The sequence below is a fragment of the Levilactobacillus suantsaii genome (genome assembly GCF_004115745.1).
Classification (GTDB): Bacteria; Bacillota; Bacilli; order Lactobacillales; family Lactobacillaceae; genus Levilactobacillus; species Levilactobacillus suantsaii.
The window spans coordinates 1-57,671 of the sequence record NZ_QXIL01000008.1; the positions used below are offsets into that span (position 1 = coordinate 1).

The 57,671-nt window shown below is 51.2% G+C and carries 56 protein-coding genes (1 of these 56 running past the window's edge); 47 read left to right on the forward strand and 9 right to left on the reverse strand.

The window, feature by feature from the left end:
* Window positions 1-89: 89 nt before the first annotated feature.
* The 3 genes from DXH47_RS05605 to DXH47_RS05615 all read left to right on the forward strand — a co-directional run bounded on the left by DXH47_RS05605 (window position 90) and on the right by DXH47_RS05615 (window position 3,461).
* Window positions 90-578 (forward strand): hypothetical protein, encoded by a 489-nt coding sequence (locus tag DXH47_RS05605; protein ID WP_129032383.1) that lies wholly within the window; start codon window positions 90-92, stop codon window positions 576-578.
* 215 nt (window positions 579-793) lie between these two features.
* Complete coding sequence (locus DXH47_RS05610; protein WP_129032384.1) at window positions 794-2,149, forward strand: hypothetical protein; 1,356 nt, start codon at window positions 794-796, stop codon at window positions 2,147-2,149.
* A gap of 574 nt (window positions 2,150-2,723) precedes the next feature.
* Window positions 2,724-3,461, forward strand: a complete 738-nt coding sequence (locus tag DXH47_RS05615) for a hypothetical protein (RefSeq protein ID WP_129032385.1) — start codon at window positions 2,724-2,726, stop codon at window positions 3,459-3,461.
* A gap of 55 nt (window positions 3,462-3,516) precedes the next feature.
* Here DXH47_RS05615 and DXH47_RS05620 read toward each other — a convergent pair whose 3' ends face one another.
* Window positions 3,517-4,155 carry a hypothetical protein gene (locus DXH47_RS05620; protein WP_129032386.1) on the reverse strand — a complete coding sequence of 213 codons (639 nt, stop codon included), beginning with the start codon at window positions 4,153-4,155 and terminating at the stop codon, window positions 3,517-3,519.
* A 310-nt stretch (window positions 4,156-4,465) separates the two neighbouring features.
* Between DXH47_RS05620 and DXH47_RS05625 the strand changes: the two genes are divergently transcribed.
* The gene (locus DXH47_RS05625) at window positions 4,466-5,380 is read left to right on the forward strand and encodes a hypothetical protein (RefSeq protein WP_129032387.1); all 915 of its coding nucleotides are present in this window, start codon (window positions 4,466-4,468) and stop codon (window positions 5,378-5,380) included.
* Between the two features lie 217 nt (window positions 5,381-5,597).
* On the forward strand, window positions 5,598-5,981 hold the full coding sequence (locus DXH47_RS05630) for a MarR family winged helix-turn-helix transcriptional regulator (protein WP_129032388.1): 384 nt from the start codon (window positions 5,598-5,600) through the stop codon (window positions 5,979-5,981).
* Between the two features lie 69 nt (window positions 5,982-6,050).
* Here the strand turns inward: DXH47_RS05630 and DXH47_RS05635 are convergent, their stop codons facing one another.
* Together DXH47_RS05635 and DXH47_RS05640 are read right to left on the reverse strand one after the other, a co-directional pair.
* The gene (locus DXH47_RS05635; RefSeq protein WP_129032389.1) at window positions 6,051-6,311 is read right to left on the reverse strand and encodes a hypothetical protein; all 261 of its coding nucleotides are present in this window, start codon (window positions 6,309-6,311) and stop codon (window positions 6,051-6,053) included.
* Window positions 6,312-6,442: 131 nt separating this feature from the next.
* Entirely contained in the window at window positions 6,443-6,985 is a 543-nt protein-coding gene (locus tag DXH47_RS05640; protein WP_129032390.1) for a hypothetical protein, read from the reverse strand.
* Window positions 6,986-7,361: 376 nt separating this feature from the next.
* Here DXH47_RS05640 and DXH47_RS05645 point away from each other — a divergent pair, with 376 nt between their 5' ends.
* From DXH47_RS05645 to DXH47_RS05785, 30 genes are all read left to right on the forward strand, one after another.
* Window positions 7,362-7,637, forward strand: a complete 276-nt coding sequence (locus DXH47_RS05645) for a hypothetical protein (RefSeq protein WP_225423507.1) — start codon at window positions 7,362-7,364, stop codon at window positions 7,635-7,637.
* A gap of 1,650 nt (window positions 7,638-9,287) precedes the next feature.
* Window positions 9,288-10,115, forward strand: a complete 828-nt coding sequence (locus tag DXH47_RS05650; RefSeq protein WP_129032392.1) for an alkaline phosphatase family protein — start codon at window positions 9,288-9,290, stop codon at window positions 10,113-10,115.
* A 243-nt stretch (window positions 10,116-10,358) separates the two neighbouring features.
* Window positions 10,359-11,618 carry a NupC/NupG family nucleoside CNT transporter gene (locus DXH47_RS05655; RefSeq protein ID WP_129032393.1) on the forward strand — a complete coding sequence of 420 codons (1,260 nt, stop codon included), beginning with the start codon at window positions 10,359-10,361 and terminating at the stop codon, window positions 11,616-11,618.
* A gap of 233 nt (window positions 11,619-11,851) precedes the next feature.
* Window positions 11,852-13,186: an NCS2 family permease gene (locus DXH47_RS05660; RefSeq protein WP_129032394.1), complete on the forward strand. Its 1,335-nt coding sequence runs from the start codon at window positions 11,852-11,854 to the stop codon at window positions 13,184-13,186.
* Window positions 13,187-13,260: 74 nt separating this feature from the next.
* Window positions 13,261-14,175, forward strand: coding sequence for a ribonucleoside hydrolase RihC (rihC, locus tag DXH47_RS05665; protein WP_129032395.1), 915 nt, complete (start codon window positions 13,261-13,263; stop codon window positions 14,173-14,175).
* A 586-nt stretch (window positions 14,176-14,761) separates the two neighbouring features.
* Complete coding sequence (locus DXH47_RS05670) at window positions 14,762-15,646, forward strand: metallophosphoesterase family protein (protein WP_129032396.1); 885 nt, start codon at window positions 14,762-14,764, stop codon at window positions 15,644-15,646.
* 209 nt (window positions 15,647-15,855) lie between these two features.
* Complete coding sequence (gene rsmG / locus DXH47_RS05675; protein WP_129032397.1) at window positions 15,856-16,584, forward strand: 16S rRNA (guanine(527)-N(7))-methyltransferase RsmG; 729 nt, start codon at window positions 15,856-15,858, stop codon at window positions 16,582-16,584.
* A gap of 20 nt (window positions 16,585-16,604) precedes the next feature.
* Complete coding sequence (noc, locus tag DXH47_RS05680; protein ID WP_129032398.1) at window positions 16,605-17,432, forward strand: nucleoid occlusion protein; 828 nt, start codon at window positions 16,605-16,607, stop codon at window positions 17,430-17,432.
* 14 nt (window positions 17,433-17,446) lie between these two features.
* Entirely contained in the window at window positions 17,447-18,214 is a 768-nt protein-coding gene (locus tag DXH47_RS05685) for a ParA family protein (RefSeq protein ID WP_129032399.1), read from the forward strand.
* Window positions 18,204-19,088, forward strand: a complete 885-nt coding sequence (locus DXH47_RS05690; RefSeq protein WP_129032400.1) for a ParB/RepB/Spo0J family partition protein — start codon at window positions 18,204-18,206, stop codon at window positions 19,086-19,088. The genes DXH47_RS05685 and DXH47_RS05690 overlap by 11 nt, the downstream gene beginning before the upstream one ends.
* Before the next feature lie 12 nt (window positions 19,089-19,100).
* Window positions 19,101-19,310: a DUF951 domain-containing protein gene (locus DXH47_RS05695; protein ID WP_129032401.1), complete on the forward strand. Its 210-nt coding sequence runs from the start codon at window positions 19,101-19,103 to the stop codon at window positions 19,308-19,310.
* Window positions 19,311-19,315: 5 nt separating this feature from the next.
* Window positions 19,316-20,416: a redox-regulated ATPase YchF gene (gene ychF, locus DXH47_RS05700; RefSeq protein ID WP_129032402.1), complete on the forward strand. Its 1,101-nt coding sequence runs from the start codon at window positions 19,316-19,318 to the stop codon at window positions 20,414-20,416.
* Window positions 20,417-20,429: 13 nt separating this feature from the next.
* Window positions 20,430-21,161 (forward strand): DUF1129 domain-containing protein, encoded by a 732-nt coding sequence (locus DXH47_RS05705; protein WP_129032403.1) that lies wholly within the window; start codon window positions 20,430-20,432, stop codon window positions 21,159-21,161.
* 283 nt (window positions 21,162-21,444) lie between these two features.
* Window positions 21,445-21,666 (forward strand): hypothetical protein, encoded by a 222-nt coding sequence (locus tag DXH47_RS05710; RefSeq protein WP_129032404.1) that lies wholly within the window; start codon window positions 21,445-21,447, stop codon window positions 21,664-21,666.
* A gap of 75 nt (window positions 21,667-21,741) precedes the next feature.
* Window positions 21,742-21,963, forward strand: coding sequence for a hypothetical protein (locus DXH47_RS05715; RefSeq protein WP_129032405.1), 222 nt, complete (start codon window positions 21,742-21,744; stop codon window positions 21,961-21,963).
* 338 nt (window positions 21,964-22,301) lie between these two features.
* Window positions 22,302-22,889: a hypothetical protein gene (locus DXH47_RS05720; RefSeq protein WP_129032406.1), complete on the forward strand. Its 588-nt coding sequence runs from the start codon at window positions 22,302-22,304 to the stop codon at window positions 22,887-22,889.
* Between the two features lie 261 nt (window positions 22,890-23,150).
* Window positions 23,151-25,388 (forward strand): beta-glucosidase family protein, encoded by a 2,238-nt coding sequence (locus DXH47_RS05725; protein WP_129032407.1) that lies wholly within the window; start codon window positions 23,151-23,153, stop codon window positions 25,386-25,388.
* A 261-nt stretch (window positions 25,389-25,649) separates the two neighbouring features.
* Window positions 25,650-25,778: a hypothetical protein gene (locus tag DXH47_RS11975; RefSeq protein ID WP_263853901.1), complete on the forward strand. Its 129-nt coding sequence runs from the start codon at window positions 25,650-25,652 to the stop codon at window positions 25,776-25,778.
* A gap of 78 nt (window positions 25,779-25,856) precedes the next feature.
* Window positions 25,857-26,042, forward strand: a complete 186-nt coding sequence (locus tag DXH47_RS05730) for a hypothetical protein (RefSeq protein WP_129032408.1) — start codon at window positions 25,857-25,859, stop codon at window positions 26,040-26,042.
* A 156-nt stretch (window positions 26,043-26,198) separates the two neighbouring features.
* Window positions 26,199-27,845 (forward strand): glycosyltransferase family 39 protein, encoded by a 1,647-nt coding sequence (locus DXH47_RS05735; RefSeq protein ID WP_129032409.1) that lies wholly within the window; start codon window positions 26,199-26,201, stop codon window positions 27,843-27,845.
* Window positions 27,846-27,900: 55 nt separating this feature from the next.
* A complete protein-coding gene (locus DXH47_RS05740; protein WP_129032410.1) occupies window positions 27,901-29,628 on the forward strand; it encodes a glycosyltransferase family protein in 1,728 nt (575 codons plus the stop codon).
* A gap of 134 nt (window positions 29,629-29,762) precedes the next feature.
* Complete coding sequence (locus tag DXH47_RS05745; RefSeq protein WP_129032411.1) at window positions 29,763-30,221, forward strand: hypothetical protein; 459 nt, start codon at window positions 29,763-29,765, stop codon at window positions 30,219-30,221.
* 333 nt (window positions 30,222-30,554) lie between these two features.
* The gene (gene guaB / locus DXH47_RS05750; RefSeq protein ID WP_129032412.1) at window positions 30,555-31,697 is read left to right on the forward strand and encodes an IMP dehydrogenase; all 1,143 of its coding nucleotides are present in this window, start codon (window positions 30,555-30,557) and stop codon (window positions 31,695-31,697) included.
* Between the two features lie 278 nt (window positions 31,698-31,975).
* A complete protein-coding gene (locus DXH47_RS05755) occupies window positions 31,976-32,665 on the forward strand; it encodes a response regulator transcription factor (protein ID WP_129032413.1) in 690 nt (229 codons plus the stop codon).
* A 10-nt stretch (window positions 32,666-32,675) separates the two neighbouring features.
* Entirely contained in the window at window positions 32,676-33,851 is a 1,176-nt protein-coding gene (locus DXH47_RS05760; protein WP_129032414.1) for a sensor histidine kinase, read from the forward strand.
* A gap of 57 nt (window positions 33,852-33,908) precedes the next feature.
* Window positions 33,909-35,240 carry a D-alanyl-D-alanine carboxypeptidase family protein gene (locus DXH47_RS05765; protein ID WP_129032415.1) on the forward strand — a complete coding sequence of 444 codons (1,332 nt, stop codon included), beginning with the start codon at window positions 33,909-33,911 and terminating at the stop codon, window positions 35,238-35,240.
* Window positions 35,241-35,593: 353 nt separating this feature from the next.
* Window positions 35,594-36,142, forward strand: a complete 549-nt coding sequence (locus DXH47_RS05770) for a YhgE/Pip domain-containing protein (RefSeq protein WP_129032460.1) — start codon at window positions 35,594-35,596, stop codon at window positions 36,140-36,142.
* Window positions 36,139-38,760, forward strand: coding sequence for a YhgE/Pip family protein (locus DXH47_RS05775; RefSeq protein ID WP_129032416.1), 2,622 nt, complete (start codon window positions 36,139-36,141; stop codon window positions 38,758-38,760). The genes DXH47_RS05770 and DXH47_RS05775 overlap by 4 nt, the downstream gene beginning before the upstream one ends.
* 314 nt (window positions 38,761-39,074) lie before the next feature.
* Window positions 39,075-39,878, forward strand: a complete 804-nt coding sequence (locus DXH47_RS05780) for an AzlC family ABC transporter permease (RefSeq protein ID WP_129032417.1) — start codon at window positions 39,075-39,077, stop codon at window positions 39,876-39,878.
* Between the two features lie 18 nt (window positions 39,879-39,896).
* Window positions 39,897-40,241 carry an AzlD domain-containing protein gene (locus tag DXH47_RS05785; protein WP_129032418.1) on the forward strand — a complete coding sequence of 115 codons (345 nt, stop codon included), beginning with the start codon at window positions 39,897-39,899 and terminating at the stop codon, window positions 40,239-40,241.
* A gap of 157 nt (window positions 40,242-40,398) precedes the next feature.
* Here DXH47_RS05785 and DXH47_RS05790 read toward each other — a convergent pair whose 3' ends face one another.
* Window positions 40,399-41,592 (reverse strand): SAM-dependent methyltransferase, encoded by a 1,194-nt coding sequence (locus DXH47_RS05790; RefSeq protein WP_129032419.1) that lies wholly within the window; start codon window positions 41,590-41,592, stop codon window positions 40,399-40,401.
* A gap of 200 nt (window positions 41,593-41,792) precedes the next feature.
* Between DXH47_RS05790 and DXH47_RS05795 the strand changes: the two genes are divergently transcribed.
* From DXH47_RS05795 to DXH47_RS05820, 6 genes are all read left to right on the forward strand, one after another.
* Window positions 41,793-42,749, forward strand: a complete 957-nt coding sequence (locus DXH47_RS05795; RefSeq protein ID WP_129032420.1) for a hypothetical protein — start codon at window positions 41,793-41,795, stop codon at window positions 42,747-42,749.
* Window positions 42,750-43,321: 572 nt separating this feature from the next.
* Entirely contained in the window at window positions 43,322-44,506 is a 1,185-nt protein-coding gene (locus tag DXH47_RS05800; protein WP_129032421.1) for an ROK family protein, read from the forward strand.
* Window positions 44,507-44,675: 169 nt separating this feature from the next.
* Window positions 44,676-45,812 (forward strand): AI-2E family transporter, encoded by a 1,137-nt coding sequence (locus DXH47_RS05805; protein WP_129032422.1) that lies wholly within the window; start codon window positions 44,676-44,678, stop codon window positions 45,810-45,812.
* Between the two features lie 168 nt (window positions 45,813-45,980).
* A complete protein-coding gene (locus tag DXH47_RS05810; RefSeq protein WP_129032423.1) occupies window positions 45,981-46,772 on the forward strand; it encodes an SGNH/GDSL hydrolase family protein in 792 nt (263 codons plus the stop codon).
* Window positions 46,773-46,997: 225 nt separating this feature from the next.
* Entirely contained in the window at window positions 46,998-47,690 is a 693-nt protein-coding gene (locus DXH47_RS05815) for a 2,3-diphosphoglycerate-dependent phosphoglycerate mutase (protein WP_129032424.1), read from the forward strand.
* Window positions 47,691-47,801: 111 nt separating this feature from the next.
* Window positions 47,802-48,050, forward strand: coding sequence for a hypothetical protein (locus DXH47_RS05820; RefSeq protein WP_225423508.1), 249 nt, complete (start codon window positions 47,802-47,804; stop codon window positions 48,048-48,050).
* A 439-nt stretch (window positions 48,051-48,489) separates the two neighbouring features.
* On the opposite strand, the gene DXH47_RS05825 is transcribed toward DXH47_RS05820, so the two are convergent.
* Window positions 48,490-48,759 carry a hypothetical protein gene (locus DXH47_RS05825; RefSeq protein WP_129032425.1) on the reverse strand — a complete coding sequence of 90 codons (270 nt, stop codon included), beginning with the start codon at window positions 48,757-48,759 and terminating at the stop codon, window positions 48,490-48,492.
* Between the two features lie 238 nt (window positions 48,760-48,997).
* Between DXH47_RS05825 and DXH47_RS05830 the strand changes: the two genes are divergently transcribed.
* Window positions 48,998-49,567, forward strand: a complete 570-nt coding sequence (locus DXH47_RS05830; RefSeq protein ID WP_170954963.1) for a TetR/AcrR family transcriptional regulator — start codon at window positions 48,998-49,000, stop codon at window positions 49,565-49,567.
* A gap of 352 nt (window positions 49,568-49,919) precedes the next feature.
* Here the strand turns inward: DXH47_RS05830 and DXH47_RS05835 are convergent, their stop codons facing one another.
* On the reverse strand, window positions 49,920-50,768 hold the full coding sequence (locus DXH47_RS05835) for a LysR family transcriptional regulator (RefSeq protein ID WP_129032427.1): 849 nt from the start codon (window positions 50,766-50,768) through the stop codon (window positions 49,920-49,922).
* Window positions 50,769-50,880: 112 nt separating this feature from the next.
* On the opposite strand from DXH47_RS05835, the gene DXH47_RS05840 reads away from it, so the two are divergent.
* The 3 genes from DXH47_RS05840 to DXH47_RS05850 all read left to right on the forward strand — a co-directional run bounded on the left by DXH47_RS05840 (window position 50,881) and on the right by DXH47_RS05850 (window position 53,479).
* Window positions 50,881-51,414, forward strand: coding sequence for a flavodoxin family protein (locus DXH47_RS05840; protein WP_129032428.1), 534 nt, complete (start codon window positions 50,881-50,883; stop codon window positions 51,412-51,414).
* 33 nt (window positions 51,415-51,447) lie between these two features.
* The gene (locus DXH47_RS05845) at window positions 51,448-51,933 is read left to right on the forward strand and encodes a flavodoxin (protein ID WP_129032429.1); all 486 of its coding nucleotides are present in this window, start codon (window positions 51,448-51,450) and stop codon (window positions 51,931-51,933) included.
* Window positions 51,934-52,204: 271 nt separating this feature from the next.
* Window positions 52,205-53,479, forward strand: coding sequence for a glycoside hydrolase family 27 protein (locus DXH47_RS05850; RefSeq protein WP_129032430.1), 1,275 nt, complete (start codon window positions 52,205-52,207; stop codon window positions 53,477-53,479).
* Window positions 53,480-53,558: 79 nt separating this feature from the next.
* Here DXH47_RS05850 and DXH47_RS05855 read toward each other — a convergent pair whose 3' ends face one another.
* Both DXH47_RS05855 and DXH47_RS05860 read right to left on the reverse strand, forming a co-directional pair.
* Window positions 53,559-54,233, reverse strand: a complete 675-nt coding sequence (locus DXH47_RS05855; protein ID WP_129032431.1) for a DUF1129 domain-containing protein — start codon at window positions 54,231-54,233, stop codon at window positions 53,559-53,561.
* A complete protein-coding gene (locus tag DXH47_RS05860; RefSeq protein ID WP_129032432.1) occupies window positions 54,214-54,558 on the reverse strand; it encodes a PadR family transcriptional regulator in 345 nt (114 codons plus the stop codon). Before DXH47_RS05860 ends, DXH47_RS05855 begins: the two co-directional genes overlap by 20 nt.
* A 227-nt stretch (window positions 54,559-54,785) precedes the next feature.
* Between DXH47_RS05860 and DXH47_RS05865 the strand changes: the two genes are divergently transcribed.
* Entirely contained in the window at window positions 54,786-55,811 is a 1,026-nt protein-coding gene (locus tag DXH47_RS05865; protein ID WP_129032433.1) for a DNA adenine methylase, read from the forward strand.
* 162 nt (window positions 55,812-55,973) lie between these two features.
* A complete protein-coding gene (locus DXH47_RS05870) occupies window positions 55,974-57,500 on the forward strand; it encodes a type II restriction enzyme (RefSeq protein WP_129032434.1) in 1,527 nt (508 codons plus the stop codon).
* 56 nt (window positions 57,501-57,556) lie between these two features.
* Here the strand turns inward: DXH47_RS05870 and DXH47_RS05875 are convergent, their stop codons facing one another.
* Window positions 57,557-57,671: the final stretch of a hypothetical protein gene (locus tag DXH47_RS05875; protein ID WP_129032435.1), read on the reverse strand. It continues 314 nt past the right edge of the window; only the last 115 of its 429 coding nucleotides appear in the window; the start codon falls outside the window, past its right edge; its stop codon occupies window positions 57,557-57,559.

A 57,671-nucleotide genomic window follows, 5' to 3' on the forward strand; every position in this document is an offset into this window, starting at 1 on the left:
AATAACCTCTTTCATTGTTTGTGTAGGAACATCAATGATAACAGAGATTTGTCTTGGTGTTTTTTATTTTATCAATTAGCTAAAAGTATTTGGCTAACTTGATTATAAAACGCGCGACTGAATTTAAGGGTGTTGATGGTGCTAACTACACTTCTACAGATTTGGATGCATTTGCTCAATCTAACAAGTTGGTAACCCTTTACACGCCAACCTACCAAGTTAATGGTAAGAATGCTTACACTAAGTACACGCTAGTTTCTGTACAAAGTGGTTCTTATGGTGTTGGCAACCAAGCTCAATTGGTATATATTGCCAAGGAATACACTGATGCAACGTCACCAGTTGGTGATGGTACTGCTAACTCGACTGAAACTGATACAGGTCATGTTGTTGGTGATAATCCTGCCGTTCACGGAAACAGTACTGCCGGGGGAAGCACTTCCGGAAACAGTAATGCCGGGGGAAGTGCTTCCGGAAACGATAATGCCGGGGGAAGTACTTCCGGAAACGATAATGCCGGGGGAAGCACTTCCGGAAACAATAACGCCGGGGGAAGCACTTCCGCTGATAAAGCTTAGTCCTTTGTCGCTCGTTAATTAATTTTAAGTTAGTGGTTGTTTTAAAGGTACCTAGACTTTTTGTCGGGTACCTTTTTATTGTAAAAATTAATTATGGAGTTTGAGTAGAGTATAGTGGATGACAATTATTAACAGTTTATCGGTTTTATCATTAGTGAATATGATATAATTAAGCCCGTTACATAAACTTATTCATCGGAGGAGAAGATTACATTATGCAATCACGTTTAGCAAAAACCTTGTACCTTGGGTTAGCTGCATTGAGCTTAGGCGCCGTGGCGTCGGTCTCAACAACGGCTAGTGCCAAGAGTAAGGCTAAAGTTGTGTCCACTAAGCCCTTAAAGACGGCACCGGAAACGCGGAATGTTCAAGTTACAGGAACCAACGCTATTTACTCTAAACCGGGAACGGTTAAGGGCGCTAAGATCGTGGCTTCTAAGAAAACGGTCAAGAAGTTGGCGAACTCCAAGAAGTCTGCCGATTACTTCCGGGCTTACAGTATGCAGGTCACCAACAAGGGGTCCGTTTACTACAAAGTCGTGGCTATGAACGGGAAGCACCGCGGCTACATCTACGGGGGGAAGAAGGACACTGTCTTCGCTGGGGGCATTAAGTCTGCAACCACCACGCAAACGGCTAATCTGTCAGCGAACACGACCGTTTACTTTGCCAAGCCAGGCAAGACCAACGTGACGTGGAGTGCCCCGAAGTACACCCAATATAAGGCTTCTAAGCAGGCCGCCAACACGTTACCGTTCGCTAAGGACACCCTGACCGTCACCAAGGCCGAAACCAAGACCCGTGAAGGTTCCCTGTACTACTACGTGGAAGATGCGGCTCATCCATCCATCAATGGTTGGATCTACAGCGGCGCTTTGACTACCACGCAAAATACGTTTGATGCTAAGTCCGACGTGAAGGTCAACTTCCAGACGACTTCCGGCGCTATCGTGAAGTCGACAACGTTAGCTGGTTTAAAAGCAAATGATGGTGGTAAGGTAGCAACCAAAGTTGGTACTGCGGTTGGAACGGATGCTGCTAACCAAGCAACGGATGCTTGGGGTGCGGCTGCACTAGCTGGCACTGGCTACGCTTACAAGCGTTCGGATTCCATGAATAATGCGGCTTTAACAGCGGCTAAGTCCGGGGACACCATTACTTTGTATGTAACCCAAAATGTAGCCCAAAGCACCAAAATCAACTTTTACGCGGTCACTAATGACCTGTCCCAACAAGGAAAACAGTTGAAGGCTTACACTAAGAGTGCCTCGGCGACTACGGTTGCTTTCCCAGCATTAACGAACATGTTTGCTGGCGCTAAGGATTCAACTTACACAGCTAATGATGTGCAAGCTTATCTGACCGCCAATAACCTGACGACGCTTTACACGCCAAGTTATACAGTTGGTAACGACAAAGTCTACATGAAATACACTTTCAACAGCGCGCTTAATGGAATCTATGGTTCAACTAACGCCAAGGCTTTCTACACGGGAACCCAAGAAAATGGGGCTTCACCGGTTGATACCATAGCGACTACCACGTCTGCGAATCAAGATTACGTGGGCTAATCCCAATTAAATCGAGTCAAAAGAAATCCCTCGCCAACTATTTGGCGAGGGATTTTGCTGTTCTGGGGGAATCGAGTGACGGATCAAGAAACGGGAAAACTGACCAAACAAACTCGTTCCTTGGTCGGTCTAGCATAGCGAACCGTCCGCCCAGTTGAACCGGACTGGGGTTGAACGGCTTGGGGAGGCTATGACTTTTAGCCCCGGTGGGGAGAAGCGCGGGATAATCGCCGGGCGTCTACCCAATAATGCCAGAGGACCTGAGTCGTTGAGCAGGTAATAAGCGCCGATTCGTCGTGGATTGAGTCGAACCGGTGTGGTATCGCGGCAGTGATCATCGAAATCATCTCGATTTATTGGAATTGCGCTGAGTGTAGTCCCTTTCTGGAACGAAGCCCAAGGAAAACGCTTAAAAATGGTGCGCGTGGGGGCCGTTGCTAAGGTAAGTAACTTTTTTAAGTTGACTTTCATTTCTAAAATAGTTTACCCGGTAACCTACCCCATTTTTTGGGAGAGGTGCTACACTAGGGAAAAACGAAGATGGGCAGCATCTGCGAAAGGGAAGTGGGCAATTATGACCAAACAGATTGGAATAACCGTTAGTCTTTTATTGGGAATTGTCGGGGTCACGGCCCTGGGGGTTGCGGTCCCAACGTCGCCCCATGCACTGGGCGTGGTCAGCGCCACTAGTGCGGCTGTCATGGTGGCACAACGGCCGCGGCATTTCGTAAGCGCTACCGCGACTGGCCGGGCCCCGCTGGTCTGGCGGGCGCGGACGCCGGTCGTGACCAAGCTGGCAGTGGGGACCAGCAGTACGGCGACCGGGACGCAGGTGTCGAAGGCGGCCATCACGCTAGAACGGAATTCAAATACGCCATCAACGGGGACCGGTGGCGCGCCTAGTAATCCGTCGAATTCGTCGAGTTTAGGGTCAACGAGCAGTAGTTCTTCATCTACCAGTAGTAGCAATTCCGGCACCTCGAGTTCATCCGAAAAGCCGATCAATGGCGGAAACGGCGTGAATCAGAACGGTGGCGGGAGTAGTGGTGCGGGGAGCTCCTCGTCGAGCGGTACGCACGGTGGCACCGGCATCACGCCGACTAATGGCGGTGGTGGTGACCACCCGCAGAGTGGGGCGCCGACTTCCACGCAGTCGACGATTCCGGGAAGTCATTCCTGGGTCAGTGGCTGGTTACCGCAGACCAACGAGCAGGGGAAACTCCTCTTATTGAGTGCTGGGGGGCTGATCCTCTTGATTTCCGTGCTGACCGTGGCTTATGGCTGGTGGCGCGAACGTCGGTCAAAAGCGTAGTTGAACGAACGCAAAAAGGCCCGGCAGTTGTCGGGCCTGAAAAGGGGGACGGGATTTAGATGAGTGGTGCGGTCATGAAGCCACCGGCGTTGCGGTTCCGCACGGCCGTGGCTAAATCAGTGGCGTGGGTGTACGTCTTGAGATCATCGGTCCCAAGCATCGCCCCTAACCAATCGAGCTGGGCAGGCGCAAACGGCGACTGGCCAGTCTCTTTTTGCCAATAAATCAGCGGTGGTAAGTCCAGAAGTTGAGCCATCTCGACCACCGACCGTTCCAGACAAGCGGTGCGCAAGAAGCGCAGAAGGTCGGCGTAGCTGTACTTGGCTGCCGGGTCCGTGCTGTCGGGATGGCCGTGGAAGCGCCGGGCAACTTGGGCACTGTCGGGCCACTTGATCATCGCGAGGCGCAACTCGGCTTCGTGGCGCAGGACACTGTCCGTTAAGACTTGTTCCATCGCTAGAGACAAGTCGTCCGCCGTGCGTAAGCGCTCGAAGTCACTAGCTGGCAACCCGTAAAAGCCCATCAAGAGGCGTTTCGTTTCCGGTTTGAGGCGGTGAGCCTGACTGTGTTCCAGGTTGAGGTAGTACCAGTCGGGAAGGTCGAATAGGGTTAACTCGGCGCGGAAGGTATCCAGGTCATCCTGGTAGATCCACTGTCGCAGGGTCGTTAAAATTTCACCAACGGTTTGGCTCATCGTTGCTCATCTCCTTATTTGTACGGTGAGTATACCAAGTCCAAGTGGTGATTTGCTGTGATGGTGCTAAGAAATTAGATAGAAAACGAATATTAAGGCCATAAGTTTGTCTATAATTCATATTTTTATATTTAAACGAATGGGCCACAACATGGTTGAACACCGTCAATATTAATAACTGTTTGGTTTAACTTTCGTTTATGGGGTGAGCCGATTACTTGCTAATGTTCGTGGTTTATGGCATATTAACGCTGGCCTGAATAATCAATGAGGCCTTTCAATTAAGTGTTTATCATGAGGGGGCATTCTGATGGAACCACGGTGGAACAATACGACTCCGGCTTTGCGTGATAAAGTCACGCACCGTGAGATGTTGGTATTATCAGATTTACGCGTGCAAGATATCACTCAGCAAGTTGATGCGAGTGACGTTGCTTTGGATTGGGAACATACCATTTTATTGAAGAATCTGCCGTCCGACGGGAAGACACGTCGGGGACGGACGATCGTTTGGAATGATTTGAGTGGGTTCTTATTGGTCACGGCGTCCCCCAACAATCTGATCGACCGGTTGTCGCGGGATAATCTGGTGAGCCGGTTGGACATGCAAGCTTATTTACAGGTTTGCCAGGGGAAAAATCCCGTTCCGTACGTTGTGGGGGACTTTCGGTTGATTGCTGTGGGCACGCAACAAAAAGAGCAGTACGACTGGATCAATCTCAAGTACTTCCAGACGATGATCCCGTTTAAGCGCAAGCGTGAGCGTGACCAAGCGTTGGTCATGTTGACCAACGGCGAGCAGTTATTGATTGAGGATACCGCCAGTCGCATGACGAACCGGAAGACGACCGCCGATAAAATCTTCGCCCTGCAGCTGAACCAGGCCAAGCATGACTTTCAGTTGTATCGGCCGAACGAGGGCCTTAGTCAACGGAATTACACGACGTTGCAGGCGTTTCAACTCGAAAAGATTGGTCAAGTCATCGAGCACGTCGTTCCGCGCTTGCGGAAACTCTTGACCGCAAAGGAGTGGTCGGACCTGGTCACGGCAATCGAACGAAATCAGCGGATACCCGAGGATATGCGGGTTCAGCCACCGAAGCCGGATGACTCGGCGGCTAAAAAGCCGGTTAAGCATGACCCCAAGAAGTCGCCGAAACCGCACCAATGGGACCAACAAAAGGATCCAAAAAAACATGGTAATCAGGACGAAGCGGGGGATTGAGCGGAAGCGGACAGAGTCTTATAACGAATTAAATAAAAATATTTCAACGGGCGTGACCTGTTTACACTATATTCGTTTGTTCTATGTTACAATACGAAGAGTATCAACTTAACTCGTCAGTAGTTTGGCGGCTAGGTTGGTCCGCGATGACTATGTTGACGCTGGTGATAACCGGGCCAGTCACTCGGTTACGACCGGCACGAGGAGGAAGAGCACCATGACAGAAGTAGATGAAATGGCCGGTGACATCGAACGAATTCACCAATTGAATTCACTCCTACGGCCGTTTATCAAACGGCCGAGTAGCGGGGACGCGGTCACGTTTGAACAATACCGGATTCTACACGAACTGATTCGGGAGAAGACCAGTACCAGTGAACTGTCGCGGCGGTTACACGTCGGGCAATCCATGATCTCGATTCAGATCAGTCGGCTACTCAAGGGGGGCTACATCCGTGATGAGACCCTCCCGACCGACCGCCGGTACCATGTGTTTCAAATCACGCCCCGCGGGGAAGCGGTACATGAACACGTTAGTCTTGTGTTGACCCATGAGCTGCCCCAGTTGATGGCTAAGTTAGCCACCTACGTTAAAGTCTGATCCCACCAGTGGGCGGAATGATGACACGCAAAAAGGCCGAGACCAACGTCCCGACCTTTTTTGTACCGCTTATTCGGCGGCTTCTACTTTATCGTCTGCTGGTTCTGCGAGGGCAGTCCCATTCTCGTCGACTAATTGAAGTTCCGTTTGTCGAATCACCACGAGGTCCCCGAAAGAATCGATCTTGTCTGTTTCCTTCTTCTTCAACTGGTCTGGTTCAACTTGAACCAGCGCCGAATGTTCGTACAGCTTGGTAATCGTGCCGTAGAATGAGGTCGAAAACAGTTCGGTTTCTTTGCAGTAGACCCGGTCATTTACGTGTAAAGCCATGAATGATCGTCCCCCATAAAAGTAATTTATAACAGGGTAAGGGTTATGCCGAAAAATGTCAAGGAAAATCGAAACTTTTTTCAATTAAGGGCTATTATTAAGGGAATTACCTTATAAACCATTCAGCGTCTTTAATGATGGCGTAACTGGTCGATACGTTCCTGGACCGTGAAGCGTTGGAGTAATTCAGTTTGCCGGGCGGTGTGTTTGGCCAGGTCACTGAGAAAGTCGATCTCCAGGTCACTCAACGGCGCCTGGGCCCGCGCGGCCGTCAACAGGTCATCGACGGCGTGATCCAGTTGGGCGTTGGCGGTTTTTAAGGCGGTGAAAGTCGGTAGGGTACTGAGGCCCCCGGCCGAGGAGACGGTCGTCGTGGTCGGTTGCGCCGGTTGCTTCTGCGGCGCGTCAGCCACGAAGTAGTAATAGACTTCGCGCGGCTTGAGCGTGGCCTTTTGAATCCGATGGTCAATCGATGGGGCCGCCGAGACCGCGCCCATCACGGCGGTCTGCGGGTAGCCGAGCTTGCCGAGCATCTGCCGCAGCTGAACCGCCCGTAACCCCTTGATGCCGGGGAAGCGACTGTCTGAGACCACCTCGACCAACTTATCGTCTTGCAGCCAGGCGATGATCTGCTTGCGGATCTTAGCCGCCTGACTATTCTTGGTATTCGCCAATCTGTTCACCCTCCATTAGACACCAATTAGACTTAATTAATGTCGGAATTATTAATAACATTACACCATTTTTGCGGGGGCGAATGCAAGGCGGGCACGCATTTTTTTGCCGCTTTCGCGCGTCTTTTTGGGAGCCGTCGCTAATTTCGCGGGTAAATATGGTACAATCGAGCTACATGGTTGAAAAGGGTGCCGCGCGTCAACCACCGGCCAAACGACGTTGCGCGCGGCTTTTTGTTTGACCACGAGTAGTGGGGTGTGAGTCCCAACTACTGCTCTGCTTCCACGTGATTGGCCACAGGACGAATGACGCTCGGAAGTCCGGCGATGAGTCCTTAGGATTCCCCGTCCGGTAGTCAATTGATTATATATAGGAGTGAACATTTTGCATATTTTTAAAGATGAAAACGGAATTCGCTTGGTCGTTTCCCACCAATTAGGCCACTTTGCCGTCCACTTCGCGGATTATGCCCCGGAGCAGGAATTCATCAACTACGGCTTGAGCCAAGACAAGCGGGGGCGTTATCATCTCACCATCGAGAAGACCAACTTAACGGCGCTGCAGGCGTCGGTCTTCGATAAGGACGTCATCTTTGGTGATTTGGGCGATGAAGTTACCCCTATCAACGGCGTTACCTTCATGTTACTCTAAGCTTGAACCAGGGGAGTGGCGCGATGCTAAGCGCAACACGGGTCCGGCAGTTGCCGGACCTTTTTCGCGTCATCTAATTGGGAGAGTCAAGGCCTGCGAAGCCATCGACCGCGATGCGCCCCTTAACCGGCCAGCCGGGTTAGCGGATGACGACGAGGTGATCTATGAGCTGACGCCAAGAAGGACGCCGAGGTCTTCCTGGAAAGTAGCATTGCGTGAGTCACCAAGCTAGACCAGCACGTGAACCAATCAGCGGGTGTCAATCCGCCGGGCACGACTGGCGCCCAACCAACTTAGTATTAAGTCGCTAAGAGTGGGCTAAACATGTGCATTCCGATTATATTCGCTGTATAACAAGGGTGTGCGTTCAATGACAACGCATAAAGTGATTTCTTTTGTTAACGGATAACTTATAATCAGAGCAATGTCGCATTTCGTAGAACCTTTCCTCCAAACAAGAACTATCGTTTTGTGACCGTTGGTTATGGGCTATGCGATCGGATACCGGTGCCTGCGGGTGCCGGTATTTTTATTGGTCGGTTTGACGCAGCAAAAGTGGTTCTGACGACGGAATTTGCGTGAGGGAACAACTAGCGTTTAGGCGGCATGGCCGGCGCACCGGGCCCTTTAGCTGGGGTTATAAAAAAGTTTGTCACTTTAGCGGCCTTTCGGTTGCAAACGTTTACAGTTAATGATATATTATAACCGTAGAAAGGACCAGGGGTGGCCAAGCAAAGCACCACTTGATCTAGTTGATAAAAGTTTCACGGTTCGTAAATCTGATTTCCGTTTTGACGTAAGTCTGATTTAAGAGTTTCAATCAGTACCACAGATTTTTGATAACACGGTTCAAGATTCACGGTTTAAGATTCAAGCGTCACGGTTTCGCACCAGGTAACACAGATAAACCTTCTAACGAACTCTAGAAGAATCACGCACCAGCATTAGGCACTTCACCACAATTGAATAAGCTTTATGTACCATTAAGCAACCTGTTCTGAGATGGATAAACAATGTCAAGCCTAGAGCTCGGATGTCGGCACTAACCAGCTTCACGCGAGGATTTCAAGAAGAATCGTTTGAGCGTTGACGGGGACGACCGATGGAGGAATTAAGGAACACTGAAAACGGTAGCCAGAAATTAAGTGAGTGATTTGGCGGCTGCGACAGTTCAGTTGGAAAATTTGATGTATGAGGCGATTAAGTATTACGAAGATGACAAGACGGAAATTCCGGGATCACGCCTGCCTTTCTACAACCGAGTAGACTTCAAGTTGATTCTCAGCTAACTTGAAGTCTATTTTTGACTCTTGGATTCGGTTTGGAGGCCCATTGGTTTACGGCATTACATAAACAAACGCGTGGGTCAGTGAGTGGGCTAATCCAGGAACACGATTTTAGCTGACCTAGTGGCAAAGTGGAGTAGTCCGGCACGTAAATCCTTTTAACCCGGTGGTAAATGGCCACCAGTGAATTTTCAATCCGACAATCACGAACTAGTTTAGCGCCGAAATGTTCGGGAAATTCGAAAATTGACGCTTTTAGTCAATCGGGGATTTACAGTGCTTTAGTGAAACGGTATATTATTACTAAGGCCCGGGACGCCCAGTCAAATTTTACGGAAATCCCGGACGAAGGGAGTGAGTAAGTGTGGCCTTTCACCGCATTTTTGTCATTGATTTTGCCGGGTTAGGATTAGGCGAATCTTCCGACGCGAACCACTTTCAATCCGTCGGTGCCGATACCATTGGGCACGTGGCGGCTACTTGGCCGGGAAAGCTGCAGCTCCCAACATTACAGCGCTTAGGCCTAGGCAATATTCGGGTTGACCATCCCATCTTGGGGGTCGAACCCATCTACCAACCGTTGGGATTCTTTGGGCGCCTGCACATGACCGCCCAGGACAACTTACGGCCGACCGGGCTTAGGGAGATGTGGGACTACACCGGTGCGATTCGCACCGAGAACGTCTTTACCACGCTGATTGCCGCGGGTTATGCGGTGACGGTGGCCGGGCCCTTTCTGAGCTATCTGGCCACCCAGACACCGGCCAATCGCTACCAAGTTGGCAGTAATCAAGCCAGTTTCAAGATCTTATACGACCGGTTGAACGAACCGGTCTCGGGCTTGACCTACGTGTGCCTACCGGAGATGCGCTTTGCCGGGGAACATCAGGACCTGATGGGCTTCGGCACGGCGCTCATCGCCGCCGACCACTATTTAGAACAGGTGGTGCACGATTTGGGGGCTAACGACCTTCTGATCGTGACGGCCACCCACGCCGCGGACCCGACCTTTAGTCTGACGCCCACGCGTGAGTATCTTCCATTATTGGCGTACTCACCGTCCCGGGCGAAGGGCTTTGCGTTGGGTATCCGCCGCACCCTCGCGGACATCGGGGCGACCGTCTTAGAGAACTACGGGGTCGCCACCGAGCACGCAGGACATAGTCTGTTGAATGAAATCACGCAGATCTGACGCACAGGATTCCTTGAAGGGGGGTGAGGAATAGCACCAGACCGGAACATACTTAAAGTGCAAGGACTAGCGAGAGGTTACTTCACTTATTTATTTACCCATTACGCTAGACTTTAAGGTCGTTTTGGTATCGTTCGGAACAGAAATTATGCGTACATAGTTTCTGCAGCAGCATCGTGTCGAAACGGAGTCGGTGGGGCGCCACCACCCGTTAAACAATATCGGAAAGAGGTATTTTGACCAATGTTAGTCGCAATTAATATTCTCGGGGTAATCGTCTACCTCGCCATTGCTTTCCTGTTCTCCAAGGCGAAAAAGAAGATTCACTGGAAATCTGTCGGTGTCGTTTTGGTCTTGAACCTGATCTTAGCTTGGTTCTTCACCAGTTTTGGCATTGGCCAAAGCATTGTTAAGGGTGCGGCCGATGGTTTCAACTGGTTGGTCCAAGTGGCCTATCAAGGGATCGTCTTCGCCTTACCTAACTGGGTCACGCCACAATTTGGTGGGACCGCGAAGTCGATGAACTTCATTACCAGTTCATTGCTGCCAATCTTATTGGTTGTTCCAATGTTCGATATCCTGACTTATATCGGGGTCTTGCCTTGGATCATCAAGTGGGTTGGCCGGGGCTTGTCCTACATTACCGGACAACCGAAGTTCGAATCCTTCTTCTCCGTTGAAATGATGTTCTTAGGGAACACCGAAGCCTTAGCCGTTTCTCAATTACAATTGAAGAGTATGCGTAAGGAACGGAACCTGACGCTGGCCATGATGTCCATGTCCTGTATCACGGCGTCGATTCTGGGGTCATATACCCAAATGGTTCCGGGGCAGTTCGTCTTGACGGCCGTTCCGATTAACATCTTGAACGCCATCATCGTGACGAACATGCTGAACCCAGTGGATGTCGCACCGGAAGAAGATACGATTGCCAAAATCGGCGGCTCGAACAGTGCCGCTGCCGAAGAAGGCGCCGTTGATGACAACGGGAAAAAGGAACCTTTCTTCTCCTTCTTGGGTGACTCCATCTTAGGGGCCGGCCGCCTGATCTTGATCATCGCTGCCAACGTTATCGCCTTCGTGGCCTTAGCTGCCTTGATCGATAAGCTATTAGGCTTAATCTACCCGTGGCTCTCATTGGAACACATCTTAGGGATCATCATGTTCCCGTTTGCTTGGTTGATGGGACTGAACGTCTCCGATGCCTTCCAGTTCGCTCAATACATGGGGACGAAGTTAGTCACCAACGAATTCGTGGTCATGGGGAAGATTGCTTCCACCATCAACACGAATGCGTTCTCTGACCACTACCGGGCCATCTTGACGGTCTTCTTGACGTCCTTTGCGAACTTCTCGACGACCGGGATGATCATCGGTTGTTTCAAGGGAATCGTTGACCGGGAAAATAACGAATTGATTTCGAAGAACGTGGGCTACATGTTACTTTCTGGGATCCTGGTTTCGCTGCTTTCTGCCGGAATCGTGGGTATCTTTGTTTGGTAATTTTGCCAGTTCTGCTTTAAACTAATGATAGCCCAGAGGCCTGGCCTGCTGGGCTATCTGTGTCAGAAGCCCCGGGGAGACCGGGGCCGGGCTGATGCGCGTCATCGGCCGTACGGGTGCCGACCTTTCGTAGCGACGAAAGTGAAACCCAGCCGGGTGTTTGAGACCATCCGGTTGCAATGCCCGTGAAGTCTGTACGTCATGTCGTGGCGTATTGAAAGCTAGGGAAAATTATGGATAAGCAACAACCACAGGTCACGCGCGTCGAGACGGCCATTGACCGGGCCAATCACATGACGTTGCGTGAAGCCTTACGCGACAAGGAGGTCGTCCGCAATGAGTTGATTGCGGGCGTCACGGGCTTCTTTGCCATCTCCTACATTATTATTGTCAACCCGCTGATCCTAAAGGATGCGGGGATTCCGACCGACCTCAGTGTCTTTGCGACGATTTTCTCGTCCGTCGTGGGGTGTTTGATCATGGCCTTCTGGTCCAACGCGCCGATTATCTTGACGCCCGGCATGGGGGTCAACGCCTTCTTCACGTACACCATCGTGGTCAACATGGGGTTGAGTTGGCAAGAAGCGCTGGGAATCGCGGCCGTGGCCAGTTTTGCCTACATGGTCATCGCCTTTACCAAGATTTCAACGGTGCTTTCCGAAGCGATTCCCGAATCGCTGAAGAGCGGGATCACCGCGGGGATTGGGCTCTTTTTAGTCGAGATCGGACTGGAAAAGGCCGGACTCATCGTAGCCGGCAAGTCTTCGCTGATCGTGCTGGGGGACCTCCTCAGCCCAACGCCTTTGCTGGCGTTGTTCGGATTAGTGTTGAGCCTCATCCTTTACCTGCGGAAAGTAAAGGGCAACTTCTTCATCGCCATCATCGCCACTAGTTTATTGGCGTTCTTCTGTGGCGTGAAGGACAGCGACACGCCCAGTGTGGACCTCGCACGCTTGGGCCAGTACCACAAGATCGTCTTTCAAAACGACCTGTCGCACTGGGCCAGCACGCCGTTCATTCTGGCGGCCTTTTCTATGACCATGATTCTGGTCTTCGAGTCGATGGGCCTACTGCAGGGCCTGTTGCCCGACCAAAAGAAGTTCAAGAAGACCTTCGAGGGCAGCTCGGTCTCGACCTTTCTGTCCGGGTTCATGGGCACCAGTCCCACCGTGGCGGCTGCCGAAAGCGCCTCGGGGATTGAGAGTGGGGGCCGGACCGGCTTGATGGCGTTAGTCGCCGCGGCCCTCTTCGCCTTATCATTGATTTTTGTGCCGCTGTTGGCCTACGTGCCGTCCGCGGCGATTGCGCCCGTCATCATCATCACGGGAGCAATCATGATGGCCGCCATCGGGAATATCGACATGGCGGACTTCTCCGAATGGTTTCCCGCGTTTTTGATCATCGTGTTGATTCCATTCACGAACAGTATCTCGACCGGTCTGGCTTTTGGTTTCGTGGCCTACCCAGTGATGAAGCTGGCGTTGGGTCAGGGCAAACGCCTGACCTGGCCGGTGTACCTGCTCGGCGTCTTGTTCCTGCTCGACTTGGTCTTCAGTGCCCTGTTGTAGCGGGACTTGATTTGCCGGCAAAACGTAAGCGGTTACGCAAAACGATTTACAGAATTTTTGAGGAGGAAATAAACATGGCAATTAAAATTTTAATGGATACCGACCCCGGAATTGACGACGCAGCGGCGTTGACCATGGCGATCAACGACCCCAAGATTGACTTACAGTTGATCACCACGGTGGCCGGCAACGTGACTGTCGACAAGACCACCAAGAACGCCTTGAAGATCGTCCGGTTCTTCAACCAGGATATCCCAGTGGCTGCTGGTGCCCAGTTACCATTGTTCAAGGATTTTGAAGACGCCGCCCGGATTCACGGCGAATCGGGGATGCCGGGGTACGACTTCCCCCAAGACCTGCCGACGCCGCTACATAAGACGGCCGTCGAAGCCTTACACGACACCATCATGGCTAGTTCAGACCCCATCACGCTGGTGCCGACCGGCTCGTACACCAACATCGCCTTACTCTTATCCGAGTATCCCGAAGTGAAGAGCCACATCGACCGCATCGTGGCCATGGGGGGCGCTCTGGGCATGGGGAACATGACCAGTGCCGCTGAGTTCAACGTCTTCACCGACCCGGACGCGGCCGCCATCGTCTACAAGTCCGGTGTACCGATCGTGATGGTCGGCTTAGACGTCACCATGAAGGCGTTACTGACCAACGAAAACATTGAAAAGTTACAGTCGTTGAACGAAGCCGGGCAGATGCTGCACGACATCATCATCAATGACGGTGACCACAGCGACCAGGGCAGTGCGATGCACGACGTCAACACCATCTTCTACCTGTTGCACCCCGAAGCCTTCACCACCCGTGACATGTGGATCGACGTGGTCACGGACGGCCCCGCCATCGGGGAGACCGTCGGCGATATCCGTGGGGCTTACCACAACGGCAAGACCAACGCCAAGGTCTCCGTGGACATCGACGCCCAAGCCTTCAATGACTGGTTCATGGCCGAAGTTAGTGCGATTAAGATGTAGGGTTATTGATTTAACTGAAAAGTAACGCAACGCCGTCACCCGATATTTTGAAGGTGACGGCGTTTAGCGTCGGGATTCAGATAAAAAATGACAACCTTTACACAAACGAAAACTTATCGATACAAAAACTAGACAAAGGCTTGCTATGATAAGGGTAAATCAGGAGGAAGAAAGAAGATGTGGTGAATGTCTGTTACGGATACCGATACACTCATCTTACTCATTTTGACCTGGTTACCGATGTTATGGTTTAGGAAACCAGCCCATCATCGTCGATAAGTCTTTTCCGTTGGAGGAGTCCGGAGTTGTTCTGGGCTCTTTTTGAGTTGGGAGGATTGGGGTGAGCGACGAGCCGGGCCTTTCGTGAAAACTTTACACGATGTTGACCAAGACCATACCAATAATTTACATGAAACGGGTATCCTAGACGTAGTTTCGCCGGCGAATCGTCTCGCGGGTCCGTTCGGTGGGGTACCACAGGGCGCCACCGAATGCAGAACTCAGCCTTCGCCGTAAATCTTGGGCGCTAGCGACCGGTACGGGGAGCGCAATAACCGGTCACTAGGCGATAGGGGCAATGTGGGAAATGAACAAATATACGATTATTCACGTGTCCGATCCGCAACTCACACCACCACTACCGGAAGTTGGCGCCGTTGCCGTTGCCAAGTTACAGCTGATTTTTGACGACATCGTGGCGCACCATCTGTGTCCCGATTTGGTCGTCATCAGTGGGGACTTGATTCAGCGGGGCGCCACGGCCGATTATCGGTGGTTACGGACCTACTTGGCACAACAAGAGCAGCGGTTGGGGACTGCGATTCAAGTCATCTTAGGCGACTTGGACGACCGGCAAGCGTTCAACGCCGGTTATTTGGACCAGACACGACGCGCTTACTACGCGTACAAGCTGAACCAGAAGAACCTGGACTTTTATTTTTTAGACTCGAAATGGGAGAGTCGCCGCACGGCCGGTTGGCTGGACCGAGCGCAACTCGACTGGTTGAATAAGAACCTTCACCTGGTGCCCCGGCGCCGGGCGTTTCTCTTTTTACACCACCCCTTGGACGCCCCAGCGTTGCGGGACATGCGTTACACCTTGTTGCAGAATAATCGTGAATTGCTGGCGATCTTGCACGGGCATAACGTGGGGGGGATCTTCGCCGGGCACCTGCACTTTTCAGCCAACTACCTGGTGGACAACGCGGTACCGGTGACCGTAGCGGGGGCGGCGTCGACCTACATCGACTGCCAAGACCCCCACAAGCACGTGGTCCACGACGCGGTCAGCTATAACGTCATCACCATCGAACGGGGCATCGCCAGTGTGACCAGTCACCCCTTGCGCTTTGACACGGGCATCTTGGCCACGATTCCGGTGGGCAACACCGGCTTCACCAAGCATCGGCCGCGTTTGACGCGGATTCGGGATGTCAGTGGGGTCAATCTACGCGGTGGTGTAGGCGAGTAGCGGTCATTAAATTCAGAAAGCTTAGAATCGGGGGACCTGCTGGGGGTCCGCCGATTTTTTATCGCGCGGGGCGTTTCATGTGGCCCCAGTTTTCGGTATAATAGGAAACGATGTGGTGCGGGGACGCGGTTGCGTTTCCGCTATAAGTAAGGTAAAGTATAAGCAAACGTGAAACAATTGTTTCACAGAAGTGGACTGGGAGATTATAAATGAATCCAGAAGAATTTCGGGCCGCACTGGCCGCTCAGGGGATCACGTTGACCCCCAAACAAGAGCAGCAGTTTGCGACGTACTATCAATTTTTAGTGGCGACCAACGAGCACGTGAACCTCACGACGATCACGGCCGCCCCAGAAGTTTATTTGAAGCACTTCTACGACTCGTTAACGCCGGCATTTTATTTGCCAGCCCTGCAGACCGACCCGCTCACGTTATGTGATGTGGGGGCCGGCGCCGGGTTCCCGTCGTTGCCGTTGAAGATTGTCTTTCCCCAACTTCAGGTGACCATCGTGGATTCTTTGAACAAACGGATTACCTTCTTGACCGAGTTAGCGGCCAAGTTGGGCCTTACCGGAGTCAAGTTTTACCACGCGCGGGCCGAGGAATTCGGCGGCAAGCGCGCGCCGCACCGGGAGAGCTATGACCTGGTCATGGCCCGAGCCGTGGCGCGGTTATCCGTGCTGAGCGAACTGTGCTTACCGTTGGCCAAGGTCCACGGGCAGTTCGTGGCGTTGAAGGCGGCGAAGACAGCTGACGAGTTAGCGGTGAGTCAAACGGCCATCGCCACTTGCGGCGGGAAGCTCGTTGCCGACCATGCGTTTAACCTGCCGGTCTCAAACGACCCGCGGCATATCGTGGTGATCGACAAGGTCAAGCCCACGCCCAAGCGTTACCCGCGCAAGGCGGGCACGCCCAACCGGGAACCGTTAGAAGATTAATGAGATGGAGGTAAGATAAGTTGCCATTTTCATTATTTGGAAATAACCGGGACAAGGCGACGCCGCCGGTGAAGCAAAACGTGGTGCTGATCCCGTTGGCGAAGATCATCGCCAACCGCTTCCAGCCCCGGCAACGCTTCGAACCGACCGGCATCGACGAACTGGCCCACACGATTGCGGCGCACGGGTTATTGCAGCCCATCGTTTTACGTCAGTACGAGCCCGACCACTACGAGATCATTGCCGGTGAACGGCGGTTTCGGGCGGTCACCAAGCTCGACTGGACCGAGGTCCCGGCCATCGTCGAAGACCTCGATGATGACGAGACGGCCTCGATGGCGTTGATTGAGAACCTCCAACGCGAAGAATTGACCGCCATCGAAGAGGCCACGGCCTACCAGCAACTGATGACGCTCAATTCGATGACCCAGGCTCAACTGGCCCAGGGCATCGGTAAGAGTCAGGGCTTCGTGGCTAACAAGTTGCGGTTGCTCAAGCTCAGTGACCCGGTCCGTCAGGCGTTGTTGAACCGGCAGATCTCGGAGCGCCACGGCCGCGCGTTACTGGCGGTTAATCCGGCCCAACAGGCCACGGTGCTCCACCAGATCATCGACCGTAAGCTCACGGTCAAGGAGACCGAAGCCCTGATTGCGGCCTTGGCCCCACAGAAGACCAAGCACCGCCGCAAAGTCACCAAACAAGGTGTCAACGGCGACCCCCGCGTGGCGGTCAATACCATTCGCCAATCGGTGAAGATGGTGACCGACGCGGGGATGTCGCTGACCACCAAGGAAGAGGAGACGGCGGACCATTACCGGATTATTATTGATATTCCAAAAGAAAGCTAGAGGTGGAACGAAGTATGGGTGAAATCATCGCATTAGCCAACCAGAAGGGCGGCGTCGGTAAAACGACCACCGGCGTGAACCTAGGAGCGGCACTGGCCACGGACGGCAAACGCGTCTTGTTGGTCGATACCGATGCACAGGGGAACGCGACCAGTGGTGTCGGCGTGCAGAAGTCGGCGATTCAACGCGAAATTTATAACGTTCTGGTCGATGAGATTCCGATACGTGACGCGATCGTGTCAACCGAGCACGCCGGGTTGGACCTCGTGCCGGCCACCATTCAGCTTTCGGGGGCCGAAATCGAACTGACCCCCATGATGGCCAGAGAGACCCGGTTGAAGGCGGCGCTCGACGAGGTTCGTGACGACTACGATTATATTTTGATCGATTGTCCGCCGTCGCTGGGATTGCTGACCATCAACGCGTTCACCGCGGCCGACTCCATTTTGATTCCGGTGCAAAGTGAGTACTATGCGCTGGAGGGGTTGACCCAACTATTGAACACGGTCAAACTGGTCCAGAAGCACTTCAACCGCGATCTACGGATCGAAGGGGTGCTGTTGACGCTGTACGATGCCCGGACCAATTTGGGCAAGCAGGTCAACGAAGAAGTCAAAAAATACTTTAAAAATAAGGTTTACGCCACGATTATTCCGCGGAATGTCCAATTAGCCGAGGCTCCGAGTCATGGGATGCCGATTATTGACTACGCCCCGAAATCTAAAGGGGCCCAGGTATACACCGAACTCGCAAAGGAAGTGCTAGCTGCCCATGGCAAGTAAGAAAGAGAAAAGTTTAGGACGCGGCATCGACGCGCTGTTTGCTGAAAACGGCGTCGATACCGGAGAAGAGACCGTTGTGGATCTCGATTTAGCGGCGATTCGCCCCAATCCGTACCAACCCCGGCAGAAATTCGACCAACAGGGGTTGCACGACTTGGCCGCGTCCATCGAAAAGACCGGCGTGTTTCAACCGATCATCGTGCGTCAGCCCGATAAACAGATTGACCGCTACGAGATTTTAGCGGGCGAGCGGCGTTTCCGGGCCTCCAAGATGGCCAACAAGGACACCATTCCGGGCATTATTCGTGACGTCACGGAGGAACAGATGATGGAAATTGCCGTCTTAGAGAACCTCCAGCGCGAAGACCTCACACCTTTGGAAGAGGCCGAGGCCTACGATACGTTGATGACCAAGTTGACGTTGACGCAGGCGCAAGTGTCCGAACGTCTGGGCAAGAGTCGGCCGTACATCGCCAACTACCTGCGTTTGCTGGGGTTACCCAAGAAGGTCAAGGACATGCTGCAACACAACCAGCTGTCGATGGGCCAGGCCCGGACCTTACTCTCATTGAAAGATAAGAGTCAATTGGTGGTGCTGGCGCAAAAAGCCGTTAAGCAGGGGATGACCGTGCGGGCGCTGGAGACGGAAGTCAATAAGTTGAACGGGGCCGCTAAAAAAATGGCCAAGAAACCGGCCAAGAAGAAGTCCCCGTTCCTGCGTTCCACGGAGAATCAACTTCAGGAACACTTTGGTACGCAAGTCTCAATCAACGAGAACAATCACCAGACCCATACGGGCCACATCGAGATTGAGTACCTGTCGAACGATGATTTGAACCGCATTTTGACGTTGCTGAACATTCAATCGAACTAACGGAGGGATACGATGTACGACTTAGGCGATTTGGTGGAAATGAAGAAGCCTCATCCATGCGGGGCCAACCGCTGGGAGATTACCCGGATGGGTGCGGATATCAAAATCAAGTGTACCAACTGCGGCCACGTGGTCATGTTGTCGCGGCGTGAATTTGAAAAGAAATTAAAGAAGGTACTGGTCAAGAAGGCCGATATCGAAAATTCAGAAAAGAGTGAATAAGTGTTATGTCATTAACTGCAGGAATCGTTGGCTTGCCAAACGTGGGGAAGTCAACTTTATTTAACGCGATTACCAACGCTGGTGCCGAAATGGCCAACTACCCGTTCGCCACGATCGACCCCAACGTCGGCATGGTCGAGGTACCAGATTCCCGCTTGGCCCGGATTCAGGAGTTGATTCCGGCCAAGAAGGTCGTGCCCACGACCTTTGAATTCACCGACATCGCCGGGATCGTCAAGGGTGCCAGCAAGGGTGAAGGCCTGGGGAACCAATTCCTGGAAAACATTCGCCAAGTCGACGCCATCGTCCACGTGGTACGGGCCTTCGATGACGACAACATCACCCACGTCTCCGGCAAGATCGACCCCATCGACGACATCGAGACCATCAACCTGGAACTCGGCTTGTCCGACTTGGACGCCGTCAACAAGCGCTTAGCTAAGGTCGAACGCGCCGCTAAGGGCAGTGACAAGGAAGCCAAGGCCGAACTGGCCGTGCTGGAGAAGATCAAGCCAGTCTTGGAAAATGGCGGTGCGGTCCGGACGCTGGACTTTGACGAAGAGGAACAAAAGATCGTTAAGGGTCTATTCCTGCTGACGTCTAAGCCGGTCCTTTACGTGGCCAACATCGCTGAAGACGACATGGCCGATCCCGAAAACTCCAAGTACTTCAAGACTATCAAGGATTACGCTGCCAAGGAAGGCGCCGGCGCCATTGCTGTGGCCGCCGAAGCCGAAGAAGAAATCGCCGAATTAGACGATGACGAAAAGGCTGACTTCCTGGAAGCGGAAGGCGTCGAGGAACCCGGTTTGAACCGGTTGATTCGCGCGTCCTACCATTTGCTGGGTCTAGAGACCTTCTTCACGGCGGGGGGCAAGGAAACTCGGGCGTGGACCTACAAGGCCGGCACCAAAGCCCCGCAAGCGGCCGGCATCATCCACTCCGACTTCGAACGCGGGTTCATCCGCGCCAAAGTCATGGCGTTCGATGACCTGGACAAGTACAAGACCGAAGCGGCCGTCAAGGAAGCGGGTAAGCTGCGGGTCGAAGGCAAGGATTACGTGATGACGGACGGCGACATCGTCGAGTTCCGCTTCAACGTTTAGAAGGGGTTTCAATATGAGTGAAAACAAGTCGCGTCCGCGTAATGCGGGCGTCCATCAAAACCGGAACGACGTGGCGACCAACGAACGAGCCGCCTTTGACAACTTAGGCTTGACCAAGCGTAACGCCGACTACATGTTCCGTTTCAACCGGGCGTTAGCCGACACCAATCTGTCCGCCGACAAGAAGGCCGAGGCCGTCCAACAGATGGTCGACGAATTAGTTGCGGGCCAAAAGCACGGTGCGACCGCCAAGAATCTGTACGGTGACGTGCCCACGCGGGTCAAGTTCGTGGTCGAAGGGCCTAAACGCGAGGCGGAAGGTCATCTGATCGGTGGCCCCGATTACTGGCCGAACATGTGGTACAACACGCTAACGTTCTTCATGATCTTCACCTTACTGTTCGGGATTACCTACCTGTTCTCCCCGAAGATGATGAAGCCGGGCGAAGCGGTCGGCATCACGGCCATCATCGTCAGTGCGTTGGTCGCAGGCTTCCTGCTGCCAATCATGCCGCGGTTGTTTGACCCGAAGATCAAGCACCGCTTCAACGGCTGGATTCGGTTCCTGTTCACGTTGCTGGGCTTTGCGGTCTGGATGATTCTGTTCTTCCTGGCTCAAGCCTTACCAACGGTCGTCAACCCAATCTTGCGACCATGGCCAAGTATTATCGTCGGCGTCTTAGCCATCGTTGGGATGGTTATCTTGCGGCGGCGGTACAATATCCGTGGTGGCTTCTTCGGTTAAAAATTGAAATAATGAGCCGTTCGGTACCCCTAAGGGTATCGGACGGCTTTTTGCGTGGTGTGGTGGTTTGATTTCAAGCGGATACGATGCTTTGAAAGCGAGTTGGGAATTTGTGAATGAACCTGATGATGGCTTTTATGCCGCGAATAACGGTTTCACAAAGAAATAATCGATTAAGCGCCAATTTGGAAGCGTCACCGGCCTTGACAGGGGCTGGCGGCCTGTCTAGACTATAGGTTGCATGAGAACTAGAGAGAAAATCAACGATTAGGAGATCATTTTCATGAAAAAAGTTTTTGGATGGTTTACCGTTGCCGTGGTCGTCTGCGGTCTGTTGGGCGTGGCCGTCACCGCAAAGGCTGATGCGTCACTGTTCCCGCTCTACCGCAGTTCTAACGTTAACCGCCAAGCCATTGACGGCACGCACCAGTCCCATTTGAACCTGACCTTACCGCGGTTGGGAGGCCTGCCCTTTGCCAGTGGTCACAACTATAGCGGCAATTAGTTAGCCTGACTTGACAACCGGTGGGGGTATTTCCTACACTAAGGGCGTACCAAGTCTTAGCAAGGAGCGATACGCATGAAGAAGTTTTGGAGTTTCTGTGCCGGCGCAATTGCGGTTCTGGGACTGGGTGGCGTTGCCATCAATGCCAGCGCTGACACCATGTGGATGCCATTTACCCACAGTTCTCAAATGACCCACCACACGGGTGGGAACATGATGGACGGCAATTGGTCGGGCTCATCGTGCGGGTCTCACACGGGAAGCACACAGTATGATCACAATATGATGGACCGTTAAGTAACTGATGACAGGACCGGGGGATTACTTCTCTGGTCTTTTTTTGCGTTGAGTTCGGTGCCTGATGATTGGGCATAGCGACTATTTGGCGGTTAAGGATGAAAAAAGGTGAAAAGTTAGCGGCCATAGTTAGGTGACCGTCGTTTGCTCGGTTGGGGACTGACTCCCGTGGCCCCTTTAAAATCAAAGCTTTCGGGGGATTTTCAAGCAATCAAAAGCTGACGAAAAAAGTTTGTTGGGCCCGCACTTGACTCCAGAAAACGACCTCCTAGAATGGGGTCCAGATAGCCGATGTTTGTGACTACCTGACTACAATTTGGAGTTGAGGGGGAGTTTTCATGAAACGTATTTTGGGGTACGCAGCGGCCTTATTGGCATCGCTATCGTTAGCTGGAGTCGCCGCCACGTCGGCACGTGCCGATGGGGATGCGGCGAATGCGGCTAGTGGGCAGAACACGAGGATCTTGAACGATAATCCAACAGGTGATGCGAATAGTTCAAGTCCCGCGAATGATAATGCTAATGCAAGTGCGCCTAGTTCTAGTTCGAGTTCCGCCGCTGAATCGAGTTCGGTGAACAAGCCGCAAAAGCCCGCTAAGAAACCGGGAAAGAAACCCGCCAAGAAGCCGGCCAAGAAGCCGGCCAAGAAAGTGACCTCCGCAAAGAAGATGCGGGGGCGCTTGCACTACCGCAAAGATTCTCGCAAGGTTCTCTTCCAGAAGGGGCGGAAGGGTGCAAAGGTCGTTTTGCGGAACGCCAAGGGTCAGTTCGTCAAGAAGTTTGACGTCAAGCACAACGGCAAGTTCATCCTTAAGTTGAGCAGGAAGGAAGCCCTTAAGCTGGGCAAGTACCGCAAACACTTTACATTTACAGTCGCCGAAAAGGGCTACAAGGCCTACACCGTAAGGTACCTGATCTACAAATAAAATACGATGACTCAATTATCGGGGCGGTTTCCTGGGGGAACGGCCCCGTTTTTGTATTCGGGGGAGTAAGGCGAAGAAGCCTTCGAATACAAATATGGCAACGATTTCCAGATAGTGTATTATACTGGCTACTGGATGATTCCGCAGGGCCATACTAGCTGCTGGTCAGACCGATGTGTTCTGTCGCGACTAGAAAATGGTTAATGGTGGGATCACCAAGGCTAAGAGTGTGCCCATTAATAATTAAGGAGTTTGATATAAATGGCAAATACAGATCCGGTAACGTTAGTCGCTCAGTTAACGCTTGCTGAAAAAGCGGCGTTAGTCAGTGGTAAGGACTTTTGGTACACGGAAGCGGTGAAACATGCCAACCTCCCCAAAATCATGATGACGGATGGTCCCTCGGGGCTCCGGAAGCAGGCTGAGGGTGCCGATGCCCTGGGATTGAACGACAGTGTGCAGGCCATCAATTTTCCCGCGTTAGCCCTGAGCGCGAGTTCATTCAACCGCGACTTGCTGCAAGAATTGGGACAACATTTGGGGCAGGCGGCCAAAGCCAACCAGGTCTCGGTCTTGTTAGGCCCCGGGGTGAATATCAAACGGAGCCCGTTAGCCGGACGGAACTTCGAATACTTTTCCGAAGATCCGCTAGTGGCCGGTGAACTTGGCGCGGCTTACGTGCAAGGGGTCCAGTCCCAAGGCGTTGGGGTGAGTGTGAAGCACTTTGCCGCCAACAACCGGGAAAATCAACGGTTTACGGCTTCATCGAATGTCGATGAGCGGACGTTACGGGAAATCTACTTGAGTACCTTTGAACGCATCGTGAAAAAGGCCCAACCGGCGTCGTTGATGTGCTCCTACAACGCCATCAATCACCGGTTGAACTCACAAAATAAGCGCTTATTGACGGATATTTTGCGCAATGAATGGAACTTCAAAGGCGTCATGCTTTCCGATTGGGGCGCGGTTGCGGACCAAGAAGCGGCGTTAAAGGCCGGTTTAGATTTGGAGATGCCTGGAAAGGGCCAGACATCGACCCAAAACATTTTAGACGCCGTTCAGGATGGTCGGTTAGCCGAAGCGCAACTCGACCGGGCCGTGGAACGCATCGTGGCCATGGTTCAGCACTACCCAGCCGACCAGTCAGCGGCGGATGGATACGACTTGAAGGAACAACACCAGTTTGCCCGTAAAGTGGCCGATGAAAGTATCGTCTTGCTCAAAAACGACCAGAACGTCTTGCCGGTGCAAGCCAGCGACCACTTAGGCGTAATCGGCAAGTTGGCCGCCAAGCCACGGTACCAGGCGGGCGGGAGTTCGCACGTCAACGCGTTTCACGTGACGACGCCCTTGGAGGCGATTCAAGCAGCCGACAACGCCAGTGATTACGCTGAAGGTTACGCGTTAACGGATGATCAAGAAGACGATAAGTTGACGGCTGAAGCGGTGGCCGTAGCGAAGAAGGCGGACAAGGTCATCTTCTTTGCGGGCGTGCCGGAAGCTGATGAATCAGAAGGGTTCGATAAAACCACCATCGATTTGCCCGCGAACCAAACGACCTTGCTGGCCAAAATCGCGGCCGTTAATCCGCACGTGATCGTGGTCTTGCAAAACGGTTCAGCTATCACGATGCCATGGCGCGACCAGGTTGCTGGTATCGTCGAAACATACCTCGCCGGTGAGGCCGTCGGGGAAGCCACCTGGGACGTGTTGAGCGGTGCCGTGAACCCGAGTGGCCATTTGGCGGAGACCTTCCCGTTGCGCTTGGCCGATACCCCGGCTGCCACCACGTTCAACGCGAGTCCGACCGATGAAAATTACCGTGAAGGGCTCTTTGTGGGGTACCGGTATTACGACTCCAAGCAGGTGCCCGTTCTGTATCCGTTCGGGTATGGTCTGAGCTACACCCAATTTGCGTACAGTGATTTAACTGTCCAGGAACAAGCGGACCATCACGTCGCGGTCAGCTTGACCGTGCGCAACACGGGTGAGCGAGCCGGACGGGCGACGCCACAACTTTACGTTGCCAACCGGACTAGTCACATCGAGAAGCCAGCCAAAGAATTGCGGGGCTTTACGACGGTCGACTTAAAGCCGGGAGAAAGCCAAACGGTCACCATCGACCTCTCGCAACGGGCCTTTAGCTGGTACAACCCGCAAACCCAAAGCTGGCAAAGTGATAGCGGTGACTACGACATTTTGGTCGGTCAATCTGTAGCCGACATCGAGTTACAACAGACCTTGCAACTGGATTGGGGCACGAATGACGCACCAACGGTCACCCAAAATACGTACTTCAGCGATATTCTCAAGCGCGATGATCTCGACCAGGCACTGGCAACGTCTGGCTTGGATAAAGTCTTGTCAGACTTAACGTCATCCGGTGATAACGCCAAACTACTGGAAAATATCCCGTTACGGTCAGCAGTGATGCTAGGAATCAGCGAGCAGCAAATTACCCAGTTCATCCAGTTGGCTAATCAGCCGGTGACGGATTAAGCGCTGAGCAATAAAAAGCACGACTAAAATTCTAACAAGCTCCCTGTCGTTTTTGATTGGCAGGGAGCTTTTTTGGTGCGTAGGGGATAAATGCCAGGCCGCCAACGCTGGTAACCCCTTACACAATGGGATTTATAGCAACTTGAGCCAAACGAAGGGCCCTGGCTTGTCTTGGCTAGGGTGGGCTCCGTATAATACAGCGTATGTTGACCAGTCAGTCGCTGTGAGTGAGGAGTACACAAATTGGGGGAAATTATAAAAATGACAACGCAAAGTTCTGAGGTCACTACTAGACCCGCTACCGATATGGAAACCATCGTCATCGTGCCGCAAAACAAATGGGCGGCCAAAGCACCAGCCACCGTGTTAGCACCCATGACCGCTAAATGACCGGTAAAGCCCAGTCTTGCACTGAAGACCGTGCGGCCTAAACAACGGCACCTACGCTTTAAGCATGGGGCCAAAGGGATGACCGTGGTCCTGCGTGATCAGGACCAGTGCGTCATCAAGGTTTGCCAATTAAGCCATAGTGGCAAATTCACGTTACCCCTGTCCAAAGGGCAGTTTAATGCGCTGACCACCGGGGCCTTTTACGTGACGACCTTAGTCGCGCACCAGCCGGCCACGACCGTAAAGTATACAGTGGCGGGCTAAGTCTCGTTACCCTTTGTAAGGCGATTGGTTAATCGCCTTTTTTTGATGGCCAAATTGTTGTTGCTCGTTCGACCACTCGCCATAATGGGATTATCCATAACGGTATAAACACTTCAAATGGAAAATGGTAAAATTGGTTGAATGGAGTGATGCGGGATGTTGGCAAGAATCAAGGCAAAATTGGGGAGTGCAGAGGCCCAGTATCTCGCCTTATTTGCAATCTTAGGCTTTTTCATCATGTTGTTTTGCTCGTACACGTCACCGGCGTTTTACTTTGATTACTCGCCGGACAATAACGCCTTTTTCACGACCGGGAAGGCTATGATGCACGGACAAGTTCTGTATAAAGATATTTTTGAACAAAAGGGGCCTTACGTGTACCTGCTACACGGGCTCGTGTATTTGGTTTCCCACCGGAGTTTCATCTTGATCTACGGGGTGGAAGCTCTGACGTTGATTGCGGCGATGTATCTAACATATCGGATTGCTCGACTGATTTTACCCACGCCGCAAGCCTTATTGATGGGTATCTTGTCGCCGGCACTGTTCTTGTACCATCCGTACTACGATTATGGGGATACGGTGGAGTTTTTTGCGGTGCCGTTGATTTTGTCGCTGATTTATCTGGTCTTGTTACTGGCCGAGGACCGGCAAGGGGTCCAGTCGTGGTGGTACTTTTTGCAAGGGTTGTTCGTGGGCATCATCTTTCTGTCGAAGTACACGTTACTGGGGGGCTGGATAGCCTTTTACCTGTTCATGTTAGTGGCGCTGATTCGCGACCGGGATTGGCCGCTTTTGAGGCGCCTAGTGGGGTGGAGTCTTTTGGGTTTCTTGGTGGCCACGGTGCCGTGGGCCATCTATTTTGCGGTGACCCACAGTTTCGGGGCCTTGATTAACGTTTACTTTCTCTTCAATATGCGGATCTACATGACCTCGTCCGTCTCGGCCTTTTCTAACCTGTTGCAATCTACCAGCTTACTCTCGCAGTTTTTCTTATCCGACGTGGTCTTCTTCGTCTTGGGACTGGTGGGAACCTTAGTCATTGCCTTTCGGACCGACATCTTGAAGAATAGCTTTGCCAAATCGTTGTACTTGGTAGTCTTCTTGAGTAGCGACGTTTTAGCACTGTACGGGTACAGTAGCGGCAACGTTTTCCAATATTATCAACTGGTCTACTTTCCGTTCTTTGTGTTGCCGTTCATCTATTTTTGCCGGTTCTTCTTCGACCGGCAAACAATCGTGCGGACCGACGACGCGGGGCCCATCTTGGTCACGATTCTAATCAGTCTCTTTTTGGTCTTGGGCGTCAATAATAACTTTACCAGTTCGCGGCTGTTTCCTAACAACGCGTCCGTGACCGACCGCCATACCACGGTGCCCCAAGAGCCGGCACAAATTCAGTTCGGCAACTTGATGCGGCGCAGTGGCCAGCCATTGACCCTGTTAAATTACGGATCCATCGACATGGGCTTTTACACGGCGTCGGGGGCGGTGCCCGACCAGTACTACTTCCAGAATTACAATATTCCGGCGCGTAGTGACCCGACCATTTTAGCGGACCAATTGCGCTCGATTCGCCGGGCCAAGACCGAATGGGTGGTCTTCAACACGCCAAAGGGCAAGTCGCCGCAAGCGTGGACGGGAATCTCGTACCGTCCCGGGCAGATCAGCGACGGGAACTTGAATCCGGGCACGGCTAAAATGAGTCGGGTGTTGTATCAACATTACCGCTACGTGACTAAACACACGCAGAGCTTTGAAAACGTTAACGTGACTTATTGGTTGTTTCAACGCAAATCCTAACGGGGGGAACGGAAACCGCATTTGCGGGTCGTAAGAATTGAAGGGGGTCCTGAAAGTGGGACAACGGAGTCGGAAATTTATTGAACGGTATTGGTGGCAATTAGAACTCGTGGGGTTTGTCATCCTGAGCTTGATTTGGGTATTGCCCGGGGGTGCTTTTGGGCAGCTTTACGTGGGCGATGATCTCATCTTTCATCTGAACCGGGTGCAGGGGTTGCTCTCGGCCATACAACAGGGCGGGCACTGGTGGCAGGTGCCTGCGGTGACCACCGGGGCATTTAGTGCCTGGGGCTACCCCATCAATTTATTTTATCCGGCCGTGACGCTGTTGCCGCTAGCCTGGATTCAACTGGTCATTCCCGGGATTCCCGGGTACGTCTGCTTTCTATTTTTGCTCAACCTTGTCACGCTGGTGGTGGCCGCAGCAGTGGCTCATCGGCTATTGGGGAGTCGGACTCAGGCGTGTTTGGCCGCCGTACTATATGGGTTTGCCCAGTACCGCTTTTTAGACTTCTTCGTGCGTGGGGCGTTAGCTGAAGGCATTGTTTTTGCCTTTTTACCACTGGTCTTTTACGGCAGCTACTGCATCGTAACGGGTGATTACCACCGTTGGTACTGGCTGGCGATTGGGATGGCACTGATTGCGTTGACCCACGTGGCTTCACTGGTACTGGCAGCCATTGCGGTGGTCTTGATGCTGGGCCTGTGGGGCTTACGACGACAAGACCTGCAACCCCGACTGGGGCGGTTGGCGGCCGCGATTGGCTTGACCGTGGCCTTAGCTCTGAGCTTTTTGGGCCCGCTGCTCCAACAGTTGCACCACGTCGGGGCGCTGGGCTTGGCCAAGTACGACTTGAAGGATAGCGCGCTTCAACTAAGTACCTTCTTAGCCAATTCCTTGGGGGATGCCGTGGCGTCGGGGTCCATCAACATGGGGTTTTTGCTTCTAGCGACTAGCGTCATCGCCATCATCATGTGGCGGCAATTGACCGCCCTAGATCGTTACTGGCTGGTTCTCGGGGCCGTGTTCATTTACCTGAGTTCAACGCTCTTTCCCTGGGCCTTGTTCCAAAACATACTGGGTGTCATCCAATTTCCGTGGCGCTTCTTAGCGTTAGCGACCTTTCCGTTAGCGCTCGTGGGGGCTAAAGCGGTGGCCCGTTTGACCAAGGCCACCACTTTGCGGCGCTGGGCAATCGTGGCGCCGGTGACGTTGGCGTTGATTCTGGGGTTAACCGTCAGTTCGACCGCGGCCTTAACGGAAGCGATTGGGCCAACGAACCCGAAATTACTGACGACCGCGACGTATCCGGCGGCCGTCAAAAGTGCGGTTGGATCGGATGCGGATTACGTGCCCCAACAAGGGCAAGTCTCGATGGCCGCCGTGCGAACGCACTCGATTCCAGTCATGAACACGCAACTGAACGGCAAACAACCGGCGTCCTTACAGCAACTTAGTGAATCGCCGCAAGTCAATGGGATTGATTACACGTTGCACAGTACCGTGACCCGAGATATCAAACTCCCGCAACTCATGTACTTGGGTGAACACGTCTCCGTCAACGGCCATGAGCAGACGCCCCGCCTGGACAGTAATGATGTGGTCCACATCACCGTGCATCAGGGGACCAGCCATATCCGTTTCTTGTATCGACGTACAGGTTTTCAGCACTTTTGTGGCGCCATCAGTTGGTTGGCTTGGCTGGTATTGCTGGGCCTCGGTGGCTGGCGTTGGTGGCGTCAACGGCAATCAAGAGTGAAACTAACGTCCTCTGACGATTGATTGGATAGTTTTATCGACAAATAGGTGACAGTTCGAACAATGTGGTCTTGACACTAAAATCAGCGTGGCTTAGGATAACCAATGAATTAGCCTCATGATTAAAAAACCAGTTAACAATGTAGGGGGATTTAAGAATGAAAAAGGTTCTAGGTTATGTTTTAGGATTAGTGGCTGTTTTGACGCTGGGCGGCATGTTAGCGACAACGGCGAACGCCGCTGGCAACCAAGCCACCGCGGCGAGTGGCACGACAGCGAGTTCAGTGGCCTCATCGCACACGACCACGACGAGTCCGGTCGTCACGACACCAACACGTTCGAGTTCGTCTGCTGTCGCTGCTTCGTCGAGTTCGGTGACGGCCACGACCAAGCAAACGAAGAAGGTTAAGCAGGCCACCAAGAAAGTTACCAAGAAAGCCACCAAAAAAGTGGCCACTAAGAAGCGGGTCAAGACCACTAAAAAGTACCGCAAACATGCCCGTAAGATTGTCTTCAAGAAGGGCCGCAAGGGTGCCAAGGTCACGATTCGCAACGCCAAAAGCAAGTGGTCAAGACTTACAAGATCAAGAAGAACGGTAAGTTCACCATTAAGTTGACCAAGAAGCAGGCCAAGAAGTTGCTGCGCAAACACGCCAAGTCCTTTAAGGTCACCGTCGCCCAGAAGGGGTATCGGACTTACAGCTTCACCGTTAAAATCGCTAAATAATTAAGTTGTGAAATAAAACGCGATTCGCGTGGTCGGTAACGGCCACGTTTTTTGGTTCTTGGGAGCCCCAATTAAGGGAGCTGATGCAATAATTTGTGATAAACCATGAAAGTTCTATGAGAAAGCTTGACCGGACGCGGATGTGCTGGTAAATTAGAACACAATATCTTCGACCCGGTTTCGGCGGGTGGAAGCAAAATTTATAGAGGAGCGATCAACTATTATGTCTAATTGGGACACGAAGTTTGCTAAAGAAGGAATCACGTTTGATGATGTACTGTTAATTCCTGCGGAAAGTCATGTTTTGCCGGATGAAGTTGATTTAAGTGTCCAATTAGCGCCAAATTTAAAGTTGAACATCCCGTTTTTGAGTGCCTCGATGGATACGGTCACCGAGACTAAGATGGCCACCGCCATGGCTTATAACGGTGGCTTAGGGGTCATTCACAAGAACATGACCACCGCCAAGCAGGCGGAAATGGTGGCCGCGGTCAAAGCCATCGAAAAAGATGACCAGCACCCGCATGCTGCGGTCGATGCGAACAATCACTTGTTGGTCGCCGCGGCGGTCGGGGTGACTTCCGACACCTCCGAACGGGCCCACGCCTTACTGGATGCCGGCGCTGACGCCATCATCATTGACACGGCTCACGGACACTCCGCGGGGGTCTTACGCAAGGTCGCTCAAATTCGCCAAGAGTTACCCGACGCAACGTTGATTGCCGGGAACGTGGCCACGGGTGAAGGTACCCGGGCCCTCTTTGAAGCCGGCGTTGACGTGGTCAAAGTCGGTATCGGCCCAGGCTCTATCTGCACCACGCGGGTCGTTGCCGGGGTCGGGGTGCCGCAAATCACCGCCGTTTACGATGCGGCGAACGTCGCCCGTGAATTTGGCAAGCCAATCATCGCCGATGGGGGCATGAAGTTCTCCGGTGACATCGTCAAGGCTATCGCCGCGGGTGGTAACGCCGTGATGTTTGGCTCGATGTTTGCCGGCACGGCCGAAGCACCAGGTGAAGTCATCGAAGACCACGGCAAGGCCTACAAGGATTACCGGGGGATGGGCAGTTTGGCCGCCATGGAAAAGGGATCCAAGGACCGTTACTTCCAGGGCAGTGTCAACGAAGCCAATAAGCTGGTGCCCGAAGGTATCGAAGCGCGCGTGGCTTACAAGGGCAGCGTCAACGACATCATCTTCCAGATGGTCGGTGGCTTGCGTTCCGGGATGGGCTACACGGGTAGTGCGACCATCCAGAACCTGATCGACAACGCGCAATTCGTGAAGATTTCCAACGCTGGATTGTTGGAGTCACACCCGCACGATGTTCAGATCACGAAAGCAGCACCTAACTACAACGAAATTTAAGCCGTTAACGGCTCACGACAATCCTAAATCGACGGGATTGTCGTTTTTTTTAATGAGGGTGGTTGTGCGAATGGTAGTGGTTGCGTTAAGCTTCGGTTAACGTGAAGAGTGGCCGTTCACGATGAATTAGTGTAAACTTAAGGAATGTTAAAGGGCCTTACGCCTCCGTAAAACTTAGGCGAGTGGGCGGTCATCAGGTGTAGTTTTTGGTAAAATAGGTCTAAACGACCAGCAGCAACTGCGCTTGCGGGAATTAGCTGCAAAGGAGAATTTCCAGAATGAAAATTTTAGTTGTCGATGATGATAAGGAAATTGCACAATTACTCGAGATTTACATTAAAAACGAAGGCTACGAACCCCTGACTGCGTACAACGGCAAGGAAGCGTTGACCAAGCTCCATACCACCCCAGATATCGCGTTGATGATTTTGGACGTGATGATGCCCGAAATGAGTGGTATCGAGGTCATCAAGGAAGTCCGCAAAGACTCCCAGATTCCGATTTTGATCCTGTCGGCCAAGACCGGCGATATGGATAAGATTCAGGGCTTGATTACGGGGGCCGACGATTACGTCACCAAGCCGTTCAACCCGTTAGAGGTCATGGCCCGGGTCAAGTCGCTGTTGCGGCGGAGCCAGGACAAGGTGACCGATGACAGCCCGTATGTTTTAGACATCGGGACACTGACCATCAACAAGGATTCTCACGAGGTCAAGACGATTGCCGGCAAACCGGTCTCGCTCACGGCGTTGGAATTTGGGATTTTATACCTATTGGCTAGTCACCCCAACCGGGTCTTCTCGGCTGATGAAATCTTCGAACGGGTCTGGCGGCAGGAAAGTATCGTGTCGGCCAAGACGGTCATGGTCCACGTGAGTCATTTGCGGGACAAGATCGAAGAGGCCACTAATGGCGAAAAAGTTATTCAAACGGTCTGGGGCGTAGGTTACAAGATTGAAGCCCACTGAGGTGACCGGCATGAAGCTGACGACCAGGGAAAAAAGCGCGCTGTTTATGGAAGGCGTCGTGACCGTGATCTTACTGCTCATGCTGAACCTCGCGTTACTGGTCCTGATTGTTCAGGCTATCGAGAGTAACCCCGGTCTCCGTGATGGGATCTTCATCATTAAACGCTCCGTGGTGTTTGGTCCCTATAATTATCAGTTGTGGAGTTGGGAGAACCTCTTCGTTGGTCTGATGATGATTGGCGACGCTTTGGTCGTCTGGTGGCGACTGGTGCGGCGCTACAAACAGATGCAACTGCATCACATTATTGAAGAGTTGCACTATATCGCTAACGGTCATTTTGATCATCGGATTCCGTTTCGGGTCAGTGGGGACGTCCAGCGGGTGGTCGATTCCGTCAACGCCTTAGTCGATTCCGTGATTCGCTCGATGAACGAAGAACGGGCTATCGAAAAGTCGAAGGATGAATTGATCACTAACGTCAGCCACGATATCCGGACGCCGTTGACTTCGATTATTGGCTACTTAGGCTTGATTGAAGACAAGCAGTACCATTCAGACCAGGACTTATTGAAATATACCCATACGGCCTTCTTGAAATCCAAACAAATGAAATCGTTAGTCGACGATTTGTTTGAATACACCAAGGTGCGGCAGACTGACACGCCGTTGAGTCTGAACCAGTTGGACTTAGGGGCGATGTTGGAACAACTTGCCGCGAGTTTCGAATTGGAAGCCCAAAAGAAGGGCATGACGATTGGCGCCGCTGTCGGTGACAAGCCACTGATGATGGAGGCCGATGCTGAGAAATTGGTCCGGGTCTTCAATAACTTAGTCAGCAATGCTTTGAAGTACGGCGACGGGGGGAAACACATTGACCTGGTAGCCAAGCACGTCTCCGACACCGAACTCGAGGTCCGCGTGACGAACGACGGGCCGAAGATTCCTAAAGAGTCGCTAGCGCTGATCTTCGAACGGTTCTACCGCGTCGAGGAGTCCCGCTCCAAAGAGACCGGCGGGACCGGTTTGGGACTGGCCATCGCTCAAAGTATCGTGGCACTGCACGGCGGGTACATTTACGTCGAGTCCACGGACGAACTGACCAGCTTCGTGATTCACTTACCAACGCAACACGCACACCCCTTAACGGTGCCCCAGCGATTAAAAACGGCGGGTGCCGACAATTAAATTAAACCGGGACGTTCTTAATGGCGTCGCGGTTACATAAGACAGGAGAGTTTTGCTTTGAAACGTTTACGTCAACTCATGGTCGGGGTTGTTGCGGCCGTTACCTTATTGACCGGGGGCCTTGGCACTGCTAATGTTGCCCCAACGGTCACGGCTCAAGCCGCCACGACTAACTCAGCGAGCACCACCGTTAACTTAAAGGCTAAGGCGGGGATTGCCGTCGACGCCAAGACCGGTCAGATTCTCTACGACAAGAATAGTTCGCAGAGTTTGCCGGTGGCTTCGATGTCTAAATTGTTGTCGATTTACCTGGTATTACAAGCCATTCATTCCGGTAAGCTGAAGTGGTCGCAAAAGGTCACCATCAGTAAGGCGGTGGCCAAAGTCGCCCAAGACACGGATTTATCTAACGTGCCGTTACGGGCGGGGCACAGCTACACGGTCAAGGCCCTTTACCAAGCGTCCCTGATTTACTCGGCTAACGGGGCCATTGAAGCCTTGGGCGCAGCCGTTGCGGGTTCTCCGCACGCCTTTGTCACCCAGATGCGGGCCCAAGCCAAGAAATTGGGCATGACCAACGCCAAGATTTACAACGCCTGTGGGTTGACTAACAAGCAAGTTGGTGACTTGGGTTACGATAACGTTGCGGGGAAGGCCGAAAACGCCTGGTCCGCTGCCGACCAAGCCAAGCTGGCCGTGGCCCTGTTGAACAAGTACCCAGAAGTTTTACAGACCACAAAGATTACCAAGATGTGGTTTGAAAGGGGCACCAAGGACGCTACGAAGATGGAAAACTGGAACTGGATGTTGAAGGGCTTATCTGCCTCGTACACCAAGTTGCACGTTGATGGCTTGAAGACCGGGACGTCGACGGCTGCCGGCGCCAACTTCACGGGGACCGCCCATAACGGCGGTAACCGGATCGTGACGGTCGTTTTACACGCCGCACACAAGTCCGAGACCGACCCATCACGGTTCCAACAAACCCAAAAGATGATGTCGTACGTTTATAACAACTTCAAGACGGTGACCTACGCTGCAGGCACCCGGGTCAAGGGCGCTAAGACCGTTGCGACCCAAAGCGCCAAAAAGCAGACCGCCAAAACGGCATTGGCTAAGAGCGTGAAGTTATGGATTCGTAACGACCAAGTCGCTAGCAACATCACGGCTAAGCCGCAATTAAAGACTAAGCTGACTAAGAATCAGGCGTTGGAAGCTCCAGTCGCCAAAAATACGACCATCGGGACTGCCAATCTATCCTTAAAGGGTGATCAACTCGGGTTCTTGGGGAACGCGAAGACAGTTAAGGTTCCGTTGAAGGTCACGTCATCCGTAGAGAAGGCCAACGTCTTCGTCCGGATGTGGCGTTGGATTGTCGCTCTGTTTTAATTGAATGAGGCAATATTTAGAGGACTGGGGGTCCCCTTGTGACCCGTGGTCCTCTTTATGTTGCCGCTGATACATAGTTTATCCACTGAATTATTAGCACCACTTAGGCAAAGGAGGTGAGCCCCGGATAGGACCGGGAATACGCCTAATTGAACATTTGTCAAGGGCATGTTGCTTTTTGATGATCCAGTATTGTCAAGGGCATGTTACTTTTTTGATGGCCCAATACTGTCAAGGGCATGTTGTTTTTTGAACCAAGCCCAGGCATCAGACTGCGCCAGTAACCGGCATATTAGCGGTGCATGCACTTATTTATATTTATTATGAGGCAAAGGGAGTTGGAACTTGTGAACATGGTTAAACGCGAATGGCATTACATTCTGCATAACCGGTTGATATTAGCAACGGTTTTAGCAGTTATCTTTATTCCATTCCTCTTCTGTATTTTTTTCCTGCGGTCCGTTTGGGATCCGTATGGACAAACAAGTAAGTTACCGGTCGCGGTCGTCAACCTCGACCAACCGGTTAAGTACCAAGGTAAGAAGCTGAACGTGGGGGCGCAGACGATTACCAATTTGAAGAAGAACCACCAGTTGGGGTGGCGGTTCGTGTCACAGCAAAAAGCGGCCCAGGGATTGAAAGACAACAAGTATTACACGGTTATCACGATCCCGAAGAACTTCTCGGCCCACGCGGCGACGGCGTTAGACGCACATCCCAAAAAGATGACGTTTAACTACAACACCAACGCGTCGGCCAGCTATATCGCCAAGATCATGAGTGATACGGCAGCGGACAAGCTCCAAAGCCAAATCAGTGCGAAGGTCACTAAGGCTTATGCGCAAGCAACTTTTGACCAGATCTATAAGGTCGGTAAAGGTATGGGCAAGGCCGCTAGATGAAGACGTCGGTCAAACCCCTGGCTACCGGGATTCAACAGTTGAATGACGGGGCCGCCACGTTGAAGGCCGGCCTAGGGACTTACACGTCCGGAGTTAAACAGTATTCAGCTGGCGTGAACAAGTACACGTCCGGTGTCGGACAGTACACGAGTGGCGTCAACAAATACACGAGCGGTGTGGGCCAATACACGAAAGGCGTGAACCAGTTCACCAGTGGCGTGAGTCAACTGGGAACGGGGATGCCGAAGCTCTTATCTGGAAGCAAGCAATTGAACACCGGGGCTAAGTCCTTAAAATCCGGGACTTACAAGTACGTTGATGGCGTCTACACCCTCAATACCGGGGTCAAGCAACTCGGAAGTGGAGTTGAGCCACTAGCTAGTGGCGTGTCTAAGTTGTCCTCTGGCAGTACAACATTGAGCAGCGGGTTGAAAAAGCTTGATAATAATTCCAGCCAATTGACCGCTGGGGCCCAACAACTCTCGGGTGGGTTGACGCAGATGCAAAGTCTGTTAACGGAACTGGCACCAGGTTTAAAGACCCTCTCGCAATTAACGAGTAACCCAACGAAGCTAACGGAACTGCAGACCGTCTTATCAGAGTTACAAGCCACCCAAGGGAGTTTGTCGGCCGAGAAAGTGAAAACCATCTCGACGGCGCTGAAAGAATTGGACAGCCTAAGTGCCGATGATTTGTCGACACTGACTAGCAGTACAAAAGATGTGGGCACAGACCTTGCTACAATTAAGGCGCAACAAAGTTCGGCGTCTAGCAGCAGTAGCAGTAGTAGCGATAGCAGCAGTGACGGTGCAGCGGCCGCCAGTTCAGCAGCTTCGGTTGCCGCTGAAAAAGCCGCGGCGTTGAGTTCGGCTGAAGTAGACGGGGATAGTAAAAAGATCAGTTCCGCGGCGGCCGATGTGGAAACGGCCGTTTCAGAAACTCAAACGGAGACAAAATCGTTACAAAACAGCACCCAGAATTCAGGCGCTCAAACCACTAAAGAAAGTGCGACCGCTAGCGATGCGGTTCAGGACTTAATCACGCATTCAACGGCTCTAGTTGAAGCAATGAGTGCGGTCTCTGACAAATTGCAAGCTCTTGCCACGTTACAACCGTATGTGGGGCAATTAGAAACGGCATTAACGCAGATGAGTTCAATTGACAGTGATGACTTAACCGCGATGCAGGGGGCGTTATCGACGCTCCAAGATGAAAGCTCGGCCATCCAAAGTTTGGGGAATTCGACACAGGATGTGGCGGCCTTGGTTTCTGGTGCGAGTCAATTGAGCACCGGCCTGGACACCTACACGGCTGGTGTTTCCAGTGCCTTGAGTGGGTCAAACCAGTTAACGTCTGGCTTGTCACAATTGAACGCGCAAGTGCCAACGCTAACGAACGGGGTCACCCAGATTATGAACGGAACGGCCAAGTTAGCCAAGAATGGCTCGGCCTTGAAGTCCGGCTCGAAGCAATTGGCATCGGGTACCTCGACCTTAAACAATGGGTTACAAACGGCCGCTGCTGGCGTGAACAAGTTGACGGCCAATACTGGCAAGTTGACCAGTGCGGGCAATAAACTCAACTCCAGCACGGGCCAACTCACCACGGCGGGTCACAAGCTCAATTCCAGCACCGGCCAACTGACCAGTGCCGGCAACAAGCTGAACCAGGCTGCCCCGCAACTGACTAGTGGGGCGAGTCAACTTGCCAGTGGGACCGCTGAATTGAACAGCAAGGTGCCAACGCTGACGAGTGGCGTGAACCAGTTAGCTAATGGGTCCGCTAAGCTGAACAATAATAGTGGCAAGTTGAACGATGGCACCAATCAACTGAAGAACGGAACCGGGAAACTGGCTAAGTCCTTACAGGATGGTGCCGACCAAGTCAACGCCCAACCGTTGACCAGCAAGACGGCCGACATGTTCGCTTCGCCGACGAAACTCAACCACAAGAACTACAGTTACGTCCCGAATTACGGGAACGCCTTAGCGCCGTACGTGCTTTCCGTGGCGCTGTACGTGGGGGCGTTGGTCTTCAACTTCGTCTTCCCAATCCGGAAAGTTTCATTAGCCGGGGGGACCGCCACCGGCTGGTTCTTGAGCAAATTGTCGATTGGGGCCTTTGAAGCCTTGGCGATGGCCGTAGTCGAACCACTCCTGATGATGCTCGGGGGCTTATCAGTCGACCATCCTGGCCAACTGATCCTGGTTTCCATCTTCTTTGCGGAGGCGTCGATGTTCATTGTCATGTTCCTGTCGATGCTTCTAGATAATCCGGGACGGTTTGTTGCGATGGTTCTGCTGATGCTCCAACTCGGGGGTTCCGGTGGGACCTTCCCGATGGAAGTCACCAACCACTTCTTTAACGTGGTGCACCCATTCTTACCGATGACCTACTCGATTCTGGGGTTCCGGCAAGCCATCACCAGCGGCATGGGGGGTGGCAGTATGATTGGTCAAGCCGTCTTGATTTTAGGCGCCTTTGCCGTCATCAGCATCATCTGCCTGTACCCAACCATGCAGTGGCTCCAAAAGAAGCACCTGATGGGCGTCTCGCAATTAGACGATAATCAAAAGCTCCAAGCCGTTGAAGATGCCCATACGAACCAACACTCGTAAGCCGTTTGGCAAGTCAGCTAACCGTTACGACTAATTGAAAATTAAATCATGAAATGGTCTCCATCTGCAGTCGTTGCGGGTGGAGGCCATTTTGGCGTGACGTGGGGCGATTCGGGGGTGGTGAAAGATTATTTTTCCGTGAAAAAACGCTAAGAATTTTCACAAACGGGATTCTAGGGGGCTTAAAAAGTGACGCTTGGGCGCGGATAATGTCGGACTCGTGGTATGAAAATCTTGTGAAACATGGTAAAATATCCACGTGTGGTTTTATAATGCATTTCATATCTTAGAGTATTCGACGGAGGCAAACATTCTTGAATAGACGAAGGCCAAACCCTAAGCAAGTGCCGGACCCCAACGAACCCTTATGGCGGTCGACACTGCGGGTCGCCATGCCCCTTAACTTGAGTTACATTCCAATCGGGCTGGCTTGTGGGATTTTACTACACGCGGCAGGGCTTAATACCTTATTGACCGGATTAGTTTCGATACTAGTCTTTTCTGGTGGGGCACAATTTTTAATTGCCACGATGTTGACCATTAATTCTCCATTACTTTCAATTGTCTTGATGCTGTTTTTCTTGGAACTACGGTATGCCCTGTTAAGTTCGAGTCTATCTCCATACTTAAAGGGTCAACCGAATCGATTCTTATTTATATTTGCGATATCCCTAAACGATGAAAACTACGCGATCAATTACCTGAAATTCGCGACCGATAAGAAGTGGACTGGCAAAGAAGCGCTCATGGTTGAGCACTATTCCTTGCTTTTTTGGGCGCTCAGCAACGTTATCGGGAGCTTGATTGGGAGCACCTTGAAGATTGATCTGGGGATTGTCAATTTTGCGTTAACGGCGCTCTTCTTATACATGATCGTGATGCAGATCAAGAACCGCTTAACGGTGGTGATCTGTCTGTTGTCCGGGGTCTTAGCGGCGGTCTGCATGATGCTGACCAAGTCGACCTTAGGCCTGGTTATCTCGACCATTATTGCGTCGTTGATTGGGTTTGCGCTGGAATCTACGCTGCGTAAACGGCTCCCAGATAGCCATTGGCTCTGGAAACTGCGCAGCCCAGGGGCCAAGCAGTCGGCGGTAGAAAGTACGGATGAAAAATAAGGATGCAGGGAGACGTTTATGAGTACAGTTAATACTTGGACCAGCACGCAACATTTTTGGTTGATTATTCTCGGCTTTTGCGTTGCCTTCGTGCCGCGTTTTTTACCCTTGATGTTGTTTACCAAGCGGGAGATTCCGGAATGGTTTAACGAATGGATGAAGTTCGTGCCAGTATCACTTTTTACCGCGCTGGTGGTCAAAGACGTGTTTATTGACAGTGAAAGCTACCAGTTGATTTTAACCAAGGTGCCGGAAATGTTAGCGGCCGTTATCGTGATTTTTATTGCATACCGGACACGGTCGATGGCGATTTCGGTGATCACCGGTTTAATTGCGGTCTTTTTCCTCTCAATGGTGATTTGAATTTAGTAAAGCGTTACAACAACGACTATCCCGGGGATGCGGGGGTCGTTTTTTTTAATGCCCACACCCAAAAAGGCTCACCGGTTAACGTTGATCACGCGTTAGCCGGTGAGCCTTTAAAAGTCGTTACGATCCGCGGTCGCAACTAATCATTCATTTAATTCGTCACCTTAGTTGAATCGGCGTACATGTAGTCCCGCGTCATCGGCAGCATCCGGGCGGACGGACCCTTAGAAATCAGATACTGAATGACGTCAATGTTACCAGACTTGAAGGACGCGGCGCAAGCCTGCAGGTATAAGTCCCACATGCGCACGAAGTTCTCGTCAAACATCTTGGCTACTTCGTCACGGTGTTGGTTGAAGTTCTTGTCCCAAGTCTCGACGGTCTTTTGGTAGTGGCGCCGCAGGGGTTCCATGTCATCGACTTGCAGCCCATTTTCGACGATGTGGGTCAAGTTTTCGACCAAGCCCGGGACATAGCCGCCTGGGAAGATCCATTTGTTCAACCAACCGTTGTTGGCGCCACCCTGTTGCCGGGTGATCCCGTGAATCAACGCCACGCCGTCATCGGCTAAGTATTGTTGAACACACTTGAAGTATTCGCCCAAGTTTTCTTGGCCGACGTGTTCGAACATCCCGACGGACGTGATGTAGTCCCATTGTTCATCGCCCAATTCCCGGTAGTCTTCCAGCCGAATCTCGGCGACGTCTTGGAGGCCTTCGTCGGTAATCTTTTGGGTCACGTAGTCGTATTGTTCCTGACTCAAGGTAATCCCGGTGACGTGTAAGCCGTATTCCTTGGCAGCCGTCAGCATCAACGTACCCCAACCACAACCAATGTCGAGTAACGTCTTGCCCGGCTTCGGGTTCAACTTCTTGATGATGTGGTGGACCTTGTTGACTTGTGCGGTGGTTAAGTCATCTTCCGGCGTTTCAAAGTAGGCACAGGAGTAAGTCATGGTGTCGTCGAGCCAGAGACGATAGAAGTTGTTCCCGATATCGTAGTGGTTCTGCACGTCGGTCTTACTTTCCTTTTCGGTGTGCTTCTGCTTCGGCAGGAAGTTGATGTACTTCTTATTATGGAAGAAACTATCCGCATTTTCGTAAGCCGAAGTGAGGAGATCCTCAATACTGCCATCAATTTCAATCGTGCCGTCCATGATGGCTTCGCCCAACGCAATCGAGGCGTTGCGGGAGATTTCCTTAATCGGAATGGCCTTATGGATGGTGATGGTGTTTTCTGGAGTGCCGTCCCCGTACACATCACTGGAGCCGTCCCAATAGTTCACACGGACGGGGATGTTAAAGGTATGGCTGAGAAACGTTTTGTAAAAAGTTTTTTCAAGCATGTTAGAGGGTCCTTTCTCGTTTCGTTGTCTTCCGACAAGGAAAACAGAATTACTACGCCATTATACGCCTATCCCCGCAAGAGAGTAAGGGGGACGTCTTAGGTGAAAACGGTTAACGTTGCGTCGATTTTACAAAAATGACAGTAATGTGAAATGGACATGGTATAATGATTACACTTTTACCAGCGGAGGTCTTCACTTTGAAAAAATGGGTATGGGTCGTCGCAACACTCGTGGTGGCACTTTTAATTGGCGGTTACGCCTATTCGAACCACCACGCCACCGCGAAGGAATACCAAGCGGCGATGACCAATGGGCGCACAGCCCTAACGAATAAAGATTACACGCAAGCTGAAAGTTATTTTCAGAATGCGATGAAGCGGCGGTTGAATGATAAGACCGCGCAGACGTATTTGACGCAAACGCAGCATTTTGTATCCGGGGAAGATGCGTTGGATGCGCGTAAATTTAGTCGCGCACAAGGCCGCTATCAGACGGTTAAAGATACCAAAAATGGTGCCAAGGTCCTGATCCAACGGGCGACGAAACGCCTGAAACAACTCAAGGTCATTCAGGCTAACGTCAAGCAATTCAAGAAGCTTTTGAAGCAGGCGGCAAGTGAGAACCAGGCCTTGAACTACGGCACGTCCAACAACACGTTAGATGAACTTTTCAATAATAAGCAATTCCAGAAGGTCTACTATAAGGACCTGTACACCCAAGCCTTAGCCCTACGCAAGGCCAACAACGCGGGCCAGGCTAGCAGCAGTTCTAGTGCCTCCAGCCAAACAACGGCGTCATCTAGTGCTAGCAGCACGACGACGTCCAGCAGTAAGGCAGCGGCCACTAGCAACAGTAACAGTAATAGTAATAGTAGCAGTAGTAGCACCAAAAACACCGGGGCATCGTTGACCTCGTCAGAATCTCAAGCGGCTAAGAACTACAAGGGGTCTAACGAGTACACGGTCACTAAGAAGCAGAAGGAACTGAACGGCAAGACCATCACGGCTAGCCAAATCAGTTTAGCGCGCAAGACCATTAACGCTGCGGGCGGCCAAGCAGACGCCATGAGTGATCAGGACATCCGGGTCGCCTTACAGCAAGCTGACAAAAAGGGCATGTCCTTGACCAAGTACACGCAACAATATCTGAAATAATTACTGGGAGTGGCCACGATTGACAAGGGTCGAGCCGCCCCCCGATGGACGGGTCGAAGGCGTAACTAGTCTTCGGCCCGTTTTGTGGATTATGGTTGGGGCGGGGTAAACCGACCTTACCAACGCCCCGCTAGGACCCGAATTTGCGAGCAACCTATGGTACACTAAGCGCCGTTAAGTTGTAACGTGAATCGATTATGTGAGGGCAACCTCATGAATACTAATAATATATTCTAGGGTAATGTAGTTTGTAAGGCGACTTAACCAGACGTTAGAAAGTTTTGCGACCCCAGAACGGCTGATTTGACACACAAAAGGTCAAGGATACCAGTGGTTTGGGGACTTTGAGACCTGATAAAACCGTCGTAAACTGGCGAGTCGTTATTTACCCGTTATTGGTAAGTGAGGTTTACTATAGTAATAGGTCCACAAACCAATTACACTGTAAGGGGGGTAAGGGTGATGTGGCACCAGGTGGCCAGAGTCGTGATGATCTTGGGGGATTAAGCGATTCTACTAAGGCAAGCGTCTTAGCGTCATGGTTAATCGGGGGTTAACATCACCACCATATTATGATTATTAACAAACATATCATGCGGACGACGAACGAAAAGCAAGTGTTGCAACAGATTGTCAATGCAGGACCCATTTCGCGGAGTCAGATTTCCCGGAACCTGAGCTTGAACAAGGTGACGGTCTCGGATATCTACAGTGAGTTGCTCCACGAAGGCTTGATCCGTGAGGTTGGTCACGGGGTCAGCACCCGTAACGGTGGTCGGAAGCCAGTCATGGCGTTGTTGAATGTCGACTACGGTTACATCATCAGTATCAATATCCTCCGGCAACGCTTCACTATGTTGGCGTGCCGGTTAGACGGTAAGTCGGAAGACTACACCAGCGTTTCGACGCGCAACGTGGATTTGACCACGGCGCTCGATATGATTGAAGACGATATCCGCAAGATGATGGCGGAACGTGATACCCGGCTGTTGGGGTTGTCCTTTGGCTTAGATGGCATGATCGACAACAATCAAATCTTAGGGGCCACGCTCGCTGGGTTGAAGAACTTTGATTTAGCCAAGTACTTCGGCGACAAGTTCAACGTGCCGGTGGTCTTGGAAAACTTGGCCAACGAATCGGCCATCTTCGAACGGGACTTTTCCGGTGAGGGCGTCTACGAGAACTTGATTTCGGTCACCATTCGGGATCAAGTTAGCGCCGGCATCGTCGCGGCCGGGCATTTGTACCGGGGTCACGCGGGTGAAGCGGGCGTCATCGGCCGGTGCCCATTAGCCGACCGGTACCAGGAACAGACTCACGAAACGGTCAACCACTATGTTTCTGAGACTAGCGTGTTGAAGCGTATCATGGCTTACCAGCATCTGGACCACGTGGATGTGAACCGGATTCGGCGGGATTACTTGGGCCATCAGCCCGAATTACTCGCCATTCTGGATGAGTTCACTTACTACCTGGCCAAGGTCTTGGCAAACCTCTCCGGCAGTTTTGCCCCAGATGCCATCGTCTTGAACGCGCCGATTTTGGAACTCCTGCCTGAATTGATGGATGGGGTTCGCGGTTACGTTGACCAGATGGCGATTTCCCGCAAGGCCCCGCTCCTCTTGACCAAGAAGGCTAAGGAAGCGTCCTTGATGGGTGGGTCATCGGCCATCATTCACCGGGTCTTAGGTCTCGATGACTTACAGCTGACCTTCAAGAACGAACGGCAAGTCGTACTCGAGGAATTGGAATCTTAAGGCCCCTGACCATTTAAAATATAACGATAATGTGAGCAGTTTGATGAGGTCCCGCCGATGATGGCGGGGCGTTGTCAAACTGCTTTTTTAGGTGTTGGTGTGGGAAATTCCTTCGGCAATCGCGACGGGTAGGGTATAATTAAGCTGATTAAGAGTGGGGGAATGCGATTTGAATTTATGGGAACGGTTTGTCGCGAACATCCGGCTCCGCCGTTTCGTGGTGCTGGCAGCCATTATCCTCATCTTATGGCTGGTTCGCAGTGAAATGAACACGATTCTCTTGACGTTTATCTTTACCTTTCTGGTCCTCCAGTTAGTGAAATTTGTGCACCGTCACGTGCACTTGCCCTCCCAGCTGATCGTCATCGTGACCTACGTGGTCATCTTAGGCGGGCTGTATTGGGCGATTACGACCTATTTACCACAACTCGTGACCTCGTCGATGCGGGGCATCGAACAGCTCTATAAGTTCTACCAAAATCCCGACAACGACACCAACGAAGTGGCGCGATGGGTGATCAATTACCTGAGCACTTCGGACATTGTCAATCAGTTGCAAAACGGTGCCAAGTTGGTCTTGAACTACGTGTCGACCATCGGCTCCTTTGGCTTTACCGTCTTTATGTCGATGATTCTGAGTTTCTTCTTCACCATCGAAGACAAGCAGATGGCGGCCTTTTCCCAACGGTTCTTGACCAGCACTTATGGTTGGATCTTCCAAGACATCAAGTTTTTCGCCGAAAAGTTCATCAATACCTTCGGCGTGGTCTTAGAAGCCCAGTTCTTTATCGCGCTGTGCAACACCCTGATTACCACCGTTATCTTGGCCATCATGCAGATGCCACAGTTGCCGACGTTAGCCATTATGATCTTCGTGTTGAGCCTGATTCCGGTCGCCGGGGTCATCGTGTCGGTCTTTCCATTGGCCATTTTGGGTTACTCGGTGGGCGGCTATCGCTACATCATTTACATCTTAGTGATGATCGTGGTGGTCCACGCCCTTGAAGCCTACGTGTTGAACCCGAAGTTCATGTCCAGCCGGACAGAGCTCCCTATCTTTTACACCTTCGTGGTGTTACTGGCGGGAGAACAGCTCTTCGGCGTCTGGGGCTTGATCGTCGGGGTGCCCATCTTTACCTTCTTCTTAGATATCTTAGGTGTGCGGCCGGTCCACGGCCTACACCCGGGTGTCGACGTGGAGAAATTGCGGCAATATCGGCAAACGCACGGGCGACACCATCACCATCCGGAAGATACTGATTGTGATGATACCGATAACAACGTAGAGAAACACGACCAACCGTAACAGTCGGTTGGCAACCAGAAGTGAATTTTATGGAGGAAAGCAGGTCATCGCCGACTTGGTTTCCTCTTTTTGGGTTTTACTGGTGAAGGTGAGACTAAGGGAGGACCAGGCTTATAGTAGTGTCAGGGGACCTTTTGTGCTACATTGAAAAATAGGAAGTGATATGAAATGAGTATTCGGCAACACTTATTGCGCGGGGCAATCAGATTGGCCGATGCCAGTGATCGGTTGCAACGCAAGTCGATGGTCAGTCGTTTGATCGGTGGTAATTTACCACGCTACGCCCCAAGTCGCCAACCGCTACACCCGAGGTCACCGCTGGCAGGCAAGCGCATCGCCTTTTTGGGGTCGTCCATTACGGCCGGGGCGGGGTCGCTACAGGATTCATTCGTGGATTATTTAGTGGCTCAAGACGGCGTGATTGCTATCAAAGAAGCCGTCAGTGGAACCACCTTGGCCGGGGATGAAGCCGACAGTTACTTGCCCCGGATGCGGCACAACATTCCGGTCACAGCGCTACTGGACGCGTTCGTTTGTCAGTTGTCGACCAACGACGGGCGCCATCACAAAGCCTTGGGCCACGTCACGCCGCCGCAACAACGGCACGGTTTTGACACGACCACCACGCTAGGGGCCATTGAAACGGTGGCGGCTTACGTGCACCAGTACTGGGCGGTTCCGCTGATTTTTTACACCTGTGTGCGGCATCCGGATCCAGACTATGCCCAATTAGTCCATAAATTGTGGGCATTGCAGCAGAAATGGCACTTCACGATTCTGGATCTCTGGCAAAATCCCATCGTCAAGGCCGAAAACCAGGCGCAACCACTCGCTATGGTCGATGATGCCCACCCGACACGGCTGGGTTACCGCAACATTTGGACGCCACTCTTTCGCCAGCAACTGATTGAGACGCTTCAACTGGATCCGCCTGCAGTTGCTAAAAAACAGCATGCTTAAGCAACGTATTTTATGAGGCAATCAGGTTATTGACGACTTGGGCGCCTCTTTTTTGATGATGAAACCAGTAGCCAAGCACCGCGTTTGCCCCCGAAGCATTGCGACCCCGGTTAGATTTGCGGTGTAATAACCAGACCACCGCGTAAATCACCGAATATTGCTGAAATTTACGGGGAGATGGTGTAGAATAGCAAAGGTAAACTATGAAAGAAAGAGGTCTAAATAATGGCAAAATTAGTACTGATTCGCCACGGCCAAAGTGAATGGAACCTTTCAAACCAATTCACCGGCTGGGTTGACGTTGACTTGAGTGAAAAGGGTGTTGAAGAAGCAAAGGCAGCTGGCCAAAAGGTCAAGGAAGCCGGCTTACAATTCGATTACGCTTACACTTCAGTTTTAAAGCGGGCCATCAAGACGTTACACTACGTTTTGGAAGAATCCGACCAACTTTGGATTCCAGAAGCTAAGACGTGGCGCTTGAACGAACGGCACTATGGCGCATTACAAGGCTTAAACAAGAAGGAAACCGCGGAAAAGTATGGGGACGACCAAGTTCACATCTGGCGGCGTTCTTACGACGTTTTGCCACCCCTGTTGGACGCTAACGATGAAGGTTCTGCGGTTAACGATCGGCGTTACGCTGATCTGGACCCGAACATCATCCCTGGTGGGGAAAACTTGAAGGTTACCTTGGAACGGGTTATGCCTTTCTGGGAAGACCAAATCGCTCCGAAGTTACTTGACGGCAAGAACGTGGTGATTGCAGCGCACGGTAACTCATTACGGGCATTAAGCAAGTACATCGAACGGATTTCTGATGACGACATCATGAACCTCGAAATGGCAACTGGTGAACCAGTGGTCTACGACTTCGATGACAAGTTAAACATGACGAACAAGACGAAGTTGGGCAAGTAGTCCCAACTCGTAAAGCCGATCCGGCAATTGCAGGGTCGGCTTTTTCGTGGGGAAAAGCGTATCGTGCGCTACGGCAGGTGCACACTATAAGAGAAGAAAAGAGATTGAGAATTGACTAAACCAGTAACGCAAGTTGAAATGATGAAGATTATCGCCCTGTTTCGCAAAGAGGGCTACAAAGGCGAATACGAGGAGTTTCAACGGGTCAGCGGCACCGACCGCGAGTTCTTCGTGGTCATGGGCAACGACCAGGGCTTGAAGGCCTTGTTCCGGGCCAGCTTGATGCTGGACGCCGTCGAGTTCCAGTACGTACTGGACGATAAGCACGTGTTCGTGCAAGGGGATGCGGACGCGAGCTAAAAAGCCTGCTCAACTGGTGTTGGTGAAGCGGCTTAGGGGAACCCAATTCGTTTGCGAATTGGGTTCTTTTTTTTATGGAGATTGCCCCTAGAAGGGAGACTCGAGTGATTGCCTGCCGCTAATATGATAAAAAAGGCATGCCCCCGAAGTTCGGAAGCATGCCAGAAACAACAGCACTATTCAATTAAATCCAGTTAAACCAATCTCAGCACCCCATTACGGCTTCATCAGAGCCGCCATAGCAACGCGTTAAACTATGGTCGAGGCTCTAATTACAATCACATCTTGAAGGGTAAGATCTTCGTAAAAAATACAATAGCCTGATTAATATCGGGAACGACAAAACCGGTGTGGTCAAGGGTCCCTTGAAAAATTGATGATGGCATACCCCTTTAGATTACCGTAAGTGCGCTTAAGTGGGTGACCGGATTAGTGGCTGTTACGATCTTGCCGAATTGGTAAGATGACGGTAGCCAAAGTAGAACTGAACTAATGCCAGGATGACGTTCACCCAAATTAAGACTTGGAACCAAGTGCTTAATCCACTAACCGGAGTAGCACCGTAGAATGCCCAGAAGCCCCAAATAACGGCAACAACATTAATCCAAGCAAACGTTTTTTGCTTGCTTTGTTGGTCGAGAACGAACCACATCCAGATGACATTAATAATGAACCAAATTGCTAAAATCCAAAAACTCCAAGCAAACATTATCATGACCTCTATTCTCTCTATAAATTTGAAAGGAATTATGCCGGCTTTCCTAACCTCTAAAGCATACCCTGTTTCGTTTATAAATCCCACCATCAAAATAAGTTTAATTGTCAGATTTCGAACAAAAGCCTTGCTGACTGTTCGAAAGGCAACAATTAAGCTGCAATTAATTTGTGGTATGCTAGACCTATCTTAAATTGAGGAGTTCGTTAACGTATTCATTATGACAAAAGACGTGCGAAAAATAAAAACTGAACGTGATATTCAAACCGCTTTTTTAGAGTTGCTCACGACACGACCGTTTACTAAGGTTACCGTGAGTGATATTTGTCAAAAGTCACTCACCAGTCGTTCAACCTTTTACAGTCACTACCTTGATAAGTATGACTTATTGGACCGAATTGTGACTTACTATCAGACAATGTTGGTCCAGCAATTAGATCAGAATTTTAACCAGATGGTTGCCGGTGATTTAGAGTCTTTGATTCATAAGGTCATCATCGCAATGGCACCGCATCGCCGGGCGATTCAGATTCTTTTTACGGTTCATGAACCTCACGTTGATTTAAAGGAAAGCTTTCGCCAGCTACTACATACCGAATGGCGCCACTATATTCAAAAACAAGGTCCCATTCATGAGGTCCCAGTTGAGCTAATTGCCGATATGGGGACCAGTATGCATATGACGTTAATCGAATGGGTCATCACTCATGGCACCGATTCGCTACCAGCCGTGATTGAATCGATTAGTATCATTCGTAAAGCAATCTTATTACAAATCGACGAGTCGCAACCGTCCCCATAAGGCGACTCACGCCACCTAGTTTTGATCAGCTGGCTATGGTTAAGTGGCAGGGACCAGCGTGAAGGCCCGTTATAATCAGGTCACTGATTTCGCTGAGTGAATTGGTCGGGGCGTTGCCGAGAAAAAGACTATTTCGCTAAAAACGGCGTCGCCACTTGTTACTGCCTGACTACGTGTTAATCGTTCGGATGAGCGATGAATATGAAGCGGATTGGTGGTGAAATGTAGCGTAAAATTAGCAGTTGAAGGGGTATCTTATAATTTTTGAAATAAAAACAACCCGCTAAGATGACTGATTGAAGCCAATCTTACCGGGTTATTTTTTATGTCAGGGGTGCGCATCCAATTGTGCCTATCGCTCCTGCAACTGTTCAACTAGTGGCATCACCCGCTGCCGGTTACGGCTGAGAAAGCAGGCGTAGAATCGTTGGTGGGCGACTTTGTCGGTTAACGGTTTGAGCAAGCGGTCGTTAGGCAAGTGCTGGCCCCACTCATCGTTAAGATTAGTGAGGTTGGTGGTGAAGAAGGGGAGACGAGAATAATTTAAAATCTCACTGTATTCTTGGGATTGATCCTGATAAATCAGCTTGGCCGCCGGAATCTGGTCGTGATAAATCGTTTGCCAAAAGCCGATATTCTGCGGACTCAACAACGTTTGCCCCCTTAAGTCCTGAAAGGTCAACGTTGGCTGGTTCGCGAGCGGACTATCAGCGGGCAAATTGACCGCCATCTTTTCGGTCCCCAGGTACACGGATGTAATATCGAAGGCCTTCAAAGGATGATTGATCAACACGCATGTCACCTGTTCGTCGGTGAGGCTTTCGGCGACGTTTGCAACCAAAAAGTCGGCTTGAATCTGGACGTTAGTCGGGGCCAAGGACCGCAGGACAATCAACGGCCCGGGGGCGTTGGCCGCCACAGTTAGAGTGGCTTGATTTTGGCTGAAACGTTGGACGCGGGTGACGAAGTTGGCGTTGTTGTTCAGCACCTTTTTAGCTTCGCGCGCGGCGTATTTACCGGTCTCGGAGAGGTAGAGCTTATTCGGCTGACGAATAAAAAGCGCGACGCCTAAATCGGTTTCCAGTTTTTGCATGGAATGAGAAATTGCCGGCTGGGTGAGCCCTAATTTTTGGGCCGTCTTGGCCAAGGTCCCCACTTGGGCGTAAGTCGCCAGAACCGCCAGCAAATGGTAATCAATCATGGCTGACACCTCCTACCTTAAATTGAATTTATACTAGCATGCCTAAACGTCAATTTTCAAGCAAGACGAGAGCGCCTATAATATAAAATGTTAAGAAAGGAAGGCGTGCAAGATGAAAATTGTTATGTTAACGGGGAGTCCCCACAATCCCGGGACTTCTAAGCAGTTGGCTGACGCCTTTGAAGCGGGCGCTAAGGAAGCTGGTCATTCAGTTTACCGGTATGATGCGGGTCTGCAAGGGACGGACCAACCGCACTTCTTACAACTTGAAAAGGCGTCGGGGATGGAAGTCGGGATTCCGGATAATGATCCGGTGGAAAACGACGTCCTGCCGCACCTATTGAAGGCCGATGTGGTGGTGTTGGTTTCGTCACTGTACTACTTCGGGATTAACGCTCAGCTCAAAGCGGTGATTGACCGCTTTTGCGATTATAATCATGAGTTGAAGGGAAAAAAGTCCGTCGTTTTAGTGACTGGCTACGGTAGTCAAGACGACCTCGGGGCCATCAAGCTCCAACTGCAAAAGCTTCAAAAATACATGCGCTGGCCAAGTCTTGGCGACATTTATGCCGACGATTCGTGGAACCAACGCAAACTGGCCGTGTATGTGCAACAAGCCCACGACCTGGGTCAGTCCATCAAATAACCCAATTAACAGCATTGAAGAGAGGAGCCCATTATGGCGAACACACTAGTCCTTTACTTTTCAGCAACGCAGACGACGAAACGCATCGCCGAACAGATTGCGCAACAATTAGGCGCTGATCTGCACGAGTTACACGCGCAACAACCCTACACGACAGCTGATTTGAATTGGCATGATCCAGACTCCCGGACATCGAAGGAACAACACGAACACGCTAGCCGGGTCGCCATTCAAGACGATCTACCAGACCTCGCGGGTTACCAGAACATTTTGCTGGGTCATCCCATCTGGTGGGGGATTCCACCGCGTTTGATTACGGACACCATCGATCACTTAGACTTAAATGGTAAGCAATTCGCCGGTTTTGCGACGTCGGGTGGGACCGGTTATGGCCGGTCACAACGTAATATCGAGCGGACCATCGCGGATAACCACTACACCGCCACGGTCCATCCAGGCGCGGTCCTGATGAACGATCGGCAAATCAAGCAGTGGCTGAAAGAATTAGATTTGGCCTAACCAAATAGAGTCAGTAGAATTGAAACGCATCATCTGACGGTCTCGTCTCAGGTCACTGGGACGGGGCCGTTTTTTGGCGTGTTGGCAAGCTGAGTGCTATGGAACGTTACTTTTCGCCACCAAAAGTCTCAGAGCGGGTTACTTTTAAACACCAATTATACTTTTGCCACCATTGTAATCGCTTTCTTAGATGCTAAGATAATAAGTAGGCATGAGAAACTGCGAGCAATGAGTGGGAACTGATTGGAAGACCACGAAAGGAGCAGTCAGCATGACTGATGAGTTTAGAAAGGTGGCGTTAGTACCGCCAAAAGGCTGGAACAGCTGGGATAGTTACGGGGCTTCCGTGCGTGAAGACGAAGTGAAACGCAACGCGGCGTACATGAGTCGTTATTTGCGTTCAGCCGGTTGGGAGTACGTAACGGTCGATATCCAGTGGTATGAACCCACGGCCAATTCGTCCAAGTATCACAATTTTGCTCCGCTGGTGATGGATCAGTATTCACGTCTATTACCCGACCCGAAGCGGTTCCCCTCGGCGGCGAATGGTCAAGGTTTTAAGCCGTTAGCGGATTACGTCCATGGATTGGGTTTGAAATTTGGCATTCATATCATGCGGGGGATTCCCCGCCAAGCGGTACATCAGGCCACGGCTTTGAAGGGTACGACTAAAACGGCTCGTGATATTGCCTTAAACAACATTTGTCCTTGGAACGCGGACATGTACGGAGTCAACGTAGCGTTGCCAGAAGGTCAGGGATACTACAATTCATTAATGGATCTTTATGCGTCGTGGGGAGTGGATTTCATCAAATGCGATGATATCGCCAACTCCGTGATTTACGGCGGGACCCATAAGGCGGAAGTTACAGCCTTACGCAAAGCCATTGACCAGTGTGGTCGGCCGATGGTGTTGTCGTTGTCACCCGGACCAGCGCCCGTGGTGAACGGGGCATTTTTTCAACACACGGCCAACATGTGGCGCATTACGGATGATTTCTGGGATGAGTGGTCGTTACTGTTGAACATGTTTGACCGGGCCGAAGAATGGCCAAGTCTGTCGCGTCCGGGAAACTGGCCTGATTGTGATATGTTGCCGCTGGGGCACATTGGGCTACGGTCAGTAGATGGCCCTGGGGGTGACCGTCAGACTCGCTTTACCAAGGCTGAACAGAAAACCATGATGACACTGTGGTGTTTGATGCAGTCACCATTGATCATGGGCGGTGAGTTGCCAGACTTGGATGAATGGACCACGAGTCTACTGACTAATCCCGACCTGTTGGCCATGGATGACCAACTTACCGAAAAGTACCAGGTGACCCGGACCGACCAAGTGATTGTTTGGCGGGGGATTAGTGCCATGCACCAGTATTTTGCCATTTTTAATATTTCAAATCAGGCATTGTCTTTGTCCTCGGCGGCAGTTAAACGGTGGGAGGTTCCAACCACTGGTTACGATATTTGGCAACAACGGCCCGTGACCTTAGAGAGCGGTAGTGTGCAGATTCCGCAGCACGATGTGTTCTTATTACGGATTGATTAAAGTTACTAAAAATCCTGGTAATGGCAAAACGGTAAGTTCAGCCAGTTATCAGGATTTTTGAGTCGCATTGATTAAACGATCAACTATGGTAGCGCCAGTAAAGTGACACCGCAAAACAACTTGTGGCCACCAGGATAATGCTAGTCAGCAAAACAGTGTCCCAAGGTGTTGGCAGAATGTAGGTGACGCCAATGGGAGACAAGGATGTAACGAGAATGGCAGCCACTCCTAGTAGGAAAATCAGCCCCATGAGAATGACTGGGAGATGCCGATGGAAAAATGAATGTGCGTTCTGGTAGGTCGTGCGATGGAGCAGTTTGAACGCTACGCCGATGACGATGAGTTCAACGATTGGCACCCCCACAAAGGCTAGCAGATTCAGCTGCAGGCCTTGGGGCGTTTTCTGGCTACTGAGGAGTAAGGAGAACCAACTAATGCCGATAATTAGGGCGACGAATCCAGCCAGGTCACGGAGCTTAGCGCGCCATTGTGGTTGCGGAAATTGGCGGAGAATTTCGTCGGCCATGCTTTGCGGGTCGTGGCCGAACCATTCCGCAGCGTTTAGGCCGTCTTGATTGGCGTTGAGTAGGTCCTGGAGCATGGCCAATAATTGGGCGTTAATTGGGGCGTTGCTATAAAAAACGGTTGCGGTATTGAGGTAGACTTGTAAGTCATCGATGTATTTGCGGTCCGCCGGTGACAGCTGGCGTTTAAGCTGATTAATGGTGGTTAAATCACGGTTGGGGTTCGTCATGGGTTAATGCCTCCGTTAGAATTTGATCAACGTTGCCTTTTAATTGCGTCCATTGCTGGCTGAATTCCGTTAACGTTTGGGTCCCCTGGGGCGTTAATCGATAGTATTTCCGATTAGGCCCAGCAGGGGAAGGCTTGGTGCGACTGGCGAGGTCACCGTTGCGTTCGAGCTTGACCAGCAGGGGGTACAGAGTCCCCCCAACGATGGTGGTGAACCCACGGTGTTTCAACGCTTGCATCAGGTCGTAGCCGTAAACTTCTTTTTGCGCAATAATGGCCAGAACGCAGCCTTCTAAGACGCCCTTGATGAGCTGGGTCTGTTTCATGTTGTCACCTCTTGCTAGGTTGTTTTACAACATAGCTAGTATAGAGGGCGGCTGCTAGGTTGTCAAACATTCTAGTTGCTAGGGACTAAATTAAGCTGACTTAACTCTTTTCAGTAGAATTTAAGCGTGAGGCAGAAAAAGATGACGTTTTTTCGGAAATATCCTTAGTCAAAACAACTGCCTGGTTGTATAATACGATATATCGTATTTATTGACGAGGTGAAGACATGAAGATTCCAGAGTTATTAATTGAACATAATACCTCGGCGAAGACCATTGCGGCGCACCAAGCAATTCCTTATATGACGTTACAATCCGCGTATAAGCGTCCCTTGGAAACTTGGTCGGTGGCGGTTTTAATTGCCACGGCTAAAGAAATTGGAGTAGGAGTGGAGCATTTGATTACACTTTTGGATATTTCCGATCCACTATCCCCATTTATTAAATGGGTAGGGGGTAAGCGCCAATTACTCCACAGCTTGAACTCGTTAATGCCAACGACGTTTAACCGTTACTACGAACCGTTTATTGGCGGGGGGGCCTTTTTCCTGAATTTAGCGCCTAAACGAGCGGTAATTAATGATTTCAATCCGGAATTGGTGAACACTTGGCAAGTTGTCCAAGAGTCGCCCAAAACGCTGTTGGAAATTTTACAGGTTCATCAGGCCAAAAATAGTAAAGACTACTACTTGGATTTACGAAGTGCCGACCGGGATGGCCGATTAGAAAAGATGTCTCCGGTAGAGCGAGCCGCTCGCTTTATTTATATGAATAAAACGGGTTTCAACGGTCTCTGGCGGGTCAACCAGCGAGGACAGAATAACGTGCCTTATGGCCGGTATAAGAACCCTAAAATCTGTGATGAACGCATTCTATTAGCAGCGGATTATTTAGCAAATAATGATGTTCAAATTCTGTGCGGCGATTATCGGCAGGCCATAGTCACAGCTAGTGAGGGTGATTTGGTTTATTTTGATCCACCGTATATTCCAGTGACGTTATCATCGTCGTTTACGTCGTATACGAAGGATGGCTTTGGCTTACAACAACAGACTGAATTACGAGATACGTTTGTGGACCTGACGAGTCGAGGCGTGAAAGTAATGCTGTCTAATTCAGATGTGCCATTAATTCAAGACTTGTACGGGACCATTCCGGGAGTGACCGTGCACCATGTCCAAGCACGCCGAGCTATCAATTCAGTTGGGTCTAAGCGGGGCAACGTTGTTGAGGTTATTATCACTAATTATTAACAATGCTTTTAAAGCAGACTTAAGTCGTGGCTGTTTAATTATGGCCAGTCTTAAGCCTTTTTTGTGCATCACGAGTTTGGCCAAATTAAACCTGTTTGTTGGGCAACGGACATGGTAATCTAATAGTAGAAAAAGTCGGTTTAACTTGAGGGGGCCATAGAGGTGGGGAAAAAGTTTAAATTACACTATGCATTGGAGTCGTATAACAAACGCAATAACAAGCCCAGTTATGCTTGGGAAATCTTGTTTAAGAAATATGACATTGTTAATGAAATTGAAACGCACGGGTATTACGACATTAAGACGGATCAAATGATGCGCAATAATGAGGTTATTCAGCTTTGGCAACGGGACCATGCTGGGGTGTCGATTCCGGATAATCGAAATATTTTAAAGTTTGATTTTTCGGCCGATTTACCGAATATCTTTAAGGGTTATCGCCTGCAGATTATGCCGCTAGGAGGGAACACTTACCGAATTGCACCGTTTCAAATGTACCATCAATTGAAGAATGAAGATGTGCCGGTCATTCCCATGGCTAGTCCCTTTAAAATTGCGAGTTTGGATTTTAATCACGTCACCACGGAACCTAATGCTCAGACAGTTGCTGAAGTAACGGGGATGTTGGCTTACGTCTTTCATGATTTAAACCCGGCTAATCGGATGGTTGTGAGCACATTGAGTGGTAAAAATAACATTCGCAACATTAAATTTAACGTTCAGAATGTGCTGGATAAGCAACCTATCACATTTGATATCGAAACCTGGCAGGCGGAAATTGATGGTGTCTACGAGTCCGAAGAATCTATCTTAATTATTGAAAGCAAGATGAAATTTCCTAAAGACTTTAATATCCGGCAGTTATTTATTCCGCGGCTATTGATTGAACAGATTATGACCAAACTGCAGCAACGTAAGGACGTTTACGCGGGTTACTTCGTAAAGACGAAAGACATCTATATTTTCACGATTTATAAATTTACCGATTTGATGGATATGAATTCAATCAAGTTACAACGCCAGTATAAATTTAGCCTGCCAGATGATCCGACGCATGTGTTTACCATTGAAGGCCCCAAGCGACAAGCCACACCTTTGAAAAGTGTGGCGGATATTCAGGACTTTATCGAAGAGATTTCGGTCCAGCAAGATTATCCGCGTTATTCTAATGGCGCTATCATTAGTTTTCCGCAGGCCAATAATTTACAAATTGCGTTGGATTATTTGGAGCTGTTAGATGGACCGGCATCGTACACGACCATCAATGATGAGAGCGTACCGCGAGTAGGCGCGGAAGCTTTTGTGGACGCCTTTAAGTACGATCGCCGCCAGTACAATTATTATCTTAATTGGCTGGGATACTTAGGCTTTGTGGACCGAGAAGCGAAAACGGGGCGACCAGTGGTGACAACTGCCGGTCGTAATCTGAGAGAAGCAAACTTGAATCAGCGTAACCGCATACTCATTTACGCAATGGCACAACATTTAAGTTCACGGGAGACGTTACACCGTCTTTTGAACCAGCAGAAAGTGACTAACGATTACTTAATCCAAGTTATCCAGCAGGAGATGCAGAACGTTCCGGCTAGAAGCCGAATAACAAAGTCAACCTTGCCAAGGCGAATTTCTAGTGTGAAATCGATGTGCAAGCAGGTCTTGGCGCAGATGCAGGTTTTTGATAGGTCGTAGTTAAAAGGAGAGCGGCTAAAATTAGTTGTTCTCCTTTTAAGTTGTCGCGTTTAGGGTTAATTCCACCCGGAGTGACTCATCACCAGTTTCCCGGTCTTCAGATTCACAAAGGCAATTTTACTGTTGAACGCGGCCTCCACATATTCCGATAAGAACGCGGCATATGTCCCG

Coding starts and splice junctions, on each gene's coding strand:
- DXH47_RS05840 (WP_129032428.1), top strand. CDS start 50,881: ATGAAAATTGTTATGTTAACGGGGAGTCCCCACAATCCCGGGACTTCT.
- DXH47_RS05655 (WP_129032393.1), top strand. CDS start 10,359: ATGTTAGTCGCAATTAATATTCTCGGGGTAATCGTCTACCTCGCCATT.
- DXH47_RS05835 (WP_129032427.1), bottom strand. CDS start 50,768: ATGATTGATTACCATTTGCTGGCGGTTCTGGCGACTTACGCCCAAGTG.
- rsmG (WP_129032397.1), top strand. CDS start 15,856: ATGAATCCAGAAGAATTTCGGGCCGCACTGGCCGCTCAGGGGATCACG.
- DXH47_RS05845 (WP_129032429.1), top strand. CDS start 51,448: ATGGCGAACACACTAGTCCTTTACTTTTCAGCAACGCAGACGACGAAA.
- DXH47_RS05800 (WP_129032421.1), top strand. CDS start 43,322: ATGATTATTAACAAACATATCATGCGGACGACGAACGAAAAGCAAGTG.
- DXH47_RS05725 (WP_129032407.1), top strand. CDS start 23,151: ATGGCAAATACAGATCCGGTAACGTTAGTCGCTCAGTTAACGCTTGCT.
- DXH47_RS05730 (WP_129032408.1), top strand. CDS start 25,857: ATGACCGTGGTCCTGCGTGATCAGGACCAGTGCGTCATCAAGGTTTGC.
- DXH47_RS05855 (WP_129032431.1), bottom strand. CDS start 54,233: ATGACGAACCCCAACCGTGATTTAACCACCATTAATCAGCTTAAACGC.
- DXH47_RS05815 (WP_129032424.1), top strand. CDS start 46,998: ATGGCAAAATTAGTACTGATTCGCCACGGCCAAAGTGAATGGAACCTT.
- DXH47_RS05690 (WP_129032400.1), top strand. CDS start 18,204: ATGGCAAGTAAGAAAGAGAAAAGTTTAGGACGCGGCATCGACGCGCTG.
- DXH47_RS05685 (WP_129032399.1), top strand. CDS start 17,447: ATGGGTGAAATCATCGCATTAGCCAACCAGAAGGGCGGCGTCGGTAAA.
- DXH47_RS05785 (WP_129032418.1), top strand. CDS start 39,897: ATGAGTACAGTTAATACTTGGACCAGCACGCAACATTTTTGGTTGATT.
- DXH47_RS05770 (WP_129032460.1), top strand. CDS start 35,594: ATGGTTAAACGCGAATGGCATTACATTCTGCATAACCGGTTGATATTA.
- DXH47_RS05755 (WP_129032413.1), top strand. CDS start 31,976: ATGAAAATTTTAGTTGTCGATGATGATAAGGAAATTGCACAATTACTC.
- DXH47_RS05715 (WP_129032405.1), top strand. CDS start 21,742: ATGAAGAAGTTTTGGAGTTTCTGTGCCGGCGCAATTGCGGTTCTGGGA.
- DXH47_RS05865 (WP_129032433.1), top strand. CDS start 54,786: ATGAAGATTCCAGAGTTATTAATTGAACATAATACCTCGGCGAAGACC.
- guaB (WP_129032412.1), top strand. CDS start 30,555: ATGTCTAATTGGGACACGAAGTTTGCTAAAGAAGGAATCACGTTTGAT.
- DXH47_RS05710 (WP_129032404.1), top strand. CDS start 21,445: ATGAAAAAAGTTTTTGGATGGTTTACCGTTGCCGTGGTCGTCTGCGGT.
- DXH47_RS05790 (WP_129032419.1), bottom strand. CDS start 41,592: ATGCTTGAAAAAACTTTTTACAAAACGTTTCTCAGCCATACCTTTAAC.
- DXH47_RS11975 (WP_263853901.1), top strand. CDS start 25,650: ATGACAACGCAAAGTTCTGAGGTCACTACTAGACCCGCTACCGATATG.
- rihC (WP_129032395.1), top strand. CDS start 13,261: ATGGCAATTAAAATTTTAATGGATACCGACCCCGGAATTGACGACGCA.
- DXH47_RS05610 (WP_129032384.1), top strand. CDS start 794: ATGCAATCACGTTTAGCAAAAACCTTGTACCTTGGGTTAGCTGCATTG.
- DXH47_RS05660 (WP_129032394.1), top strand. CDS start 11,852: ATGGATAAGCAACAACCACAGGTCACGCGCGTCGAGACGGCCATTGAC.
- DXH47_RS05825 (WP_129032425.1), bottom strand. CDS start 48,759: ATGTTTGCTTGGAGTTTTTGGATTTTAGCAATTTGGTTCATTATTAAT.
- DXH47_RS05735 (WP_129032409.1), top strand. CDS start 26,199: ATGTTGGCAAGAATCAAGGCAAAATTGGGGAGTGCAGAGGCCCAGTAT.
- DXH47_RS05695 (WP_129032401.1), top strand. CDS start 19,101: ATGTACGACTTAGGCGATTTGGTGGAAATGAAGAAGCCTCATCCATGC.
- DXH47_RS05860 (WP_129032432.1), bottom strand. CDS start 54,558: ATGAAACAGACCCAGCTCATCAAGGGCGTCTTAGAAGGCTGCGTTCTG.
- ychF (WP_129032402.1), top strand. CDS start 19,316: ATGTCATTAACTGCAGGAATCGTTGGCTTGCCAAACGTGGGGAAGTCA.
- DXH47_RS05760 (WP_129032414.1), top strand. CDS start 32,676: ATGAAGCTGACGACCAGGGAAAAAAGCGCGCTGTTTATGGAAGGCGTC.
- DXH47_RS05705 (WP_129032403.1), top strand. CDS start 20,430: ATGAGTGAAAACAAGTCGCGTCCGCGTAATGCGGGCGTCCATCAAAAC.
- DXH47_RS05620 (WP_129032386.1), bottom strand. CDS start 4,155: ATGAGCCAAACCGTTGGTGAAATTTTAACGACCCTGCGACAGTGGATC.
- DXH47_RS05850 (WP_129032430.1), top strand. CDS start 52,205: ATGACTGATGAGTTTAGAAAGGTGGCGTTAGTACCGCCAAAAGGCTGG.
- DXH47_RS05775 (WP_129032416.1), top strand. CDS start 36,139: ATGAAGACGTCGGTCAAACCCCTGGCTACCGGGATTCAACAGTTGAAT.
- DXH47_RS05810 (WP_129032423.1), top strand. CDS start 45,981: ATGAGTATTCGGCAACACTTATTGCGCGGGGCAATCAGATTGGCCGAT.
- DXH47_RS05745 (WP_129032411.1), top strand. CDS start 29,763: ATGAAAAAGGTTCTAGGTTATGTTTTAGGATTAGTGGCTGTTTTGACG.
- DXH47_RS05625 (WP_129032387.1), top strand. CDS start 4,466: ATGGAACCACGGTGGAACAATACGACTCCGGCTTTGCGTGATAAAGTC.
- DXH47_RS05670 (WP_129032396.1), top strand. CDS start 14,762: ATGAACAAATATACGATTATTCACGTGTCCGATCCGCAACTCACACCA.
- DXH47_RS05720 (WP_129032406.1), top strand. CDS start 22,302: ATGAAACGTATTTTGGGGTACGCAGCGGCCTTATTGGCATCGCTATCG.
- DXH47_RS05630 (WP_129032388.1), top strand. CDS start 5,598: ATGACAGAAGTAGATGAAATGGCCGGTGACATCGAACGAATTCACCAA.
- DXH47_RS05615 (WP_129032385.1), top strand. CDS start 2,724: ATGACCAAACAGATTGGAATAACCGTTAGTCTTTTATTGGGAATTGTC.
- DXH47_RS05635 (WP_129032389.1), bottom strand. CDS start 6,311: ATGGCTTTACACGTAAATGACCGGGTCTACTGCAAAGAAACCGAACTG.